The organism is Candidatus Protochlamydia phocaeensis (assembly GCF_001545115.1).
Lineage (GTDB): Bacteria > Chlamydiota > Chlamydiia > Chlamydiales > Parachlamydiaceae > Protochlamydia_A > Protochlamydia_A phocaeensis.
Genome location: NZ_FCNU01000028.1, coordinates 1 through 57,671 on the forward strand (window position 1 = coordinate 1; position 57,671 = coordinate 57,671).

The window sequence follows — 57,671 nt, forward strand, 5'->3', positions numbered from 1 at the left end:
GCATATCGGAGAACGCGCAACTTTCTTTGAATATCTTGTTTGGCTTTTAAGTTCATTTGGGATCCTTTGTTTGAAAAGATTTATATACCAAATCTGTCAACCAAAGTCCCAATTTTCATAAAATTTATTTTTGCTCATCTCTTTTATATGCCCAAAAAGCACTCTCTAGTAAAGGCTTAGGATAGTCCCATTGAATATAATTTTCCTCTAAAAATCCATCTGGAAAGTGGGCAATTATCCCCCCACAAATATCAGAGGCTTCTTCTTTTTCCTCTTCTGTAATTGCTCCATCAAAATAAAAAGAAATACAAGCTGTATGATCTTCTTCTCTCCATTTAGCCTTTACTGCCCTTAGCTTTGGCAACTCTAAATCCCGGCAAACTATTAAATTTGTTATATAGATGAGATGTTTTTGCCAATCGATCATTTTACTGTGGCCTTTGGATCTGTAGGATAAACATGGGCACTTCCATCTTTAGCATATGTTATGACTCCTTTAGATGTTGGAAAATATTGAGTAGGTTTTCCTTCTATTTGCAGAGCATACTCCCCAATAATTTTTCCAAAATCCACTCTTTCTTTATAACCTGCTTGGCCAAACTCTCCTATCAATCTTTGACCACTGCCTGCTTTTTCTTTTACTAAAGCTTCAAGATCTGGCTTTTCAATTAGAATAGTTCCTTTGCCAATTTCAAAATTATGTGCATCAGGAATATGCTTATTTTGCTTATCCCAATGAATTTTAATATTCTTAAAATAAGCCTCTCTTTCAGCAGCATGTGCTAAAGAAGAAGCAACAATTGCTTTTTTTTTCGTTTCTTTGCAATCAAGCAGCTAAAGCGTTTGCTAAACAAGGAAACAAACAGTTACTAGGCCATAATTCTAAGGTCTTATCTCAAACTACAGAAGTTGCTGCAACAGGACCTGATTTCATTGTTGGTTCCAATGGCGTAGCTATTCCCACAAGCCGTAAAGTCTTAGAAACTGGATTTCAAAGAGCTGGTTTTGAAACTTTTGCTACAGACTCACCAGGTATAGATATATTCTTTCAAATAAAATGAAAGTAAGAATAATGATTTCTTCTGGAAAAGCTCCTGTTCGTGCTTCGTTTACCAATGCCAATCAGGATCCTATAAATCCATTTACAGGAAAACCACCCCAGCCACCGAAAGGATTAGATCCTTCAGCTAGAAAAACTTTTGTTAGGCAATATTCTCATTTGGAGTTAAAACCATGATCGAAAAAATGTTAATACAAGTTCAGCAATATTTACCTCTAAAAATTTTAAATATTACTTGGGATGGGACAGTATTTCAAATATATAATGACAATTGGAATTTTACAACCTTAAGCTCCTGGCGGATTTCTACTAAAAATAAATTAATTTTGGGTTGCTTTGATGAAAGGGCAGAACAATCCATAGACTACCTAAAGGGAATGGAGATTGTAGGTATTGAAGCACAAACAAGTTACCTAAAAATAGATCCTGTTTTTATCTTATCAAATGAACAGAGGCTTGAGATTTTTTCAACAGATACGTATGAGCCCTGGACTTTTTGTGTTAACAATTTAGGATTTTATATCGCTACTCCAGGTGAGCCTCTTGCTTTTGAAAAAGATTAACTAATTCATAGCTTAAGATTGAATAGAAATGGCTTTGCCAAAGCGCGTCAAAATTTTAAGAAATGTGGCGCTTCTTCTTTAAAATTTATAAAAGAAGTTTGGGATTCTCTTGATGATGAAATCCCTTAAACAATTCTCCTAACTTTTGCAGGGCTAGTTTGAGAGTGGAGTTAACATCGTGATTAAAAATATGATTATGCTTATTCAACCTTATCTGCCTTTGAAAATTTTAGACGTCTCTTGGGATGGCACTCTTTTTCATATGTATGGTTCAACTTGGAGCGTTTCGACATTAAGTGCCTGGCGCATTTGTATATCAAATAAAATGGTTTTGGGTTGTTTTGATAAAAATTCCCTAGAATTGGTGAATTGTCTGAAAAATTTAGAAATAGTGACTCTCACTTTTCAAGATTCCTTAATGAAGATAGATCCGGTATTTATTTTATCTAATGGCCAAAGATTTGAGATTTTCTCGACAGATACATTTGAACCTTGGACTTTCTTTCATGATGATTTAGGAGCTTTTATACCTACTCCAACCGATCCAAAGGCTTTTAATATCTAATACTCAAAATAATCTTTAAAAGCCAAATTAGGCCTAACAATTTGGAGTATTTTTATGGGCAATGAGAAGGCAAATTTTTTCTGTAGAGTTTGCGGTTTAGATCAGCAAGAGTATCCTTGGGGAGAAGATAATAATTCTCCAACCTTTGGAATATGTGCTTGTTGTGGTACTGAATTTGGCTATCATGATTGTACATTAGAAGGTATAAGAGAGCATAGAAAACAATGGTTGCTCAATAATGGCAAATGGTCTGATGAAAGTCAAATGCCGTCTAATTGGTCCTTAGAGGAACAAATGAAGAATATCCCAAAAAAATATATATAAAATGGCCTGAATGGAGATTTTGGCAAGCATTTTTCAGGAATGGATCGATTCGCCGTGGCCCAAGAAGCGGGAGTATGGCCGTGATAATGGGCCTAAAGTAGGCCAAGATCAATCTTGAGAAAAATTAATAAGAGCATTCAACTGACAGCTTGGGTAGCTGTCAGCTGAGAGTCTGTGTTAAGCCAGAACTGATTTTTTTAGACAATTATGGCTTTAGGCCATCATAGAAAGTAATTTGCGTTTGGGGCCATTCGTCCGGATTGCTATATTTATTAAAAAGCTCGTCAATCGTCATTCGCTTGCGATAGACGTGGCTATCATTGATTTCATCAACCGTTCGGCCATCCGGATTGCGAATATACACCCACCAGTGTCCATATCCGCCTACACGAAGACCACGCCAATCTGAATTGTAAAGCGCTTCTCTAAGTTTAGTCTGTCCGACATCTAAGCGAACATCTGCAGGACCTCTATAAATATCTCGGCTAAGGATGGTATTAACAATACTGCAAAGAAGTTGGGCGTCTTGCATAGTTAACTCGCCTTCTTTTTCTCCTCTTAAAATAGCAAGAATTTCTGCCCCTCTTGGTAATTGAGCTTGTCTTTCTAAGGCAGAATACATGTCCTTAATATCTCGCTCTAATCGCTTTTCCGAGCATTCATTATTGAATTGGCCCGAGTAAACATCCTCGTACTCTTTAGTTATTTTTTCTAACTCTTGTTTTTTCCGTTCTATTTGATTCATTTTCGACTGAATTTTCTCATCAATTTGCTCTGCAGGTAATTTTTTCAACTTCGCAAAACGCATCGCTTCTATTTCTATGTTATTTATTTTAATTTCAAGCTTATAGATTTCTGATTTTAACCTATTAAATTCGCCATTTATTGCTTGCTCTTCCTCATTATTTGCTTTTTTGCTTTCATATTCGCTTAATTCCCTCTTTAATTTAGCACGTTCTTTTCTTAAAAGAGGCAAGGGATCGTCTATATCGTCTATATTGATTTTTGCTTTAGGCGTTAAGGAGCGTTTTTCATTTTCTAATAAGTCTAAATCCTTTTTCAGGTCTTCTAAGTCCTTTTTAACCAGGTCTTCTTTATTCTTAATTTGTTCTGCCGAGTCCCGTATCTCTTTTAATTTTAATGAAAATTCCTCTTTTTGCTTTTTTAAATCCTCTATTTTTTGGCGAACGGCTTCTTCGAATTGAGGAGGATTATCCAATTGCTTATATAATTCTTCATTGTCAGGATGAATAGAGGGAATAGAACAACCTGTATGAGCGCAAAGAACGGCCAAAGAATTATAGGTGCAATTTCGAGCAGAAGGATTAGGAAATCCTTTTCGGTTCAAAAAATAAGGAATATCGGAATCGCCCACATAAGTGATTAAAGATTTTTCAGCCTTAGGGGGAGTTTTTGGAAGCCCTTTCTGTACAGGTTCTTCTACAATCGTTTCTTGTACAATAGAATCCTCTTGCTTCACTGGTTCTTCTTGTACAGGCTTTTCTTCTATTTCCTTTTCTTCTTGTACAATCGCTCTTTCTTGAGTAACAGCAGCTTCTTGTCTAGCTGTTTCATTTTGATGATTTGATTCTCTTGTATTAGGGAGTTGCTGAGGCAGACTATTTAAAGGGGGCGATGTGGGGGAAGAAGGGAAAAAGGGAGAAACTAATTGCTCAACTCGCGATGTAGAAGGGGCATTTTGGTCAGTGGAATGAGAGACTGTTCGATTTATTCTTTCTGGAGGAGCCGCTTTTTCTGAAAAAAGGATTTTACAAGCTAAATTAACAATTGGGCTAATAGTTACATCATAAATTTTTTTACAACCTTGATAAACTATATCCCCTATGTTTCTCATTAAACTTAAAATTAGCATATTTTTAAACCATTTAATTTTAATAATTTTATTTTTATAATACAAAATTATTGTAAAGAATTAATAAATATTTCAATCAATTTCGATTGACGTAAATTTAACAGTTGGTAAGAAATAGCGCGAACCTGTCTCTAAACATTTTGGATCCCTTTCATCTTTTGAAGAATGCCTTTACTCGTTAAATCTTTATAAAATGTTCTTTCAAGCCATAGAGCCCAGCTGATAGCAAGAAGGGATAAGCGTATTATCAATAGTGAGTGAGTATGGTCACTAGCCGTTTTGCATGTCCCATTCTTAAGAATATTTTCCAATTTCTAAAATTTCCTCTAAAAAGAGACGAAAGCTTCCTAATCAAACTTGAATTTTTTTTATTTAAAAATTTTTAAACCTCTTATTTAAAATAACTTATATTTAATTATTAAAAAATATTGAGAATCTAACTCTCATTATTTAATTTCAGCTAATCTGCGGATGCTGTTTCGACTAAAGAATAAAAGAAAATTAAGTTTCAAAAAAATAATCTGGAATCTAGGTTATTATGGGTTTTAATACATCCTCTTAGAGTCTGTTAAAAAACTTCTAATGGTTTGAATTCGAGTTTTTTTTTCCTAGGAGAAAATATTCTCAAATGCAAGCGATTATAAGTTTTTTAATTTTAGGTAAGATTTGCAGGATAAGAGATGAGACTATTGGAAGAGAAAAATATCCACCGTTTATTTGAGATTAGCCTGATTATCAAGGGATTTTTTGCCTTGCTTGAGATAATTGGTGGTTTAGTCATTTTTTTCATCTCTCATCAATGGCTTATTTGTACCATTTATCAGCTGACTCAAACCGAATATGTTGGAAATGCAAGAAATTTCATGGCACATCATCTCTGGCATTGGGCGCAAAATTTTTCTATTAGTGCCAAGCACTTTGCAGCCTTTTATTTGCTAAGTCATGGAGTAGTAAAAATGTGGTTGATCATTGGACTGTGGAGAAAAAAGCGGGGCTATTATCCTATCGCTCTCTTCGTTTTTGGATGGTTCATTATCTATCAGCTTTACCGATTTACCTTTACACACTCCATTCTATTAATCTTTCTAACCATTTTAGATTTAGTCGTCATTGTACTTACTTGGCAAGAATACCGATATTTAAAAGTAACGGGAAAATAAAGCGTTTATTTGAAATATTTTCTGCCTATGCTTTTTCTTTAAGCAGCATGCGATCATTGAGATGCGCATGCTGCTTTGATTATCGCTTTCTATCGAGAGCGCAAATCGACAAAATCAGGAAGGGAGGGCAAAGAGGCCGGGAAGTTTGCCAATCCAGCTCGCAATGCGGCATCATATTGCAAGATTAGAGATTGTTTTCCAGCTTTAAAGATAGCCATGCGCTGGTCGTATTGCATTGCCTGTTTGCATAATTCGACTTGCTGGTCATATGTGACCAAGGCTTCTTGCTCCATGATGAACAGAATGTTTTCCGCTTCTGTAAGTCCCCCGGAAAATTCAGCAGAGTGAAGAATGTCGTTATAGGCCTTCTTTTGCTCAGCAATGGCATTGTCATACTCTTGAGAGGTCATCTGCTTGGCTTGATAAGCCTGCTCAATCACAGCCAGATTTTCGTCTAAAGACTTTTTCAATGCTCTTTTTTGCTGGACATAGTAATTCTGGTTATAAATGGATTGCGCATATGCTAGCTTGGCATCGCGGTCGACAGCGTAAGGAGCGACTAGAAGGGCGAGCTCGCGGTCTAGTTGGTCCATAATCTGCTTATATTGATTGCGCTGCTGAATGAAATCCAATTTGATTTGCTCTAAGTAATTTCTTTCCTCGATTAGAAACAGCTCAGCCAAAAGGGGGTTATTTAAATTATACAGGTCGGCAAGCAGAACGATCGCCGGCTTCGTCAGTAAGTGTGGATGGTGGGCCATTTCCTGGACAAATAGATAGCGTCTTTCATAAGGAGTCAGCGTAATGCCGGCGCGGTGGCGGCGATAGGCATGCTCGAATCCTCTTTGCAAGTCTTCATGCCTTTTGCTTTCCACATAGGTCGGGTCTTTAAGGTAATCACCGGCTAAATAGTAAATTCCCGTTGCGCTGCATAAGCTACCTGCGATGACTCCGATGGGCAGGATAGCGGGAAGAAGAGGCGCTAAGGGGATGGCGATCAAGAAGCTTCCTATCCCCAAGGCTGTCAAAAGTCCGCCGAAAAGCCTTCCATTCGAGCTTTGCTCGATCCAACTGGGCGGATTCATCCAAATTTTTCCATCCACCACATAGCTGTTTTCAACCGAAAAGAAATCAATATACTGGCTAAAGACAGGATGGCCGGGGAATTCTTCTGGCGGAGTCTTTTCCGATGGAGACTGAATGGCAATGCTTTGCTCAAGAGCGGTCAGTAAAGTCTGATTGGCTAATTGTCCGAGACGAATGGATGGATCGTCTATCTGCGAAGTAGAGGATTCAACACCAAATAATTGTTCGATTTGCTGAATGGTTTCTTTGACATCGAATTGAGCTGCCGTCAGCGTCAGGCTCGTTAAAGAAGGGAGATACCATTTAGAATGGAATTCTCTGACTTGGGAAGATGTTAGGCTGGCAATCTGATGCTTAAGCGTGCGTTGTTTACCTTCTTCTTCCATTTCTTCGGGAAGGGAAGAAAGCAGATGTTGGCGGGCAAGTTCGATGCCATCGTCTGTCAGCCGAGGGGAGAAAGCTAGCTGCTCGAGCAAGACAAGCATCTGCTGCAGGTGAAGCGGCTGGGAGGAGGAAGAGTAGAATTGGATGCCTTGCTCTCTTTCCCCAATTTGGATATGGGAATCGGCGTCAATATCCAACCCTAATTGATTCAGCAGCGTGCCAATTTCTTGTCGATCGAATTTCTCGGTTCCTTGAAAAAGGGCATGCAAGGTAAGGAGCGAAAGTGCTTGTTCGTCAGGTAAATCGGAAAATTGGAAGGCTAATTTGGCGAGCACATGCTCTTCCATTTGAGGAATAGGGATAAGTGCGTAGACCAGGCCATTGGGAAGCTGGGCGGAAAGGAATTGAAGCGCAGAGCTTGAAGGGGCAGGGAATTCGATTGCAGAATTGAGCGTGTTTGCAGAGGCGTGCATGAGCGGACAAAAAGCAGTCAGGGCCATTGAGAGGCAACTGACAAAACGTTGGGATAGGGAACAAGGTTTCATAGATATTCCTATAAATGGGTTAAGGGCGCTTAATAAAATTTAAGGCGGGATCTTAAATTTGTCTGATTAAGGGAAAATAAAGATTGGATTATACCTTAATGAAGTCAGAAATTGCCGCTAAAATTGGCCATTCTTTCAGTCAATCTCTTGCATAACTGATAGCGACAATAAAATTGTCTGGGGATATTTAAATTGAGTGACTTATCAATCTGAATGTTAAGCCTTCCCTTGCCCTTATTTAGGATAAGGGAAAGGCCTAAGCTAAATTCTAGAGGGGGATGGCTGAGCAAGATAGTCTGCACGCAGGGATACTATCACTTTTTTTAGGGCTCAGTTGAAAAAAAGAAGGAGCGGGAGGCGCCTCGAATGAATGGTAATAATTTTTGACAAGATTCCAAATATAATCGGCTCGCTTATTCCGTTTTGTTTTTTTATCCACTCCTTCACTGCCAGGAAAATGGTTCATATCAATTTCTGGGCCGAATGCCAAGTGGACAGGCGTGTGGTTGGCATAGCGTTTCTCGCCTATTTCTTTTTCTACATGTTTAGGAGGAGGCATAAGGTCATAGGTATGAAGAGCGAGGGGATAGAAGTGCGTAGGGTGCTCGGCCTGTTGGGTCATCAGCCAAAACATTTCTAGGCTTTGCGGATCGAAAGGGGCAACCTCTAGTTTGCCTTCGGCTGTCGGCCGGTCTCTTCCACCGCTTGGAGCGACATAGATGCATTGTCCCCCTTGGCTAAGCAGTTCGCTCATTTTCTTCATGGTCCGTTGATTGTGAAGCATTTTTTGCGCTTTCAATTCTGGCGGATGAGTCATATGCTTCTTTGAATAAATGCATAGGAGATTGCGGCCCATGCTCATGGGGATGGCCATGGGATCGGTGATGACGCGGTGTCCGGCAACGAAGATCATTTGTGAGGCAAAGGACGGGTCAATTTTTTCGAGCATTAAACTTAAGACCTGCGGATCAGGCTCTGTTTGATGATTAGCCAGTAAAATGACATTCTCTCCGCGGCTGATTTGCTCCCGCATTTTCTGAATGTGGTCCAGGCCCAAAAGCGTAGATGCCTTAAAGTTAATTAGAGGGCGGATTAAATCCAGACCGAATTGATAATAATCAATGGGATGGCGGATGGCTTGATGAAAAATTTCGAACGGATAGGGATGTTTAAATTGCTGAGCCACTAACTGCAATAACTGTTCAAAGATCTTATTTCCTTCCGCTCTTGAATAGCCGCCTTGATGAATAGCTTTCATATAGCTTTGATAAAATTCTTCAATGATCGGAATCAAGGGGGGAGGAAAAAGACCTTCGCTGAAATATTCAGAGAAGGGGAAATGTTCCTTGACCATATCTTAGACCTCGACTCGTTTATTATTAATGGTTGAGTAAAAATGGAATTCATTTAAATGAAGGCGGTCATCGGTCTCGAAATTCAAATGGGCATTAAGATCTTTTGCCAGTTTAATTAAATAGGACTTGTCAATGTTATTTAAATAGCGGTCTAGTTCTGGATGAACAAGGAGCTTGAGGGCAAATTGCTCATGGCAGGACACAATCTTTTTGAATGCCCGTTCGATTTCAATCGACACGCTCTCATGAGATTTGATTACTCCGCTGCCTGAGCAATAAGGGCAGCCTGTAAACAGCGTCTGCATAAGCGAGCCGCGATTGCGCTGGCGCGTCATTTCAACAAGACCGAATTCGCTCATGCCCAATATTGTGCATTTTGCCGAATCTTCCTTCATGCAGTCTTTCAAACGCTCCAGCACCCGCCGCTGATTTTTTCTTAAGCGCATATCAATAAAATCGCAAATGATCAATCCGCCAATATTGCGTAGGCGTAACTGGCGGGCAATTTCTTCGGCCGCTTCAAGATTGATGCGCACAAGGGATTCCTCGACATCAGCCTTACTAGTACTGCTTCGCCCTGAGTTAACGTCGATGGTATGCATGGCCTCTGTTCGATCAAAAAATAAATAACCTCCGCTTGGCAGCCAGATCTTGCGCCGCAAGGTCTTCTCTATTTCGCGCTCGACATTGAAGCGCTCGAACATAGGAACTTTATCTCGGTAATATTCAATGCGCAAAGGATGCTCGCTTGAATAGCGGCTGTATAGACGTTTACATGTTTGATAGGTGGCATAATCATCCACTAAAAGGCGGTCATAGCGTTTATCGATGGCAGTGATAACAGCCCGCTTGATCAAATCGGACTCGGCATACAAGAGCGTCGGCTCGCTTGCCTTCTGGAAATTTTCCATGATCGTTTGCCAATTATGCAAAAGGTCATGCGCTTCTGCAATTAACATCTCTTGCGTTGCGCTGGCACTGGCCGTCCGGCAGATAAGCCCCATGTCTTTCGGCATTTCAAAAGCGCGAATGAGCTTCTTCAAGCGCTCTCTTGCCACGCGATCTTCTATCTTACGCGAGACACCGCGATGAGAAGAGTTTGGTAATAGCACAAGGTAGCGTCCGGCTATCGAAATATTGGATGTTAAGCGCGCCCCCTTGGATCCAATGGGTTCTTTGACCACCTGAACCAGCACAGGTTGATCCGGCTTCATCAACTGCTCAATGTCCAGATTTTGCTGTTCTTTGTCATTAAGCGTCTTAATATCATAGTCTAAGTCAAAGTCCATATCGAAGAGTTGTTCGAACTTCTTCGTATTTTCAATGATGTCGGAGATGTGAATAAATCCATTTTCGCCTTCATTGATATCAATAAAGGCTGATTGAATGTTATGAAGGATATTTTTAACGCGCCCGCGATAAATATTGCCGGTCAGTTGCCTTTCTTTTTTGCGTTCAATAATTAAATCGCGCAATTCTCCATTTTTTAAAAGAGCATAGCGTGTTTCTTTAGATTCAATATTAAGTAAAATTTCGTGCATTTGCGTCACCTATAGCGTATGACGAAAGACACTCCTCTACCGAAAAGCGGCCAAGTATGGCTTCTTGTTGATTTGATTATCGCTCTTGGTCAACAACATAAGGTGAAGAAAAAGGGTTAATAAATTTAAATGACCGTTTCCTATGCTTTCCACTTGTTTGAAAGTTAATCCACGCTCATTTCCGTGCTCGAACGATAAAATGCTGTCGCTATTGAAGGGAATGGCAATAATGGGAAAAACCAGCTCCGCCCCTGTTAAATGAGAGTAAAATAACCCATTATGATGAGTCTCAATGGGCAATGCAGTCGCACTCTCAGATGACGATGTGACGGTTAAGGGGTTGACCAAACTTTTCATTCCATTCATTAAAACATGTTCATCTTAGTCGGACTAAAGAAGCTGAATAAATCACTTGCGCCCTTATGATGTTTAATTATTTCTGCGGTAAGAGGTAGAGTCCCAGTCTTTTAGTTTATCTCTTGAGTTGTTTTTATTCCATTTAATGATAAATGGGTTGCTTAGTACAGAAGTTTTAATTATCCATTTTTAACCTATTCCACTAACGGGATAGTCGCATAGGTTTTGAAGGATATAAGCATGCGTAGAGGTCCGGCAGGCCGGGCATCTGCGGATGGCTATATCTTAAAGGGACTTGTCAGGCTCTACTATATGACGCCGTCTCCAATTAAATCCTTCCGTATTTAAAAGTTTAAGCGATTGTAGCGTTCTTTTCTAGTAAAAAATAAGATTGTCGATTAAAGAATTAAATCACGGAAACATTGAGGCAACCGAGAGAATTTGTTGGCAAAAAAACAGCAAGTATCCTAAAATAAACTACTTTATAAAGTCATTTATCCTCAAAAAAGACCCCATTCATGGATGACGCTTTTAAGATATATGTTGATCAGCTGCGCGACGGGCAGGAAAAGAAAATAAAAGAAAGCTTGTCCCCGGACTTTTTAGATGTCCATGAAACCGATTTGGGTTTTAAAAAAAATGTTGAATTAGAGGGAGTGTCTTATTTAGCGGATCAAGAGCTAATTTTGCACTGGAATATTCAGGCAGAAGCCTTGATTCCTTGCTCTATTTGCAATGAAATGGTTCCCGTAGACATAAAAATCCGGGATTTTTATCACAGCGAACCTTTGGCAGACATCAAAGGAGCGGTTTTTAATTTTAAAGATCTGTTACGAGAAACCATTTTATTAGAAATTCCTGCTTTTGCAGAGTGCAATCAAGGAAATTGTCCTAAACGGCAAGAAGTAGCAAAATATTTAAAAGAGCCTACTCAAGATCAATCGGAAGACGAAGAGGGTTATCAACCTTTTGCCGATTTGGATTGGAAGCAATAAGTTAAAAATAGAATGAGAATATTGAGGAGACATTAACCATGGCTGTGCCACGTAACCGTATGTCAAATGCACGTAAAAATTCAAAGCGTGCTCATCATGCAAAAAAGCCTAAGAATTTATCCGTATGTAGCAATTGTGGAACACCACGTTTGTCGCATTATAGCTGCCAAGCTTGCGGAACTTATGCTGATCGTACTCCAGCAACTAAGGAAGCCCAATAAGCGCCTCATAGGAGTAAATCTGCTTGCGCATCGGAGTTGATTTAATGGGGAGCGAAAGCTCTCCAACTATTCTTTTTGAGTCCGTATGGCAAGCTGCCCAAAAGCTGCCAACTATCACGTTTGTTGTTTTGGCTACCAAAACGGTCATTGATGCCATTTGGTCCCAAGACCATCTTCCCTCTCAACTCTCGCGCTGCGGCGCGCGCATTGAATGTCATGCCGTCTCAGACATCATTGAGATGCACGACGAGCCTATAAAAGCGATTCGTGAGAAAAAAAATTCGTCTCTTGTTGTTGGCCTTCGCCTTTTGAAAAAACATCATCTAAACGCCTTTATCTCGGCTGGCAATACAGGTGCTTTGATTGCGGGAGCTGCCTTATCTTTGCCTTTGCTTCCCGGCATTAAGCGCCCGGCTCTTCTGGCAACTTTACCGACAGAGAAAGGGGATGTCGCTGTCTTAGATGTAGGAGGCAACGTCTCTTGCAAAGCCTCTCATTTAGTCCAATTCGCCCAAATGGGAGCGGCCTACCAGCGCTGCTATCAGGGAATTGAGCGGCCAAGAGTCGGACTGCTCAATATTGGAGTCGAATCAAAAAAGGGAACGTCCGAGGTTAGGCAGGCTTATCAGCTCCTGCAAGCTTTGGCGGAAAACCCTTCTCAACGCATGCAATTTATTGGAAATATTGAAGGGCGCGAAGTCTTCTTGGGTCAAGCCGATGTTTTAGTGACGGATGGTTTTACGGGAAATGTCCTGCTCAAGGCTTCGGAGGGCGTGTCGTTTTTTCTATTAGACCAGCTAAGGCATGTATTGAAAGATTTGCCTGCAGAAAAGCAAGCGTCCATTTTGCACGATCTCCGCCATCAATTTGATTATGAAGAATACAGTGGGGCAATTGTCTGCGGCGTCGATTGCGTGGCTGTCAAATGTCATGGAAAATCCTCTGTCAAGGGATTGTTCAATGGAATCATGGGGGCCATTTCCCTGGTTCAAAACGGATTCATTCGTCAAATCAAACATCAGCTTATCTTGTCCGGCCAGTGCGAATCCTAAAAGTCTTTTTGTTCTTAGAAATCTGAGTTTAGAATTTTTTTTGCCTTTTCGACTGCGTCAAAGGCCCGGAGATGAACAAATGGCAAGAGCTTCAGGTCAGTCCAAAGGGCAAAAACTCCAAACTTCGGTTAGAAGGGGTATTAGAACCGCCGTCTGCTAGGACAGGATTCTATGCGCGGAATTAAGCTTGCGGCAAAGCGTTTTGCAAAATTTTTTGAGCTTCTTGTAAATCAAGGTCGGACTGATTGAAGCGCACGGGAGGGGCAAATTGCACGCGGACGGTGCTGAAGGGTTTGGGAAGCCTTAAGCGGTCCCACGTTTTAAATTCCCAGAAATGCGTTGCCTCCCAATTCAAGGGGAAGACATAAGCTTGGGTCTCCAAAGCAGCCATGGCCAGGCCCGGTTTAAGAGTATAGCGGGGGCCTCGCGGCCCGTCTGGCGTGACGGCGACGATTTCTTTTTTTTCTTCAATGCGGTGGATAAGCTCGCGCAGCGCCTGATGGCGCGAGTGGTGAGGTACGCGAATCGTCCTGCCGGCTTTATAGGAATGGACAAAGGTGCTGATAAGTTCGCCGTCGCGGCTGTTGCTGATAAAAGCAGCGTAGATAAAGCGCGGCGTAAAGCGATGCAGGATAAAGGGGGCGATGGCCAAACGATTGTGCCATAACATGAGAACGCATTTGTCTTGCGATGCGATCTCGCAAAAGCGCTCAAGCCCTTGCACTTCCCAACGGCAGGTCCAAAGAAGAAGATTGAGAAGGCCTTTTCCAACAGTCGCTAAAAAGAGCGAAAGCGTTTTATATACGCTGTCTTTCCAGATGTGTTTCAGTCTTTTTAGCATATGAGCAGCTCCTCGATCGCCTTTGAAGCCGCTTCATTAGGCTGGCAGCTTCCCAGTTGGTTGTGCAAGGCCATGCATTCTTCCTTCAGCTTTTGGCGCAGATTTTCATCAAAATGCAGGGCTGCCAGCTTATTAAGTAACGCTTGCGTATCCAATTGCCTGCCGATCAATTCGGGGAAGACTTCCTTTTGCCGCAAGATATTGACGATGCAATAATGCGGGAGGTTGAGGCGTAGAACATATTTGGCGACAAAGTAGTTGAAAGAGGTCAGCGTATAGAGGATCAAGCTGGGTTTGCAGTGAAGGGCCAATTCCAGTGAGACTGTTCCTGATTTAGCCAGGGCTGTGCGGCTGTCGCGCATCAATTCATAATTGAATTGAGAAGGGGTGAGATAGATGTCCTGATTTAATTGCAGACTGCTTTGCGAGATTGCTTGTTCCAGGGCCGGCTTTAATTCTTCATGCGCACAAGATAGAGCGAATAGGAGCTGCGGATGGCGTCTTTTCAATAGCGCAGCTGTCTGCAGCTGCTGGGCTGTGTGCCGGATGATCTCGCCTTTGCGGCTTCCTGGAAAAATGGCAATTAAATCAGAAGAGGAGGGGATTCCTACCCGTTGCATCCAGTTGTCTTGATATGAATGACGGGCTAGATTTTCCACTAAAGGATTGCCGATGTATTGAACTTTTAGAGGAGTATGGGCAAAATAGGCAGCTTCAAAGGGATAAATGGTCAAAAGCAAGTCCAATGTCTGCACCATTGTTTTAATGCGATGTTTCCCATGCGCCCAGACTGTTGGACAGATGTATTGCACTATTTTGCCTTTAAATCCCTTCTTTCGCAGAGCGCGAGCTAAGCGCAGATTAAATCCGGGATAATCAATGAGCACAACGCAGGCGGGGTTGGTGCGAAGAATATCGTCCCGGACTTGATAGAAAAGCTTCCAAAGCTTGGGCAAAGCACGCAAGACATCGGAGAATCCCATCACTTGAAAGTTTTCCATTTTTAAAAAGATTTCCAAGTGTTGAGCGCGCATTAAAGGGCCGCCTACTCCTCTGAAATGCGTAAAACAGGAGCGTTTTCTAAGCGCTTGCATTAGGCGGCTGCCGTGAAGATCGCCGCTGGCTTCTCCTGCGAATAAATAGCACTTACTCATTGTTTTTCACAGGGATGGATTGTTTTTGGATGAGCATCAAATTGCGAATATAGGGAACGATTCCAATAAGGGGGCCAATCAAATTGACGCTGTCGCGAATGTGCAGGAAATAGGCAATTGAAAGCAGGGCTCCTGTTAGGCTCAACCACCAGAAAGAGACGAAAAGCTCGCTTTTATGAGCTTGTTCGGCTAGCCACCACTGTACCCAAAAACGGCTGGAAAAAAGCAGGTAGGCCAACGTTCCTAAGGCATGCCACATCCAGGAGACGGCAGTCAATGGCTGATCCTGCCAGGGAGCAGTCGGGATGCGAAACCAATGCCCCTCGCGCAATAAATAGAAATCTTGAACGATAAAAGCCGCGGAAATGAGCGCAATGGCCGCGATTAATAGTCCTAGCACGAAAGAAAAAGAGACTTGCTTGGATTTGGCTTGCATCAAATTGAGATTGCGCCAAGCAATGACAATATTGCATGCTTGAACGACGCAGATATGGTATTGGACTTGGATAAAGCTATGGAGGGCAAGTAGGACATTGCCCAATAAAGACAAATACCAAAAAGAGCGGGGGACAAGGCTCCTTTGCTGGCGCTCACTTTGCAGCCATTGCACAATAAAGCGGGCCCCAAAAGCAAAAGAAGATAGAAATCCAAGCGGATAAAGAATTGTTCGCCACTCTTCCACAAAACTTACCTGTTATTAAGGATGAACCAGGCATTTTACTCATTTCAAACAATTCTGCCAATATATACTCCAAATAACAGCGGCTTCCATGATCTAATTGGGCTGGGAAGCCCCTTTTTCTATTTGATAATGCAAATGGCGCTTTTTCATCCAACGGACAGCCAATAGATCGGCTACAGTATTTAGAGAGCGATTAAAGAAATTATAATTGCTTTTTCCGCTAGTTCTTTCGCGGTGGTTGACCGGAACTTCGCTGACCCGAAAGCCTTCGATTTTAAATAAGGCGGGTAAGAAACGGTGCATGCCATTGTACATTTTAATTTGCTTCAAGCAAGCGGAACGATAGATTTTTAAAGAACAGCCCGTATCTTGCACACCATCTTCGCAGAGACGGCTGCGCACTTTATTCGCCATTTTAGAGATCAAGCGCTTATGCCAAGGGTCTTTGCGTTTGAGGCGAATGCCGCAGACGAGATCGGAGTCAGCCATTTCTTGAATCAACTTGGGGATATCGGCCGGATCGTTTTGCCTGTCTCCATCTAACGTAATGACAAAATCTCCCCGGGCGGCCTTAAAACCGGCATCAAAAGCGCTTGATTGGCCATAATTTTTTTTAAAAAAAATGGGATTCAAATATGTTTTTTTTCCGGCCAGCTTCTGCAAGACTTGTTTGGTGAGGTCAGTCGATCCGTCATCAATGCAGATAAGTTCCCATGGCTGATTTAATTGGTTCATCACGGGCTCAAGTTCTTCTATCAACTCTGCAATATTGCTTTCTTCATTTTTTAAGGGAATAACGACGGAATAGCGGATAGTCATAAGATCGCCTTATTTAAGTACCTTATTTGAGTAATTGTGCTTTGATCCAATTGGTGCCGGCTTGAAAAATATAAGGAGGCGTGCCATGGCCTTTGAAACCAATGGAAGGGTATATATTTAGCTCTACCGAAGGGGAGCGGATTCCTTTGGCAAAAGCCGACTCTGTCAGCTCTCGAATAAAAGTATAGCAGGCATCGGTTCCCACGCGGACATCGCGATTGCCAATATAAAAACGCAAATGGGCATGAGTTAATCGATCCGCTATCTGGATTAAATCAATCTGTTCAATTTGTTGAAGGGGGAGGGGTTTGAATTCTTCTACCAGTGAGGCAGTTGTAAAGGGAGCAAAGCCTAGCACTGTTTTAATCCGGGCGTCTTGTGCGGCCAAATGGGTGGCGATTAATCCACCTCTAGAGATGCCTGCAACAGCTAAGCGGGCAGGATCAATCCAGCCCTGTTCGATTAAATATTGAAGGTTCTGTTGGCAGATATGAATAAAATCAGAAATAAAAAAGGGGTTTTCAGCTAGAGCGGAAGCCCAGTGGCGGATCGCCTCATTCGGGTCTAAATGGATTCCGTGATAAGGAAGATCCCAGGAAAACACGCGGATGTCATTTTCTATTAAAGGAGCTACGGGTTGGTTAAAGGGATCTTCATGCAAGGTTGTAAAAGCAGATAAAGCAAAATAAAGGAGCGCGGGCTTAGAGCCGTTTGAGAGGTCAGAGCCTTGATAATAAATGTCTGTTCCAAAGGGGGTAGAAATGATCGAAGGCGAAAGATTAACCATGCGCAGATTCTCTTTGAGCAGCGTGTGGATGCTTATGAATCGGACCATGATGATGTTTGCGCTCGCCGTGCTTTAAGAATTGACGATACTGATTCCTAATCGATATATACGTGTCAACGAGCTTCTCATTGACCAAAGCGCGCAGTTTGAAAAATTTAAGGGCTAGCGCAAAATCTTTATGCCGGAAAAGCTTTTCTCGATAATGCCGCTTTCCAGACAAGGGGGTAAGTCGATATTGAGACACTAAAAGGGATAGCATAGTAGAGGTGATGCGGCGAGGAAAATGCGAAAAAGATTGGATCAGCACTTCTTTGATGATAGAAGAGGCCACAAGGGTAATCTCTCCAATATGGGGGACTTGCTTTTTGCTGAGATACTGCCTATCCAGCTCGCGCTCCAGGATGGGGAATATCAAGCAGGCTGTCAAAACCGAGCGGTCTAGTACATTTTTGCCTTTATGCTGGTAAAGCTGGTCAGCGCAAGTTAAATAATGAAAAATTGTCTTGCCCTGAGGAGTCCGCAAAAACTGCGTTAAAACAGGGAAAAGGATATTGAGCAAGCTATATTCAGCTAAAAGCCGTATAAAAGGAGCCGATGCCCCTGATTCAAGCATTCTCAAAAGTTCTTCCAATATGCGGGCTGGCGAACTTTTTGTAATCTCTCCGCGGCAGGCATGAATGGCCGCTTCCGTTGCCGGATCTATTTTAAAAGCAAAGCGTGCGTGGAATTTAAGCAAGCGCAGCAAGCGCACGGGGTCTTGCTTAAAGCGGATCTGCGGTTCTCCAATGGCTCTTAAAACATTTTGCTGAACATCTTCCCATCCGTCCACATAATCAATAATGGAATGATTGGATGAATCATAGAATAAGCCATTGATGGTAAAATCCCGGCGCAAAACATCTTCTTCCGGATTTCCCCATTCGTTATCCTGAGTGATCAATCCGCTGGCATTTTCCCCGGTGCGGAAAGTGGAAACTTCGATAATTTTGTGACCAAAACGGATATGGGCTAGGCGGAAACGCCTTCCAATAAGAATGCATTGGCGTTGAAAAATTGCTTTGATCTGTTCCGGACGGGCTGATGTTGAAATATCGAAGTCCTTAGGAACTTTTTTGATTAGAAGATCCCTTACGCTGCCTCCTACTAGATAAGCGATAAATCCAGCTTGGCGAAGTCTTTCTAATACGTAAAGCGCATCGAGATCAATTAAGGTTGGATCAATTCCATGGTCCTTAGCAAAGTAAATCTTAGGTTGCACGAACAACTAGCTCCTGGGAGAATTAAAAACAGCACAGAAATGATGGAATCATGGCTTGATGATCGTTATCAGAAGATATGGCCGTTTTGGTGAGATGTGTTCTAAATTTATAAAAGTCAATATTTTAGTACTCTTACTCTAATAAGAAAAATATTAGAAAGCTTTAAAAATGTCAATGATTATTCTTATAGGGAAATTGAATGAATTTTAATACCCACTTTTAGAGGATGGATTAAAACCGCTAATGGTCTAAATTTGAGTGCTTTTTCTAGCAGGAAACTAAGATGGAAAGCCCTATTCACCCCATAATTGTCCCTTTACAATATCGTTTAGTTTTGTGATTTAATAATGAAGATTTTATTTTTTGTGATATAATATAATTAAGGGTATTTAAAATTTTAAATTTAATTAAAACTGCTGTTTGAGAGTTTTTATTTAAGCTTTTTCCGACTAATAGAATGTAAACTAAAAATAAAGCGGGAAAAAAGACGGAAATTGCTTGCTTCTGCCTTATCAAAACAGGTATTTTTGACATCTCCTTAATTTTTAGCTCCAGCTATTGAGAGTTCTTCTTTGTAAAGCAAAGACATGCGGCTAAGAAGATAGCCTCAAATTTATGTTAAATAGCTCGAGTGTCTTATCAAATTAAAAAACTTCAACGAGGCAAGCTTAATAGGCCTGCAGCAACAAGAAAATGAAAAATGATTTTAAAATCATTCTCAGGAATTTAGGATAAAGATGATAAATGGAAGACCTCTCAAAGTATTTGGAACAGATGGAGTAAGAGGGCGAGCTAATAAAGCTCCCATGGTTCCTGAAATTGCTCTGGCATTAGGCCGAGCGGCTGGTAAACTTCTGCGCGCCCGTGACGGCAAAGCGCGGGTCGTAATAGGAAAAGACACGCGCCTTTCTTGCTATGTTTTTGAGAACGCTCTCATAGCCGGTCTATGTTCCATGGGGGTCGATACCTTGATGGTCGGGCCTTTGCCTACGCCAGGAGTAGCCTTTATTACACGGGCTTATCGGGCAGATGCCGGAATTGTGATTTCCGCTTCGCATAATCCTTATTATGACAATGGCATCAAATTTTTCAATTCTGAAGGATTTAAGCTGCCGGATGCGTGGGAAGCGGAAATGGAGGCAATGATCGCTAAAAATGATTTTCAGGACAGCCTTCCGGATGATGATGATATCGGCAAGAATCATAAAATTATTGACGCGGATGGGCGCTATATTGAGTTTGTCAAAGCGACATTTCCCCGCGGCCTTTCATTAAAACATCTCAAGGTCGTATTGGATTGTGCGAATGGGGCCGGCTATAAGGTCGCTCCGCTAGTTTTCCGAGAATTAGACGCCGAAGTCTTTACTTATGGTGTGAATCCTAACGGTGTCAATATCAATCATGGCTGTGGATCGATGCATCCTGAAACGGTCCAAAAAGGGGTAATTGATCATCGGGCGGATGTTGGAATTGCCTTAGATGGCGATGCCGACCGTGTTGTGATGATAGATGAAAATGCGCAAATTGTGGATGGCGATACGATGCTGGCTATTTGCGCAAGGGATATGCTTAAGCGCAAGCTCCTCAAGAATAACCGTGTTGTGAGCACGGTCATGAGTAATTTGGGATTTATCAGGGCCATGGAAAATTTAGGCATAGAGGTCATTAAGTCCCAAGTAGGGGACCGCTATGTTATCCAAGAAATGTTAAAATACGATTCCAATCTAGGCGGAGAGCAAAGCGGGCATATTATCTTTTTAGACCATAATACGACAGGCGATGGGCTGGTTTGTGCATTGCAAGTGCTGCGCATTATGATAGAAACGGATTCTAAACTTTCGGATTTAGCTTCCTTTGTACAGCGCTATCCTCAAACGTGCATTAATGTAAAAGTCGCATCTAAGCCTCCCCTTGAAACATTAGACCGTTTAAAATCGACTACTGAGCAAGTCGAGCAGACGCTAGGCAATACAGGGCGCGTTCTTGTTCGCTATTCTGGAACGGAAAATATTTGCCGGGTCATGGTGGAAGGGATGAAATACAAGCAAGTCATTCAATTAGCTAATTTGCTTGCAAATGTCGTTCGCGAAGAAATAGGGGAGTAACAGGGGTAAAGGTGGCTTATGTGTGGAATTTTCGGTTATGTGGGGTCTAAAGATCCTGTTAAAACAGTCATAGAAGGGCTGAAAAAGCTTGAATATCGCGGATACGATTCAGCAGGAATTGCGGGAATAGAGGATGGCAAAATTGTCTATTGCAAAGAAGTCGGGAAGGTGTCCATTTTAGAGCAAGAGGTCAAAAAGCAGGATTTCCATCTTGATTTAGCGATTGCGCAGACTCGTTGGGCGACGCATGGAAAAGTGACAAGAGTGAATGCGCATCCGCATTTCGATAGTCAGCATTCTTTAGCGCTTGTCCACAATGGAATTATCGAAAATCATGAGGCGTTGAGAAAGCAATTAAAAGAAAAGGGAATCAATTTTGTTTCAGACACAGATACAGAAGTGATCGCTCATTTAATTGCTAGCTATTATGAAGGAGATATTCTGCAGGCAGTACAAAAAGCTAGCGGGCAATTAAAAGGGGCTTATGCCGTAGCCCTTATTCATCGAGATTTTCCAAATCAAATTGTTGCCATCGCCCATGAATGTCCTTTAGTTATCGGAATAGGCGCCAACGAAGCGTTTGTGTCTTCGGATCCCAATGCTTTCGCTTTCTATACTCGCCAAGCCATTTATTTATCTAATTCTGAAATCGCCATTATCAAAGCCGATAGCCAGCAGATTTATAATGCCGACCAGCAAATTACCAAAGAAAGCCATTTATTAGATACCGATCTTGACAGTATATCCAAAGGCAGATTTGAGCATTATACGTTAAAAGAAATCCACGAACAGCCTCAGGCGATCCGAAATGCTCTTTTATCGCGTTTTTTGCCGGAATATGGAACAGCGTTGTTCGAAGAGCTTAATTTTAATGCAATGGATCTTCTCACAGTAGAAAGGATTTTGATTTTGGCTTGCGGGACTTCTTGGCATGCCGGATATGTCGCCGCTTATATGCTTGAAGATAAAGCCCGCATTCCCGTTCAAGTAGAAATTTCTTCTGAATTCCGCTATAAAAATCCATTAGTTCCCCCAGGAACATTTGTGATTGCCATTAGTCAATCGGGGGAAACTGCCGACACGATCGCCGCGATGCGAGAGGTCAAAGCGAAGGGAGCTCGTGTCTTAGCTCTATGCAATGTTCAAAGCTCGACATTGGCGCGCGAAGCGGATAGCACGATTTTTCTAAAGGCAGGAGCAGAAATTGGCGTTTGCTCAACAAAAGCTTTTACTAGCCAAGTCGTCGTTCTGGCTCTTTTTACTCTTTTAATGGCTCGCATGCGTCATATGAGCAAAGCAGAAGGGCAAGAGTTTCTGAATGCATTGCTCAAACTCCCTGATCAAGTACAAGCGGTTTTGGATCAGTCGGAACGGATTGAGGCGCTCGCTAAAAAATATGCCCACTATGATAATTTCTTTTATCTAGGACGGCGTTATATGTATCCGACTAGTCTGGAAGGGGCCCTCAAATTAAAAGAAATTTCTTATATCAATGCCAATGGCTACCCAGCTGGGGAAATTAAACATGGCCCCATTGCCCTTATTAATGAAAATTGCCCGGCAGTTGCCCTATGCGCTAATCAAATGACGTATGAGAAATTACTGAGCAATTTAATGGAAATTAAAGCGCGCAATGGAAAAATTATTGCCATCTCGGAAGAAGACAATGGGAGTTTAGAAGAGATCGTCGATGATATCATCTACGTGCCGCGGACGATCGATGAATTAGCTGCCATTCCGACGACGGTAGTCAACCAGCTTCTGGCTTATTACATTGCAAAGGAGCGTGGAGCGGATATTGATCAGCCTCGCAACTTGGCAAAATCCGTTACAGTTGAATAAGGCCTTTTATTTAACAGCTGAATAGATCTATCTAGGCCTGCTAAATTTTAAAACGGTCTTTGCTATTTTGGATTGAAATAGGTTTTCTTTTTCAAAGTATACCCCTCTTTTTAAAAGAGGGTAGCTAACTTTAAGTTGTTAGGAATCAGCTTATCCGATAGGATGCTCAAAACATTTATTAAATAACCAAACAAACGTTGCACATACACATGGATCAACACAAAGGCAGTATTTTAGGCGGATCTTTATTAGTTGCTGGAACTTCGATCGGAGGAGGAATGCTTGCCCTTCCCGTTTTAACAAGTTTGGCAGGCTTTTTACCCTCTCTCGTTATTTATTTGGGATGCTGGCTCTTTATGGCTAGTACGGGTTTATTATTTTTAGAGATTTCTCAATGGTTAAAAGGGGAATCCAATATTGTTTCCATGGCGGAAAGAACGCTGGGAAAAGCAGGCAAGTATTCAGCTTGGATGGTTTATTTATTTCTTTTTTATTGCTTGACGATTGCCTATATGGTCGGTTGTGGAAATATTGTCGTTGAGCTTTCCCAATTCGCTATTCCTGATTGGCTAGGACCTTTATTATTTGTTTTGTTTTTTGCTCCTCTTATTCTTATCCCGACCGCATGGGCAAGCCGTTTAAATATTTGGTTGGTTGCCGGCCTCGCCCTATCTTATTTTGGTTTTGTCTTGCTGGGCATGCGCTACGTGCAAGTAGACTTTTTGAAGCAGTACAATTGGTCTTATTCTCTCATGGTCCTTCCCATCGCTTTTACCTCTTTTGCCTATCAAGGGATTATTCCCACGCTTGCCAGTTACATGCATCATGACGCTCCACGTATTCGCAAGTCTATTTTAATCGGCAGTTTTATTCCTTTTATTGCCTATGTGATTTGGGAATGGTTGATTTTAGGGATTGTCCCCACTCAAGGTCCTGGTGGTTTAGCTGAAGCTTTGAAAAATGGAGATAATGCTGTCTATCCTCTTAAAAATTTTCTGCATAATTCCTTTGTCTATTATCTGGGACAATCCTTCGCCTTTTTTGCCCTCGTCACGTCCTTTTTAGGGGTAACGCTTGGACTGAGGGATTTTTTGGCAGATGGTCTGGGAATTAAAAAGACTGGCCAAGGCAAAGCGCTTTTGGCTGCGTTAATTTTTATTTTTCCCCTTATTATTTCCATCAGTTATCCGCATATTTTCTTAGTTGCCCTCGATTATGCCGGCGGCTTTGGCTGCGCTTTCTTACTCGGTCTTTTGCCCATTATGATGGCATGGATTGGACGGTATCATTTTCATTGGGAAACTCAGCCTCAATTGCCAGGCGGAAAACCGGTCTTGATTGTATTGGGTCTTTTTGTTCTTTTTGAGCTATGCAATGAGAGCCGACATGTCTTAGAGCGGCTATTTTCTTAGAAGGGATAGTAAAACTCAAATTTTGAGCATTAGCAGCTTAAGAAATTCTCCTGAGATATAAAAAAACCCGAGACAGAACAGTTAATTGTCTGGCTCGGGTTAATAATGGGGCTTAATATCCCCCATCCCTCTCAAAAGAGAGCGGTAAGTCTAAAAGTTTTAATTATTTTAACTTAAAGACTTTTATCTAAAGTTGAAATAGACGCCGGTTCCAAGGCCGTTATCGCCATCATCGTAGTAGTATTGGCTATAAGGATAATAGTTATCATAATACGAATTGTCGTAATAATAGGAAGGGTAACCGTAGTCAGAGTAACTACTGTAATAGGGGTAACCAAAACCTACGCCGTAGTAATTGCCATAGTAGTTATTGTCCCATCCACGATGGCCCCAATCGCCGTGATGGCCCCAGTCTCCATGATGGCCCCAATCGCCGTGGCCGCCACCCCATCCACCGTGACCGCCCCAACCGCCATGTCCACCACCGAAGTGCGCTCCACCGCCATGTCCGCCACCGCCGTGTCCGCCACCGCCGTGTCCGCCATGGTCAGCATAAGCTGAATTAAAGCCAAATGGTAACAAGAAAAGCGCTAAGAAGAACGAACCGGCAATAAATGATTTTAATGCACGATACATACAACCTCCTTATAAAATAAGTAACCACTCGCTTTCCTAGGCAACAAGTCCATTTGCTAGCTGTCTAACGAAAGCCTACAGCAAACAAATGCAAGAGAAGTGCCAATTGCTCATGCTGAAGTTACTTACAAACTTCAACCGCACTTCCTGTGCTACCGAAAGGAGTGGTTACAAGCGCTTCACATGTTTATGAGGGGCGAATGGGGGTAGATCTAAAATTATCCGAACATCCTGCAAGCTCAAGCCTAAACTAAAGCTCACAATCGCATGACTTAGATCTACCCTCTTTCGCCTCCCAAACATGTGGTATACTGTTTAGAACTTGTTTAATCTCTTTCAACCTCCTCAATTCTTATTATAGGTAATTAAAGCAAGAAATGTCAAATTAAAAATTAAATAATTTGTTTTGTTTGTTTATTTTACGAGTGAAATTTGTAATAAAAATATTTTTTATTCGATTTATTAATTAATAAAAAGCTTAGGAGATTTTCTTAAAACTGCAGATGGCCTAGATGGAGGACTTTTCCCTAGGAATCACTTTGTTTCTTAGACAAAAAGAACTCAGATTCAAGCTATTAGAAAATTTTTTTTAACAATCTACTGGAGGGAAATGATTTCATATTGGTTTTAGATACTTTTTAAGCATAATTTCTAGATCTTTAATTTTAATTGGCTTGCAAATGTAGTCATCTATCCCGGCAGCTAAGTATCGTTCCTTATCGCCGGGTAAAGCATTTGCAGTAAGAGCAATGATAGGCGTATGTTTATCTTCTTCCTCTAATTTGCGAATTTCTTCAGTGGCTTTTAATCCATCTAGTTCTGGCATTTGAATGTCCATAAAAATAATATCATACGCGTTTTGCTGATAAGCGATGATGGCCTCTTTTCCATTTACAGCAACGTCTACAGTGCAATTCATAATTTCTAGAATCTCTTTAGTCATCTCTTGATTAATAATGTAATCATCAACAACTAAGATAAACGCATTAAATTTGCAGGTAATTTTTTCCATATCGGCTTAATTAGCTTTAATTTTTTGAATAAGGGCTTTGGCTAATTCTTCAGGAAAAAGAGGTTTACTCAAGCATAGGCAGGCCGAAGAGGTTTCATCTTTAGCGTTAACTAGGAGAATCATTTTGTGCATTTCTTGAGCAAACAAGGTGAAAATAGAAGAGTCTTTGGAATCTTGGCTATTGTAAATAATGGCCTGAGGAGAACTCTCAGCTTGGTTGAGAAGAGAAACGCCTTCTTGTAAAGATGGGCAAGCAATTATTTTCATTTTCCAGCTTGCCAGGTAGCTTTGGATAATGTCTTTTTCAATGGTATTTGAGCTAATGAATAGGACTGATTGATTTTCTAGCTGATAAAGCGGAAGAGGGGAAGGAGTTTGCGGATCGGGAAGAAGGGAAATAGTGACCCAAAAAACCGATCCCTTTCCTTTTTCGCTGGTTACTCCAATCTGGCCTTCCATTTTTTCGACGAGTTGTTTGCAAATGGCCAACCCTAGGCCAGTTCCTCCATACTTGCGAGTAATGGAAGAATCCGCTTGGGAAAATTTAATAAAAAGATGGTTTTGGCTTTCCCTGGGGATTCCGATCCCCGTATCTTCAACTTCTATTAAGAGCAAAAGGTGGGAATTCGATTCGCTTTTTAGGGAAATCCTTAGGAAAACGTGGCCTTCCGAAGTAAATTTGATGGCATTGCTGATTAAATTCATGAGAATTTGCCGTATCCGTGTCGGATCTCCGATAAAGTGGGTCGGAAGGCAAGGATCATAATAAATATAAAAGCCGATTTTCTTTTTTATAGCTTTTTCAAAAAAGCTTAAAAAAATGTCTTTCAAAAGCCGGGGAAGATCAAAGGTTATTTGTTCCAAATGCAGCTCTCCTGCTTCAATCTTAGAAAAATCTAAAATGTCATTAAGTAAAGTCAGAAGAATTTCAGCCGATTGGTAAGCCGTATTGGCATACTTAGTTTGACGAGAATTTAAATCCGTATTGAGGAGCAGCTCGGTCATTCCCATAATGGTATTGAGTGGAGTGCGGATTTCATGACTCATATTGGCAAGAAAAGCGCTTTTTGCCTGATTAGCGGACATTGCTTGATCGCGAGCTATCTGTAGCTCTCGATTTTGCATTTCTAGCAAGTTGAGATAGAGCATGAGCGTCTCATCTCTTTCCTTTATTTGTTGCTCCGTACGAATGCCTTCGATCATCATTGCATACGTCTGAATAAGGGGGAGTAGGCCTAGCAGCCTGTCTTCATGATAAGAAATGGGCTTAAAGCTGCATAAAATGATCGTTCCCAGCACTTGATCACGGCTAAGAATAGGAATGCCCAAGAAATAAGATAGGCGCAGAGGGTGAGAGGGAGCGCTTTCGTCAAATAAATGGTGCTTAGTTTGGATGATTTTGCAGTTAAAGGACTCAACAAGGCTAGGGATTTGCGGATCGGAGGAGGCCCATATAGTGAGTTGATTATCAGGATTTAAATGGCTGATTAACCCATGCTGAGTATCTGTTAAAATGCAAAAAGCGCTGAGCAATCTCTGACAAATGCGGGGCATGATCATTTCGCTTCTTTGTGTCATGAATTCTTCTTGGCAGCTTGTAATGACATCTAAGATGAGTTCTAATTGACGAAGAGTTTCTTCCAGGTGGTTAATTTTTTCCTCTTGCGAAGGGGAATGGTCTTTACTCATTTTTAATCCATTTAAAAAAATTAGTTAACTATACGACATAGGCCTATGACTGATCACAACATCTCCTCCTAAGAAAGCCACACGTCCCTATTCATAAAAAGAACTGGAAATGCCGTTTTAATCCGACATCACCCGTAATAGCATATGAATTGATTCCCAAGAAATTCAATACCTGAGAGTTAAAACAAGTAAATTAGCCAAGTTTATTTGTCTATACAGAAATGGGATGCGGCTGCCGCTATGGAAATGTTAGATCAATCATAGATGATTGATCTTTACCTCTTCTTTCTATATAATAATCAAAATTTTAATTTTTAGGAACTTAAAGGTCCTTTCAAAATTTATTAGGGGTTATAGGAGGCCTTTATAGGGTTTCTTAAAACATAGAGTTAGCCAAGATTCGAGAGCTTTTCTCCTCAAGAGCATTTCCTAGGGAAAAAGTAGTTCCATGCAAGCGATGACAAGTTTTAAGAAACTTTTTTTAGGTCAAAATTTCAAAGAGATAATTTTTTTTATAGAATACGTAGAAAAATTTCAATTTCTGTTATTAAAGTTGAATACTAAGAGACTGTAGCCGAATTGCTAGTCATTTATTTCACGAGTATTTGAATCTAAGCCCTTATGAATTCGACGATAGTCTCTGAATGGGATTCTCCCATTTTTTTACCGCTTTATCAGTATGTAGGAAAGCTTAATATGAAACACATTAACGATTAAAAAGATGAAGACAATCGCTTCTTTCCTTGCTCTCGCTCTTTTAATATTTTTGGCTGTGTGGTTTTTTTATCCTTTGACTGTTTCAAATCAGGATGACCCATCCTCCGTTTATGGCTATTTAGAGTTAGATAAAGATCAAAGCCTTGCATATGAAGAAGTTGACAATGCAGATCTAGCTGACACATTAGCGCTTATAAATGGCAAGAGTGATCGGATGGAAACCGATAATCAGCGTGCAGGGTTTAATGCTATCCTTAAAAGTTATGAAGAGAGAATTCGCAAAGATCCTCACAACATCCAACTTATATTGGCAATTGCCGATGTTTATTATTCTCTCAGCGAATATAAACAAGCGATCCATTACTATCGTCAAGCTCTCGACTTAGATCCTCAAAATGTAAATACGAAAATTGCACTGGCTAAATCCTATTTGAACGATCACGATTTTATTCATAGTCAACAGCTTTTTACGCAATTAAATGAAGCTGAACCCGATAACTCAGACGTGTTGGGCGGATTGGGAAGAATTGAAACATTGGAAAGAAATTGGAAACAAGCGGAAGCTTATTTTTCAAAGTCATTGAAAATCAATCCTAATAATTCTTCCACGCTTTACTACTTAGCTGAATTGAGGATTGACCAGAAGCGCTATGATGAGGCAACGGACATTTTAAAGAAATTGCAGACAAAGGATCCCAAGGCTCTCTGGATTCGGCAAGCTTTAGAGCAGGCGAAAAGCGGACCGATTTTGGATGAAGGCAAAAAGCTAGAAAAAAACCGAGAGTTTGATTCCGCTTTAGAACTTTATCGTAGGGAATTGGCAAGCGATCCGTATAATTTAAACCTATATTTAGCGTTGGGAAGGCTTTACTCTAGATTGGGAGATTATTCCAAGGCAATCAGTGCTTTAAAGCAGGGATTAAAAGTGTTGCCTAATCAGGACCCTCTTTTTATTGGCTTGGCATTTACTTATTTGAAAAAAGGCGATTTAGCTAGGGCTAGAATTCTCTTTCAATTTGTAGACCATAAAGAAGAAGGCCATCCGGAAGCAAAGACGGGCTTAGGAAGAATTCAAGAATTAGAGGGGCATATCCCAGAAGCTGAAAAGCTTTATGAAGAGGCGATGGAATTAAATCCATTGGATATCTTGCCCCTCTCTTATCTTGCACAGCTGCGTTTAGAACAAAAAAGATATGACGAAGCCATTCCTTTGCTGGAAAATATTCATCGCTTGGATCCAAGCGCGACTTGGGTTCTGGAGTTAATAGAAGAAGCGGAGATCGCTCCTATTTTAGATAGAATCCATCAATTGGAGAAAAACCAGGAGTACGATCAAGCGGCTCATTTATATCTTCAGCTCGTCGTTCAATATCCTCATAACATCTCGAATTATCTCCATTTTGGTCAATTTTATCTTCATCAACAGCTTTACGAAGAGGCCATCCGGATTTATCAATTAGGCTTGCAAGTCAATCCTGATTCGATTCCGCTTCAGGCCGCTTTGGGATACGCTTATTTGGCAAAGAAGGAAATAGATCGAAGCTTTGATATTTTTAAATCTATTCTAGAGCAAGATCCGGAAAATAAGGACGCACTTTTAGGAATAGGGCGAATCAATACTGTTCTTGGCAATATTCAAGCCAGCTCTAATATTTATCATCAAGTCTTAGAGGCCTATCCCAATGATATGGCTGCCTTGTCCTATTTAAGCGACTTAGATCTAAAAGAGAAGAATTATGAGGAAGCCGAAAAGCTTTATGAAGCCATTTTAAAAATCAATCCTCAGGCCAAATGGGCACAGCAGGGGTTGATAAGAGCTAAATTCGGCCCGCTCTTTGATGAAATAGAGGCATTAGAAAGCCAGGGGCGTCTCGATGAAGCATCTGCTAAATATCAAGAACTTTTAAGACTTGCCCCAAGAAGCGAAGAGGCCTATTTCGGACTTGGGCAGCTTTATATTTCTGAAAAACGCTATGAAGAGGCAATCAGGCTTTATGGGCGAGGATTGGACTATAATCCTTCTTCTAGTGAATTGCGCATAAGGTTGGGGCTTGCTTATCTTCAAATAGGAGACTTAGAAAGGGCTTATCGCCTTTTTGATTTGGTCCATCAAAAAGATCCCGAAAATGCCGAGGCGATTGCAGGGATGGGAAGAGTCTTTGCCTTGGATGGCAATATTTTCCAGGCCAGTCATCTGTATGAAGAGGCTTTAAAGATGGACCCCAATAATATTTTGGCGTTGTCCTATTATGGCGAACTGGCTATGGCGCAAAGAGAGTTTTGGAAAGCAGAACAGATTTATCGCAAGATTTTAAAAATCGATCCTCATGCACAATGGGCTGAGGATGCGCTTTTAGATGCTAAATATGCGCCCATTTTATTTGAGATTAAAAGAAGCGAAATAACAGAGAATTTCCAGCACGCAGAAGAACTTTATCTTCAACTTATTGCAGAGGCGCCCAATCAAGCTAACTATTATGTCAAGCTGGGGCAATTGTATGTCAAAATGAAACAGTTCGATAAAGCCATCGCTGCCTACTTAAAAGGGTTGGACATACAGCCTAATTCCGTAGACCTGCAAATGGCGCTTGGATTTGCCTACTTGGAAAAAGGGGAGCTGGAAAGAGGCAAACAGATTCTAGAGGCAACCTTAAGGGAAAATTCCCGCAATGCAGAGGCTCTAGCGGGAATAGGCCTATTTTATCAATTCAGCGGCAATCCAAGGCTTGCCGAGCATTTGTATGAAGAGGCTTTAAGAATCGATGCGCATAATATTTCCGCATTAATTTTTCTTGCGAAACTGAAGATGGATCAAAAGCAGTATGAGGGAGCAGAAAAGCTTTATCAGGCAATTCATACCCTTGATCCTTCCGCCAAGTGGGTCGATCTAGCCATCGAAGACGCCAAACATGGCCGCTTAATCGATCAAATCAATAAATTGGAAGAAGCCAAGGACTATAAAATCGCTGAAATTCTTTGGCATCAGCTTCTGTTAGAAGCACCCTTTGTCAGCGACTATTACTTAAGAGTTGGATTTTTTTATCAAAGGATTTTGCAATATGAAAAGGCGATAGATGTTTTCCGGCAAGGGCTGGATATCGATCCTCGATCAGCTGCCTTATATGCAGGTTTGGGCCTTGCCTACCTTTCCTTAAAAGAACTTGCCCCGGCAGGAGAGAACTTTAGGCGGGCTTTAATATTTGATCCCCAGAATCCCGATGCTTTAGCAGGGTTGGGGTATATTGATTTTCTAGAGGGAAACCTTGCCCATTCCGAAGTGCTAATTGAAAAGGCCCTATCGATTGATCCCAATAGAATCGCGGCTCTTTCAGCTCTAGGAGAGCTGTGGATGAAAGAAAAGAAATATCCACAGGCTGTAAAGGTCTATGAAAAATTAATGGAGTTAAGGCCTCATGAAAAGTGGGTAGCCCTTTCCCTCGATGATGCCAGAAATGGCTTTGTCTTAGACGACATCCAGAATCTTATTAAAGCGGATAAATATTCGGAAGCGGCCCAGCTCTATAGCGAGCTGCTGGAAAAATCGCCCAATAATCCGCGTTATTATTTCGGTTTAGGCCAAATGTATATGAGGCTTAAGGAATATGGAAAATCTATTGAAGTCAGTTTAGAAGGCCTGGAAAAAAATCCGGATGAGAATGAACTAAGGGTCGCCCTCGGCTATGCTTACTTTTTTGACGACAATCTTTCAGATGCACGGCAAGTATTGGAAGAAGCGGTAAAGGTAGATAGAAAGAATTCCGAGGCTTTGGCAGGGCTAGGACGCGTAAATGCTTTAGAAAATGATTATTGCTCTGCTGAATCGCTCTATCGGCTCGCGCTAAGCTTTGATCCCAAAAATTTATCCGCTCTCAGCTTCCTAGCTGATTTGCTCATGAAAGAGAAGCGCTATACGGAAGCTCAAGCGGTTTTTTCAAGGCTGGGCGAGCTCCTGCCCAATGCCGAATGGATTCAGCGGGCTTGGCAAGATGCGGTAGATGGGCCAGTGACCGATCTTGCTAACGTCTATGCGGAACGAGAATACTTTGAGCTTGCAGCCGGCTTATATTGTCAACTTGTTGAATCTTCGCCAAGCGATCCAGCCCGCTATCTTCCCTTAGGGCAAATGTATGTCAACTTGCAGCAGTATAACAAGGGGATTGCCATTTATGAGCAAGGCTTGGCCCAAGATCCCGAGGCTTGGTATTTATGGAGGGCGATTGCCTTTGCTCAAATCTTCAAGGAAAATTTTTGCTGCGCTCGCTCGATCTTCTTGTCTCTTCTTGAGTATGATCCCAATGATGCAGACTCCTGGGCAGGGCTGGGGCGCATTGAGGCGTTGAATGGATCCATCTGTTTAGCTAAAGAATACTATGAGACTGCTCTTGAGCTTTCGCCGAATAATCTGGTAGCCTTGTCTTTTCTAGCAGACCTCTATCAAGCCGAGCATTATGATTTTTCCTCTTTAGCTATCTATGAAGAGATGCTCGATATCAATGCAGAAGCAAATGCATGGAGCGGTTATTGCTCCCGTCCCAAATGGTTGATGCGAGGCTATCACAATGCGTTGAATTTAACGTGTCCCACTCTTTCCGTATCCGGGAACTATCATCAAGAAGATCAATGGGATCCTACCGTTCATAAATGGTCAGCGGAATATCAGGTATTTGGCGGCCGGGCGCTAGTCAATTATCCGATTTGCGATAAATGGGAAATGTGGGGAAGCGTTGAAGATCAATTTTTTGTCTTGCGGGATTTGCTCACGCGTACCTATTTGTATGATTTTGATGTCCAACGTGCATTCATCGGCACCAAATGGATTTATAACCCCTGCTTTTACATAGATGCGGTAGCAGGCTTGACCAATTACTCTCCTTATCGGCACAGCACTTTTAGAATGCGCCATGGATGGATCGCAGAGCCTACCTTGACCTTTACTTATCATAAGCCTAAAGAAAAAATAACCTTGAGCTTCTCAAGCCGATCGGATTTGATCGCCAGAAATTTCAATACACAGGTTGCCAAAGTGGTCGGGTATTATTTTATTGCCGGAACTTATGAGAGGAAAATTTATAAAAGAACATGGGTGGGCATTGAAGGCGATGCTTATTGGTATTGCGATTTTGTCCACAATAAATCTCAACGAGCCCTAGGATGGCTTCAATGGAGGCCACCTTGCTACAGCGATAACATTTTGTTCCGCTATCATGCCAAGTACCAAACTTTTTCTAAAAATATTCCGGATTATTACACTTATAAACCGCAAATAGTCAATCAATTGCAGGTAACTCTGGAGAAATCTTGGAGAGTGTGCTGGGCCGACACCCTTTATACTAGCCTAAGTTATGCTCACGGCTGGCAGAATACGCGTACGCGTTTTGCTCAAATTATTGTGATTGCCCCTACGACAGTAAATCCTCCTTTTAAGTGGGATAATCGGCAATACAATATGGTGTTTGGTAATTTAATTTATAAATGGAATCAGCTACAGATCATTTTAAATGGCGATTACTACAGGGATACCAAAAAGTATACAATTTGGTCGGTGAATGGCGAAGTGGTATGGCGCTTTTAATTTTTAATAGGATTTCCTAAAGGTAAAACATGTCTTTCACCCATGATATAGCCAATTTTTTTAATCTCTTATACTTAACGGGATTTTCTAATTTGCCTTGGGGATGGCAGGCTTTTATTATCTATGGAACGTTATTTTTAGTTTTTGCCGGCATTTCTATCATTCAGACGTGCATTGGCTGCATAGCGGTTCTTTTGCGGTTCCGCGAAGTCCCTGTGGAAAATATTTATCGCATCATTCGCTCCAATTCGCTTCCTCCCATCACTTTCGTTGTGCCTGCTTATAATGAAGAGAAAGACATTTTACATACCGCTAAAAATATGTTGAGCTTGTCTTACCGCTATAAACGGGTCATTATTGTCAATGACGGGTCGACTGATAGCACTTTAGAGCTGCTAAAAACTAATTTTTCTCTCATTCCCATTCCCGCATCCTATCCCGGAAAATTTCAGACAGCAGAGATTCGAAGCTATTATGCAAGCCCGCAGTATCCTGAGCTTCTCGTTATAGATAAAGTCAATGGAGGGAAGTCAGACGCCCTGAACACGGGACTGAATGCCTGCACATCTGAAATTGTCGTCTGTGCGGATGCCGATACGTTGGTGGATGATGATGCCTTGAACAGACTGATGCGGCCTTTCTTGCTTCATGGAGACGCCGTGGCGGCCCACGCCTCCATTGGTAATGTCAACGGATGCGTAATTTCCGAAAACCGAATCGTTCAGGTGAAGTTTCCAAAAAAAATGCTTTTGGGATTCCAGGTCATCGATTTCATGAAGGGATTTTTAGTCGAGCGCTTGGGCTTGAGTTGGACTAAGGGCGCTTTAGTCATTCCCGGCAACTTTGGAATGTTTAGATTGAGCGCTTTGATCGAAATTGGAGGCTATGACCGAACCTCTATCATTGAGGATACGGAAATTATTACGCGCATGCATATGTATTATTTAGAAAGAAAAAAAAATTACCGCATTACTTATTTGCCGGATATTGTGGCTTGGACGGAAGCTCCCGAAACGATCAAGACTTTGGGGAGACAGCGTATGCGCTGGTATAAGGGAACCACTCAAAATATTTGGCAATATCGAAACATGTGGTTCAATCCGAAATATCGATCCATTGGCTTATTCGTCTGCCCCATGACTGTTTTTGAAAAAATTGCCCCTCTAATTGAAATATCCGGATTTTTAATTTTAATTATAGCCATTTTTCAGGGCACGGTAGATCCTATTTTGGTTTTCTCGTTGGCATTGACAAGCTGGTTGTTTTTGGTTTTGCTTGTCCTAATCGCTCTAGTGATAGAATTCATTTCTTATGAGACCTACCGTTCCTGGCCGGACTTTTTTAGGATTATGAAGTGCGTTGTTTGCTATAACAGCTATCACTATTTGCTCATGTGGTGGAGAATCAAGGGGTTATATGCTCCTAAGCCCAAGCGGGCCGGCTGGACCCCTCACCGCGAAGGATATGATAAGATTCAAAATCAGTAGGCGCAAAAACTAGAGAAAGAGAAACCTATGCCGACCTCATCTATCCTCTATTCGAATGGATGGAATGATTAAGGTAAAGCTAAAACATGCTGGGCGATCTCGTAGGCTTTCGGCTGGTCGGGCTTTTGCGCATCTAAGATGACCATCCCTTCTTTGCCAAAATTTTTCAGCGTCTTGGCTGCTTGCAGGCGGACAGACCAAACAGGATCATTGAGCAAGGTGCCGATTTTTGGAGCGGCTTGAATGACATATAATTTCTCTAAGCCATTAATCGAACTTTCCCGAATTTTAAAGTCCGAGTCTTCTAAATGGACGATTAATAGTCGGATTGATTCGCTGCTGGGAATATTTCCTAAGGCTTCAATCGCTTTTAAGCGGCAATTTCTATGAAGAGAGTTCACATACCTGGAAACGATTGAAAAAAGGTTGCTCGAATAGCGGGTAGCTAAGATGTCTAAGCAAATGGCTGTAATGGCAGGATCCGGTTCAGAAGCCAATAACGCTTCAATCCAAGTGAACTTTTCCTGATCGGCCTGAATAAGCGCATCCCGATAGGGAAATTGTGAGAGTTCGGGCTCTCGGCTCATTTGCTTTATCACTTCTTCGAAAAGCTGCCTATAAGGCGTTTTCGTAATGCAAACGGCGATAGGGATTCGGACTAAATATCTTTTATCCTGCAATAATTTAGCCAAGATTTGTTCGCGGGCTTTTTGTGGGCAAAGAAGGTAGCAGCGGGCCGCAAGTTGGCGCTTATACCAGTATGAACTGGCCGCATAGCGTTCAGCCCTCTGCAGCAAATAAGTGCTAATGACATGCTCTTTGACTTCATGCCAGCGAGGATCGCTAAACCGCTGATCAAATTCTTCCATGACCTCGATTAAATTTCTAAATTGATTCAAATGAGAAGGAAGGGTGATGTCTCTGACAGGGTATTTATTAAAAATAGCCGCTTCAAAAAGCAGGGTGAGTTCGTTTTGGATTTGCTTTCTGCGATTGGCGCTCCATTGGTTGTAAAATTTGACCAAAATAATCGTGCAAATGCAAAGTAGAATGAGAATGAGTTCAATGAATAGAACTTTGTAAGCGATGTGATAAAGCAAATATCTGAGAAGAGCGTCCATTTTTATCTTGGGTATAGCTTGACTAAACTTAATATATCATTATTTTTGCTAAATTTGTTTATTTGTTGTAAATGTTAAATTTTAAACCATTAAGATTCTTGGCCGCATGTTCAGTCTTTTGCGATGCTGTTTGTTCCCTTTCCTTTTTCTCGCTTTGATTAGCCTATTCTTTACTGTGGGTCTATCCGCTTCCACGGCTATTATAGCCGCCTATTATGCCAATGACTCGCACTCTCGCCCACCCATTGGCAATAGGCCTCCTTTTACTGTAGATAGGATAGACCCTTCCCTTTTAACCGATTTATATGTGGCCTTTGCCGCTATTGGCTATGTGTCCGCATCGATTGAGCCAGACCATCCGCGTTTGACAGGCGATTTTACCCTGCAGCCAACGATGAAAGAAGATAAAGATCATCTTTATCCCCAATTGGTAGATTTAAAAAAACGGTCTAAAAAGCCTTTGCGTCTTTTTCTTTCCATTGGTGGATGGAATTTCAATAATCCCGAACATAGCGAAGGAAAAACGACCTATCGCCTTTTCAGCCAGATGGTATCAACGGCAGAAAACAGAAAACAATTTATCACGTCAGCCATTGACTTTGCCCATCGCTATGGATTCGATGGAATTGATATAGATTGGGAATATCCAGGAGATCCTGCTAGAGGAGGATCCGAACGTGATTTTAACAACTTTCCCGTCTTCCTTAAAGAGTGCTCAGCCGCTTTTTCACAGGCCAATCCGCCCTTATTGCTTTCTTTTACAGCTCCTGCTTTTATTCCTTTTCGCTTGCAAGCTCACTTTCAGGCTGATCCGAGCCGCTTCTATAAATGGCTTGCCGACTGCGCCCAGTTTGTCGACCGCATCAATATAATGGCTTATGATTACCATGGTCCTTTTGATGTGCCCAGAATAACGGGAGTCAATGCGCCTTTAAATCAAGATACAGATAGAGCCAGTCCCTTATACATTGCCAAAACCTTGCAGAATTATTTGGATAATGGGGTGCCTGCCCAAAAAATGGTTTTGGGATTGCCGCTTTTCGGCCATATTTATGCTGGAGTATCCGTTTTGCAGCCCGGAAATACGGGCCCTGGGAAACCTTTTGAAACAGGCGGAGCGCCGGGACCGGCGACAAGGGAAAAGGGAATGCTGGCTTATTATGAAATTGCTGATAAGATGGCTCAAAAACAGCTCAGCTTTGGCTCCGATCCCGTCACGAGTACTGTCTACGGCTATAACTTTCACTCTCAGGAATGGGCGAGCTTTGATAATCCTGACACGATTAAGCTCAAAGCCATGTTGGCTTTAACTTTTAAACTTAAAGGCGTCTTTTTTTGGTCTATCGATCTGGACGAATATCAATGGGAGCCTAAATTTCCCAATATCCGCAGCGCTAGGCAGGTCTTTAGCGAGTCGCGTGAGTAATGTAGAGGATATCTCTATTGTGCCTCCGCGCCTGATTTGATAGTGATTTTGAGTTTTTCCATGGCTTCGGTACATTTTACGGTTTATTCTACTGACCATATTTTGAAGCGGTTTATAAATTAGTTCAGCATTTTTCAACGAGAGTAAATGTCTTTTAGAGCCTTTTGCATAAAAATAGAAATATTGAATGGCTTTACGATGTATTCGCGAATTCCTTTTCTGATCCCTTCGCTGATGTCTTTATCGGCTGAGAAGACAGTTAAAATATAGAACGGTACATCAACGCGGAAGCGGGCGCGAATTTTCATGTATAGTTCCATGCCATCCATGTCGGGAAGCCTGCGTTCGGCGATAATCAAAGAAGGAAGGTGTTGCTCACTATAATTAAAGATGTCTTTTAAGGCCGTTTCTCCTTCCGTATATTCTTTAACGAGGACATCATGAGACTCGAATGCCTGCTTCAAAATGCGTAAAAGCTCTTTATCGGGGTCAACAATAATCACTTCTTTCTTGCTCTTCATTTCAGCCCGGGCGTGCCAATCGACCATCTTGATATGAGAAGATTCTATCGAACGTGCCTCTTCTAAGCTATTTTCCGCTTCTTGAAGAAGCTGCTGAGCGTTTTCAAAATCCCTGGAAATGGGAGTAATGCTGCAATCGAAGGCCAGCTGAGATTGGGTTTCCTTCTGCACGAAATGGGAAAGCAGCGTGTAGATCTTTTTTTCCACTTCATCTAAGCGAACGTTTGTGACCAGAATGGCAAATTTCGAAGCATTATAGGAAAAGCAGCTCATTGTGTAGTCCATTTCCCATTGCAATTGGTTGCCAATGGAGACTAAGACCTCCTTGGCAGTCATATGGCCTTTCCGTTTAATCCAATCGGCAAAGTTATGGATTTCAAATAAGATCAAATAAGACTCCTGCTTTTTGGGATAAGTAAGCCATTCATGCAGCTTTTCTATTAGCGCTTTGCGATGAAGCAGGCCGGTATAATCATGGGGATCGGGCAGATTATGCATAGAAATCTGCCCCTCGATTAGGTTGAGAATGCGGTTTTGCAAGACTTTCTTGTCTATGGGCTTATATAAAATATCGTTTGCCTTCGAGGAGTAGGCCTTCAACTGGGTATTTGTCGCTTCGCTGCTTGTCACAATGATAATGATCAAATTTCTAAAGGAAACATCTTGACGGATGGCCTGCAATAAACTTAATCCGTCGTAGCGCGGCAAATTGACATCCAAAAGCAGGATATTCGGCCTATACTGCTCAAGCATTTGAAATAAATTCTCAGGGTCATAAATGGCACGGACATTAATTCCTGTTTCGGACAGCACGGCAACGACAAAATTGCAGAAATCCACATCGTCATCGAGAATTAATACTTTGATGTCGCTTAAGGCCTTAATTTCCAAGGCATCTCGGATGGATTTAAGAAGAAGATAAGCGGAGACGGGTTTTAGAAAAATGTAATTCACCCCCTTTTGCATGGCTTCCATCCTAATATCGATATCATCCTTTTCGAGAAGGAGAGCGAATAGCGGAGGAGAGGGTTTAGGCTTATCGGATAAAGACTGGATAATGTCAAAGCCATTAATAGGGGAATACTGAAACTTTTGAGCGACAATGACCGCGTTGGGATTAAAACTTTCCAAGCCTAGCTTCTCAATGGCTTTTTGTGGATCGCTTTCAAAATAAAGCTCTATTGGAAATTGCTCTTTCACTCGCGTTAGAAGGTCTAAAAAGCCCTTGTCATCATCGACAATGAACAAAAGGGGACGCGGATTCTCCGTATAGGTAAGAATAGCTTCTGGATTCTTAATGGAATCGGTTTGAAAGCAGAATTTTATTTTTTGAAGGAATTCATTAAAAGATAGCAGCCAATTTTGATCTTTAAAATCATTCGATTCAATTCGATTTCTAATTTCCTCATCTTTTTTTTTGCACAAGATGCTGACGGAATCATATCCGAAAGAGCCTGCACTGCCGCTCATTTTGTGGATTTCGGAATGCAGTTCGTTAAGCTGCGGTAAGTTGGGATCTTTTTGAACCGCTTTAATTAAATTAGTTAGAATTTCAATTTTTTGGAAAATACTGGAATCATATTCTTTTTGAAGGGCAAGCAGCCTGTTTTCGTGGTTTCCTGCCGGAGAGGAAACATGGCGCCGCCGCAAATCTTGAAAGAAATGCTCGATCTGCTGGGGAAAAATAGGCTTTTGCAGAATAAAGTCAATATTCTCGCGCTCTTTAAATCCCATCAAATTGGGAGAAGAATAATCTTCCGCTACGATGCCGATAGTGAATAGATTTTTATTGTTTTCCCGAATGGCATTAATCAAATTGGTGATTACTTCTTGCGATACGCTCAAGTCAATTAAATACACATCATATATATTGGAGGCGATTTTTTTAAACGCGTCTTCAATAGACTGGCAACTGTCAAAGGAAAGATTAATAGAATCCGATGCATTTAATAAATAAGCTAAAAAGTTTGAATCAATGCTAATGCAAAGAAAACGAAGAGATACGATAGAATCACTCTTTTTCATGCCGGTCGTGTTTTGTTGTGAAATGTTTAAAGAATCTATTCGATATATAGCACGGTTAAGAAAAAAGTGTCATTAGATTTAAAATTTTAAATAAATGATCGGGCTTTTTCTTTGGACTGCATAAATGCTCTTTATGGCGAGGAGGCGTATAGAGATGCTTTAGAAGAGCTAGGGAGAGTAGTTGGATGATTCTAAAGAAGCTCTCCACGCATGTTCGATCATTTGTTCTAATGAATAGCGCGGATGCCAATTGAGCTCACTCATGGCTTTAGCGGGGTCTGCTAATAAAACAGCAGGATCGCCCGGGCGCCGGGCGCCTTCAACAGTATTGACTTTTTTTTCCAAGACTTTTTCCACTGTTTGAATCACTTCTCTTACACTGAAGCCCTTTCCGTTTCCCAAATTATAAAAATTGGAGGGCATTCCGGTCAAAATTTGCTCCAACGCTTTTATATGCGCCTCTCCTAAATCTTCGATATGAATGTAGTCCCGAATGCAGGTCCCGTCTGGAGTGGGATAATCCGTCCCAAAAATAGTCACTTGCCCTGCCGCTTTTTTCAAACTTTGCAAGATGAGCGGAATGAGATTGGAGGCTTTAGGTTGATAATTTTTAATTTCCCCCTCCGGATCCCCGCCAGCCGCATTAAAGTAGCGCAGGCAGCAGAATTTTAGGCCATAGGCGGTATCGAAATCTTGCAAAATTTTTTCCACCATCCATTTGCTTTCTCCATAAGGATTAATGGGATGGCAAGGCTGATCTTCTTTAATGAGGGGAACATTCGGTTGGCCAAAAATAGCGGCGGTAGAAGAGAAAATAAAGGATTTGATGCCGTGACGGAGCATGGCACCTAAAAGCGCCAATGTATTGGAAACATTATTGGTGTAGTATAGCCAAGGATCTTGAACAGACTCTCCCACATTGATGAAGGCGGCAAAATGCATGACTGCATCGATTGAATAGTCGGCAAAAAGCTTATCCAAAAACGCTGCATCGCCTATATCGCCTTGGACAAACGTTCCATAACAAACTGTTTTTGCATTGCCCCGTGAAAGATTGTCTAAGACGATTGTTTGGTATCCGGCCCGATGCAGCATTTTGTTGACATGGGATCCGATGAAACCAGCTCCTCCAGCAATAAGAATGGTAGGCTTATGCATATGTCCTTGGGATAATCTTGAATATAGCCATTCGACGACAGTCTCTAAATACTTAAAATGGCTAATAAATTAAGTTATACATGTGAGAATACACTCTAAGGAGATTCTGGTTTTTTGTCCATTCCTAGCACTATTGCTATGCATTGATGGGGCAGGGAAGCCTTGTTCAGCAAATCAAAATTGGAGGGCTTCATCCAACGAGGAAAATGAAGGAAATAATTTTAATACGCCTGTCATTCTGAAAATTTTTGTGACTTTAGCGTTTAATCCATAGAGATGCAGGCTGCCTTTATTTTCCAAGGCCTTATAAACTCCAATAAGGCCTCCTAGGCCTCCTGAATCGATCATTTCCATATCCGATAAATCCAATAAAAGCCGTTTATTGCCCGATTCAATCTCTTGAATAATCTGATTTTTTAAATCTTTTGAAACCCGAGAATCAAGAAAAGAAATTTGCGGTTTAATATATAAAACATCGCCTAAGAATTTTTTTTCCATTTTTCTTTCCTTTATAAGAAGAGCGCCGTCAATTGGCTAAGGATCCTATTCGCCTTCTTTTCCCTAGAAGAAAATCACTTCGAATAGCCCATCTCTCATTGACGGCATGCTCTAGGATACTTTCGGCTTTTAATAACCTGAGTTTGGAGTTTTTTTGCCCTTTGGAGTGGCGTCGAAGAGCCAAAAAGCTCCAAACTCAGGTTAATAACGAGCAAGCGGACTTATCTTGCTTTTTGTATATTAATGAAAATCATTTTTACTGCAAGAATAGGAGTGGATTTGACATTTGTATAAGAGAATCGACGGTGAAAATTGGCAAGGCGGTCAGATGGCCCATTCTTTCCTATTGCCCCCTAGGGAGAAAATAACCTCTAATATCGATGATGAGCTTTAATGCGTCCTCTTAGACAAAAGGCAGAATGGGTGGATTGCTATTCTTTCCCTTCTGTTTCAGGCTCATCGACCTCTTTTTTCAGGCGGCGGCTTGCCTGAAATTGTTCAATAACTGGATTTTCTATTTCTTGCATTAAATCAAAAATCTTACAGTAAGTAGGAGGCAGCATATAGATGCGAAGGTCCAAATCTTTAGACTCTTGAATGACATATTGCAAGACTTTTTGATCCCAAATATCTGCATTTTCAAAAGAACAAGTAATCCAGCGCTCAACCAATTCGAAAACTTTGGCGTTATTGGCAAAGTACAAGGTGCTGCTAATCAGTTCCTTATTTTTCCAGTAAAAGACTCCTAAATCGAAATTGACGTGATCGAACAAGGCTGGGTATTGTTGGACGCGAGCATCGGCATCCAAATATAAAATATCTTTAGGATAATGGCGAATCAACATTTGCTTGATAAAATAAGGCTTATATTGCGTATTCGCCTGCCAGCTCCCTTGTGTAGGAATGCCGACAAGATCCATGGGTAGATCAAAATGTTCTAAGCTTGCCTTGAGATGCTGAATTTCTTCTTCATATCCCGTGTTTTCCGTGTAGTATGCCGTGGCAATATAAGCCATTTGGAGTTACTCCAATAAATTTGAAACAAAAGATTGAGCATCAAAAGGTTGGAGATCGTCTAAGTCTTCTCCTGTCCCAATAAATTTGACGGGAATGCCAAGTTCGCGCTGAATGGCGATGATGATTCCTCCTTTTGCCGTTCCGTCTAGCTTGGTGAGAATAAGTCCGCTAATGGGCGTAAATTTATGGAAATGCTTGGCTTGGTCAATCGCATTTTGTCCTGTCGTGGCATCTAAAACGAGTAAAGTCTCATGAGGGCCACTGGTAGATGCTTTTTGGCAAGCGCGTTTAATCTTCTCCAATTCTTGCATTAAAGGCGTTTTGGTGTGCAGACGGCCTGCCGTATCAATCAAGACAATATCGCATTGGCGGGCTTTGGCAGCTTGGATGGCGTCAAAGGCAACTGCTGCAGGATCGCTTTTAGGAGCGCCCTTAACGATATCGACTTGAATGCGATGGGCCCATGTTTCCAGCTGTTCGATCGCTGCAGCGCGAAACGTGTCGGCTGCTGCAACAAGAACCTTCTTGTCATTTTGATGGAAAAGGTTGGCCAGTTTGGCCACGGATGTCGTTTTGCCGTTTCCGTTGACTCCTACAATCAAAATAATTTGAGGCCGCTGAGATTCATTGACTTCTATTAATTGAGAGGGATATTGGCTGAGCAGGGAAGTCAAATGCGATCGCAGGGCATCTATATAGTCGGCTGTTTTAAGGGAGGGATTGGCTTTGTGCATCTCCCGTACTTTATTCGTCAATTCCATGGCTGTTTGAACGCCAAAGTCTGCTTCATAAAGCAATTGCTCAAGATTATCTAGAGTGCTTTCATCAATCGGCCCTTTAAAAAGAGACTGAAGTTTTTCACCTAAAAGAGAGCGGGCACGTGAAAGGGCTGATTTGACTTTTGCATAGCTAGTTTTAAAAAATTGGAATACCATTGCGCTTGATTATCCTTGTCATCGTTAATTGATCAGCCGAAAGCTTTCATCTTCATTTGAGGATGTTCGCAACCATGATGGATTTGTGAATACCCTTGTTATATAAAAATTTTGAGGTTTGCTCTTAAAAAAAGCTTAGCACATAAAAAGAAAAAAGGTGAAGATCTTATTCAGTCATATAGAAGGTTTTGGAAAGAGGCTTAAGAGGGGATATTAAAACCGCTAAGAGGGGTTTGATACGCCTCCTTAAAGTTAATGATTCTATCAATTATCACAGGTTAGCCATGAATACGCATGAGTTTCAAGCCAAGCAAATTCTTCAACGATATGGCATCCCTATTCCCCCCTTTTACGTGGTTTCTTCTCTACCGGAAGTAGAGGAATTATTGCGAAAGCATGAGTGGCAATCCGCTGTTTTAAAAGTTCAAATTCATGCAGGTGGAAGAGGGAAGGCCGGAGGGGTAAAAGTCGCTTCCAGTCCAGAAGCGATCAGACAAGCTGCACGCGAGCTGCTCGGCAAGAAAATTATCAATCAGCAGACAGGCCCTGAAGGAATGGTTGCCCACCAACTATTGATTTCTCCTACAATCGCTATTGCCAAGGAGTTCTATCTCGGGGCTTTTATTAGCCGCGAACGGGCTCAAAGCGTTGTCATTGCTTCTCCTGTTGGCGGGGTTGATATAGAGCAAGTGGCCCAGCAGACTCCAGAAAAGGTCCTTATCATACCCATCCCATTGGAGGGGGAGTTGCGTTCCTATCAACTGTTGCGCTTAGTCAAATTTATGGGGTGGAAAGAAGGATTAGCCAAGCAAGGAATGGCTTTGATAAAGGGGCTTGTGCAAGCATTCAGCGCAACCGACGCCTCTTTGCTTGAAATCAATCCGCTTGTCGAGACCAAGCAGGGCGAATTAGTGGCTTTGGATGCAAAATTAGTTGTCGATGATAACGCCTTATTTCGCCAGCCTGAGATAAAAGCGTTCTTTGATCCCACCCAAGTTTCGGCCAATGAAGCACGTGCCCAGCAGCAAGAGCTGGCTTATGTGGCATTGGATGGGAATATCGGTTGCATGGTCAATGGGGCAGGCTTGGCAATGGCGACAATGGATATTATCCAATATTTTGGCGGCCGCCCGGCTAATTTTCTCGATGTCGGAGGAGGGGCTTCTAAAGAAAAGGTCGCCGAAGGATTTAAAATCCTGCTTTCGGATCCCAAAGTCAAAGCCATCTTAGTCAATATTTTCGGCGGAATCATGAATTGTGAGACGCTGGCCTCCGGAATTATTGAAGCCGCGCGGGAACAGCATCTGCATGTTCCTTTGATCGTCCGCATGGAAGGAACAAATGTAGAGAAAGGCAAACAACTGCTGCAGGAGTCCCATTTGAATATTAAAATTGCCAATAGTTTAACAGAAGCGGCCCAAGAAGCGGTTAATGTAGCGAAGTCATAATCAGGGATATACCATGTCTATTTTAGTAAACAAGCATACGAGAGTCATCACGCAGGGAATTACGGGAAAAGCGGGGCGTTTTCACACGGAACAATGCATGCTATATGCCCCTACTTATGTGGGAGGCGTGACGCCGGGAAAAGGCGGCGGCGAAATTTTAGGGCTGCCTGTTTTTGATACGGTTGCAGAGGCTAAAGAAGCGACGCATTGCAACGCGTCTTTGATTTTCGTTCCCGCTCCTTTTGCAGCTGAGGCAATCCTAGAAGCCGAAGAAGCCGGAATTGAGCTAATTGTCTGCATTACGGAAGGAATTCCTGTTCGCGATATGCTCAAAGTCAGCCAAGTCATGCGCTCAAGCCGGACAAGCCGCTTGATCGGGCCTAATTGTCCGGGTGTCATTACTCCCGGCGAATGCAAAATGGGAATTATGCCTGGCTATATTCATCGTAAAGGCGAGATTGGCATTGTCTCGCGTTCCGGGACATTGACCTATGAAGCTGTTTGGCAAACGACGCTATTGGGATTGGGACAGTCGACTTGCGTAGGAATAGGAGGCGATCCTTTGAATGGAACGAATTTTATTGATGTATTGGCTTTATTTGAAAAGGATCCGGAAACAAAAGGCATTTTATTAATCGGCGAGATTGGCGGCAGGGCGGAAGAGGAAGCTGCCGAATGGATTAGACAATATAGCACAAAGCCTGTGGCTGCTTTTATTGCCGGCCAGACGGCACCGCCGGGAAGACGAATGGGCCATGCAGGCGCAATTATTTCTGGTAATCAAGGAACAGCTTCTAGTAAAATTAAAGCCCTCAAATCAGCCGGCGTAGTCATGGCGGACACCCCAGCTGACATGGGAACAGCAATTCAAAAAGCCCTGCAGGTGTGTGGTTTATCATGATTTCAATTCCCGGGAAAATTCCCATCCGCATTTTTCCCTTTTTCTGGTTTCTTATTATAATGATCGGATGGCTCAATACCGTTTCTTTGATGGGAACGGCGATTTGGTCGATTGTCATTTTTATTTCTGTCCTTTTTCACGAGTATGGGCATGCCTTGACTGCCTTGGCTTTTGGCCAAAAAACTGAAATTAATCTTGTGGGATTAGGGGGATTGACCAAGCGCCATGGGGCATCGTTGGCTAAATGGAAGGAATTTTTGGTTGTGCTCAATGGCCCCATTGCCGGCTTTATTTTGTTTATTCTTTCTTACAAGCTTTTCGGGATTTTGCCAAAAGACAGGTTCCCTCTAGTTAAGTATGCTTTAGAAGTATCGATCAATGTCAATTTGTTTTGGACAATTGTCAATTTGCTTCCTGTCCTTCCGCTTGATGGAGGGCATTTAATGCGGATCCTATTGGAGGGGGCTTTTGGTTTTCGAGGGCTTAAATTGGCTTTTCTTGCCAGTATTATCTTAGCGACTTTTTTTGCTCTTTATTTCTTTTTCTTGCAGCAGCTTCTGATCGGAGCCTTATTCTTGATGATGGCTTTTGAGAGCTATCGCTCCTGGCTTGGCGTGAAGCCTATGACGGCACAGGATACCGACATTCATTTGCAGAAGCTATTAAAAGAAGCTGTAGCCGATTTGAATATGGGACATCGAGATCAAGCGCTATCCAAGTTTTTTCTATTGAGGGAGCAATCCCAAAAGGGCGTTTTATATTTAACGGCTACGCAATATATTGCCCGCATTTTAGCTGAACAAGGGCATTTTAAACAGGCTTATGAATGGCTTTTGCCTATTCAAAAGCACCTTTCCAGCGACTATTTATATCTTTTGCAGCAGCTGGCGTATCGGCTTCAAGACTGGGATCAGGCCGCTAAAATAGGACAGAAAGCCTATCAACAGGAGCCTTCCTCCGAAGTCGCCCTCATTAATGCTTTGTCTTATGCAATCATGGGACAAGCTACACCGGCTGTCGGATGGCTGCGCTGCGCCGTTCAATCCGGCCTGGCAAATGTGCAAGAAGTGATCCAGAAAAGGGAATTTGATGCCATTCGGCATACGCCTGAATTTGAGTCTTGGTTAAAGGCACAGAGGGCATAAGGCAAAAGCTATTTCCCGTTCAGGAATTTTCCCTCTATGCTTGGCGAATAAATTCCAGGCATAGAGGGAGACTGCTATCTATCTTACCTTTAAAGCTTTTGGTCTGAAAGTAAACGGAATGATTCAATGAATTGTTGGAGATCTTCTTCTGTAAAATGCGCTTCGGAAGCGAGGGAGAAGATAGAGTAAAGGGTATGGCCCTTCACAACCGCTAATCCTTTCAATAGGCGGGGCGTCTGGTGATCTAAATAAGAAAATCCAAATAACAAGGCCGGTTGATTTTTGAATGACGTCTTTTCAAATGAGAAGCTTTGATTCTGATAGAAAAAGTGAGGGGAATAGAAAAGGCGCGGAACTAAATAATGCTCGAAGTTTTTCTTAAAAGCTTCCCCTTGCAAGATGTCTTCATTGATCGTCGGCAAAGAGAGCGCGCTAAGAATAAAGACTGCCGATTTGGTTGAAGACGAAAAAACATGCAAATGCCCTATAGGAGGGGTATTTTGCAAAGGAAGGTCGAAAGTCATTTCTATTGGCTGATAAGGAAAAGAGGCCTCCATGCGATTAACAGGGTCTTGTATGCTAATCCATGGACCTAAATATTTTTCATCTGCTTTTGCCATAGGTACTCCTAACAAATAACTTGTCCATACCAACGATGCGAATAACTTCATTCCAAATGATTTCATGGTTAGCCCTACTTTAAATGGTAAACAATGTTTAAATCAATGCCAAGAATCTACTAACTCCGGTTGCTAAGCCATTGGCAATTTAGGAGTATACCCCCAGGTTGATTGCAAAGGCTTCAGCTGCAGCCTGCTTGTCAAGCATACATAGACTTCTCAGGCAGCATCTTAAAATTTTGCCTGGATGATTGCAAACTCAAATAAAATGTTTATCATTTATAATCAATAAGTTAAGTAAAAATTTAAAGTGAAAGTGTAAAATTAAAATTAATAATTTCTATTGCTCTACGAGCCATAAAAGGCTATAGTTAAGAGTTTAATGTGCATTTTTTGAATCTTTCTCAAGCCTAAATATTGCCAAATTATCGATAGCATGACTACTCCAAGATCTTTTGCATTTACTTCTAGGTATTTTCTTTCTTATCTATGCTTAATAGGCTTCGTCGGCTTTTTTTTAAGCAGTTGTGATACTAAATATGATTTGCCCGATCCTCCTTGCCAAATTCCGCAATGCATTCCGCCTACTTGTGTACGCCTGGCTTTAGTTTTAGGCGGCGGGGGAGCGCGAGGGATGGCCCATATTGGCGTTTTATATGAATTCGAGAAAGCGGGCATTCCTATCGATGCTATTATTGGATGTAGTGCAGGAAGCATTGTTGGCGCTCTATATGCAGATTGCCCGCATGCTTACCATCTAAGACATATTTTAGAGCCTCTTAAGAAATGGGATGTTTTAGATATCAATATTTGGAATGCGCGTTATGGACTAGTTCAAGGGTGGTCGTTGAGGCGTTTTTTAAACAGGCATTTGCATTGCCGCTATTTTGAGCAATTGAGAATACCGCTTTATATTGCCGCTACTGATCTGCTTGAAGGAAGGCTGGTCTGTATTAGTTCTGGCCAGATTATTCCTGCTGTCCACGCATCAGCCGCCGTTCCCTTAGTATTCGCTCCCGTGCCTCTTTATGACCGGCTGTTGGTCGATGGCGGAGTGGCCGATCCCGTTCCTGTCGCTATTGCCAAGCAAATCAATGCCCAAATTGTTGTTGCTGTCGACTTGAGTGAAATGCTGCCAAAAACGTGTCCGACCAATCTATTTGGGGTAGCGACGCGTTCGGCTGAGATTAAGTTCCTTTTGCAAAGCGAAAGCTGTGTTAAAGAAGCGGATGTCATCATCCGTCCTGAATTAGGGGATATTGGCCTTTTTGATGACCGGAATAATGAGCTTGCTTTCGAAGCCGGCTGTAAGGCTGCCCGTGAAGCTATTCCCCACATTATCGAGCTATTATCGCAGAACGGTTTTTGGTGTGAGCCGTGCTGCCCATGTCCAAGCGAAAATGAAGTTTAGAAGGGGATAAAAAGCAAGCGCTTGCCTTGAAATCATCTCTAAAACAAGAAAAGCGGTGGTGAATTTGGCTTTTCATTCCAGCGGGAAAATGAATAAACCGACAGAACGCACAGAAATCACAGGCGAATTTGCAAGAAATCAGTAGGCTTCCTTGTTTGGATATATAGAAAGAATGGGCGTGCTTCTGAGGAATTGGACGAGGGCCGGACGTCTATCGAATAAAGGGTAAGTTAAATCTCGCCTCTTCTGTGCAAGGCCCATGTAAATGAGGTGAAAAGAGAAGCGAAGGCGTAAAAGAAGGCATAAGCCTGATTGCTTATGCCTTGAGGAAATTTACTTTGCTTGCAAAGAGAGGAAGAGATAGCGATCGCCCTGCCTCAGTTGCAAGAGCACAGGACGCTCTTCTGGAGCGGACTTTAAAGCCTTGTTGAACTGCTCAATATTTTCAACCTTTTGGCGGTTCACGGCCATAATGAGGGCGCCTTTTTTCAAGCCGGCCCAAGCGGCCACGCTATTAGGATCCACTTTCGTGACAACGACCCCTTGATCCTGGTCGTAACCTAAGTTGCGAGCGATCTCGGGAGTCAGATTGCCCACTTCAATGCCCAGCAAATTTTTATCAGGAGCAGAAGTGGAGGAGCTCGCCATTTCTTCTTCTTTGTAATTGCCGACTTCGAGAGGAAGCTGCATGATTTTGTCTTTGCGTAGAATGGTTAAATCCACGCGCGTGCCGGGCTTCATCATATAAATGGCATTGCGTAAGGCGGCTGCATTTTCAACAGGACGGTCATTGATTTTCAAAATGATATCTTCCGTTTGAATGCCTGCCTTGTCAGCCGGAGATCCCTTCACGACATTAGCGACAAGTGCGCCCTCGACTTTATCTAATCCGAAAGCTTTAGCTAAGTTGTAATCAATCGATTGCAGGCTGACGCCTAAGAAGCCGCGCGAGACTTTTCCATCCGATAAGATTTCTTCCATCACGTGTTTAGCCATATTGCTGGGAATGGCAAAGCCAATTCCCATATAGCTAGAGGAAGAATTGGTTGCAATGGCCGTATTAATGCCGATCACTTCGCCATCTAAATTGACTAAAGGGCCGCCCGAGTTGCCGCGGTTAATCGCCGCATCCGTTTGAATAAAATCCTCATAGCGGGCAATGTCAAGATTATTGCGGCTTTTCGCACTTACCACGCCAACGGTAAGAGTGGCTTGCAAGCCAAAAGGATTTCCGATTGCAGCCACCCATTGGCCGACTTCTATGTCATCCGAATTGCCAAGTGTTAAATAAGGAAGGTTTTGAGCTTCGATCTTGATCAGAGCCAAATCGCTATTGGGGTCATCTCCTAATACTTTGGCTTTAAATTCTCTTCCATCCGTCAATTGCACATTAATCGCATCCATATCATGCACGACGTGGCTATTTGTCAAAATATAGCCGTCTGGACTGACAATCACTCCCGATGCTTGTCCGACTAAAGAGGGAGAGCGAGAATCTTTTTTAGGAAGGCCAAAAAAATTCCAGAGATCATTTCCTCCAAAAAAATCAAAGGGGTCCGAGAACTGGCTATCGTCGCCAAATAGCTGAGATTTTTTCTTTGATTCAACTTTAATAGATACAACAGCCGGAAGAGCTTTCTTAGCGACCCCTCTGAAATCGGCAACAGTCTCTTTATTGGGCATCTGGCGAATATCTTCTGTCCGATTGCCGTTTACAGAAGGTTCCTTCGTTCCAGAGGTAAAAGAAGAAGCGGCTAACGCAATTCCAGAAAAAAGAAGGGCAGATTTAAAAAAAAAGGAAGAACGATCTGTCATTGTTAAACTCCTGATTAGTAACTCGAAGTGTTATTTTTTTACTCCTCTTAGCTTCTGTTTGTCAAGCCTTTCTATAAGTAAACAAGCCCGTTGGAATAGATAGATAATATTTTATGGCTGACATGGATTTTGCTAAGAAGCCGTCCTAAAGCCGCTAAAGCAATGACAGATGAGGTTAAATCCCTTCTTTTCAAAACCACACTCTTAGGGAGGGGAATAGACTCTGAGGCATTCGATGATGGTTTTTTTTAATTGAATTATATTAATTAAGTAGATTAGAGGTGTAATTAATTTTTATTAAATCTTAATAGCTGTTTAATTTTGTATTTAATTAAATTGTTTACATTATTTATTAATTAATTTAAAATTATTTAAATCAGTTAAAAAGGAAATATCATGGTTTTTCAAACAACTTATTCAGTTACGCAGAGCTATTCAACGACGCAACCTTATCCGAGCGTTCAACAGGCTGCTCCAGTGCCTACCCAAGGGACTTTTGGTGCACCTGGCGTAACGGTTTCTCAGAATACTTATCCTGAGTATAGGCCTGTGACGCAGGGCATGCATGCCCAGACTTTAAAGTTGTTGGATAAAGCCCAAGATATTTCTTCGTCTATTCTTCATTCGTCTTCGACAAGACAGACGGCGACAGCTTCTGCGACCCAGCAAACCTATCATCCTGTTGCTGTACCGGTTGTTCATAACCATTACGATTTTTCCAACCATTCCCGTCAGTATAATATTTTATCGAGCCATACAGAGAATCATACGACCATCAATAACGGGTCGCGCGGTTCTAATGGAGAGGAAGGAAAAGATAATACGGGCGTACGTGTCCTGGCAGGGGTGCTAGGAACCGTGGCCATCTTGGCAGGTGCCTTTTTTCTTGGTAAAGCCAATGCTGAAAATGAGGATCTTCAAGAGGAAAGAGCAGATATTGAGACATTGGAGAGAAGATGGGAATCGAACAGAGCGGCGTATGAGGCTCAAAATCCCGTTTATTGCGATTTAATGGATCGAGTGACAACGCATATGAATTCCATTTTGCAGAGAAAGCAGGCAAATAAAACCCATAATATTGGCATTGTTATATTCTATATAGGTGCAGGAGCTGCGGCCCTGGCAGGCGCTTTTCTGAACTCTTGGATTTTAATGGGAGTAGGAGCCGCAATCGGTGTTGGAGCGACGGCGTTTGCTCTTTATAAATTGGGTTACTATTTCTTTAGCAAGCGGGATGAAAAAGATGCGAAAGCAATCGAAAACGATTTGGTCTCTCTTCGCCAGCAGCCTCTTCAACTCGTATAAAGGATCCTTGCTTGGATTAAGCCTTAATCTTAAGGCTTTTTCAAAGAGTCTAGCTCTAGTCTAGGCTCTTGTCTTCTTTTATTGAGATAGCCGATTTTTTGCATATTGTGGATGCGCAAGAAGCTCTAGGGCTCTGGCCATGATCAGCGTTCCCTTTTCAATGCGGTCTAATCCAAAATGCTCATTGGGAGCATGAATTTGATCTGTTGCAAGCCCTAGTCCCAATAAAATGACTTCTCCTCCGCAGGCCTGTCCCAATTCAGTTGCAATGGGAATGGAGGCGCCTTCAAAAATAAACTCGCATGGCACTCCAAAGACTTCTTCAAAGGCTCTGGCAAAGGCTTTGACAACGGGAGCGGTAGGACCGACGCGTACCGCCTTGCCATGCCCGGGATGGATGTTAACATTCACTTGGATGCCTTGCGGAGCAATTTCTCTTAAATAGTCGGCCACCAAATTAGCAATTGTCTGAGGATCTTGCTCGGGAACTAAGCGGCAGGAGATTTTGGCGAAAGCTTTAGCGGGAATAACTGTCTTAAATCCTTTGCCTGTATAGCCGCCTTGAATTCCGTTGATTTCTAAAGTCGGACGGATCCAAGCTCTTTCCAAGACAGAATAATCTTTTTCTCCTCCAACGGGATAGGCGCCGGTCATTTTTTGATAGTCGGCCAGTTCGAAGTGAAAAGATACCAAGGCGCGCTCTTCCGGCGACATTTCTTCCACTTGATCATAAAATCCTGGAATAGTGATTTTTCCCTTGGCATCGCGCAGGCTGTCCAGCATGTTGACTAAAGCATGGATGGGATTGATCACAATACCACCATGCGAGCCTGAATGAAGGTCCGTCTGCGAGCCCTGCACTTCGATATCCATTGTAAGAATGCCTCTAATGCCAAGGGTAATGGCGGGAACTTGTGGATCTCGTATTCCTAAATCGACAATCGCTAAATAATCCGCTTTAAGCTGTTTGGCCTTTTGAGCTAAAAGCTGAGAGAGTCCAGCGCTTCCTATTTCTTCTTCGCCTTCAATGCAAAGCTTGACGTTGATGGGAAGCGATCCTTGAAGCGCAAGCATAAGCTTTAAGGCTTGAAGGACATAAAAGCATTGTCCCTTATTATCTTGTGCGCCTCGGGCATACATTTCTTCATTGCGCTGCTTGGGGTTAAAGGGATCGGATAGCCATTCGTCCAATGGATCGACAGGTTGAACATCGTAATGGTTATAGATAAGCAAAGTGGGCTTGTCGGGACCCGCTTTTAAATAGGAGGCAAAAATGACGGGATGACCGGAGGTGGGCCAGATTTCTACATCAAACTGAAGGTTTTTTAAGTAAGCGGATAGCCAATTGACACATTCAAGGAGAGCGGGTTTATATTCGGGCTCAGAACTAATGCTGGGAAAGCGAAGAAAGGTTGAATACTCTTCGATCCATTGCGCATGCCGCTGCTGCATTAAATCTTTAATTGCGTCAATTGTTGATAAAGAATTCATAGAGGCTATCCCTTGCTGCGATGTTTTCTCATACTAGCTGAGCGCATCGAATGTCTTCAAGCAAAATAGAAGAGAGAAAAGCTTCCCAGTGCAAGAGCAAGGAAATAGGCCCATACCCAGCATTTGACCTTGCGATGGTGTGCTGCGATCAAGTGGGGAGAGGATAGGGCTGAATGGAGGAAATTGATGCGCTCTTGAATGCTAAAATGATGCCAGCTGGGATGATCATGCGTGTTACCGGTCACAACTCCTATATGGTCGAGAGCCTGGATCATGTAATGGGGAGAAAGCGTTGTATTAAAAATATAAAGATCTGCCTGCCTTTCGAATAAGCGGGAGAAAAAACCAAAGACAAGGCGGAAATAAGTCCCCAATAAAAGCGCGTAGCAGACAAATAAAGTGACGATTAAAAGGATTTGTCCGTTCTCCAAAGAAATAAGAAGCGAAGGGGCAGTCAAGTAAGGAGATAAAAAATTTTCCAGGGGAAGGAGCAACGCGGCACTGACAAGCATCATCCCCATCAAAATGAAGGGATAAATTAGCAAGTGTTTGTAGTGATTATGTCCAATTTCATGAATTAAAATGGCTTCAATCTCTTCTTGTTTAAAATGAGACAAAAGAAGAGGCGTAAACATGATGTAGCGAGAAAAGGAAAAAATGCCAATGATGCCCGCCGTAAAGCTATGCCGAAGGATGGACCAGGTGCACATGCCGGCATACTTAAAGCCAAGGGACTGGCAAACAGCTTCCAAACGGGTAGTCAGCGGTTGGGATTTAAGCGGTTTGCATTTCCAGCAACGGACGATGAGGAAAGGCATCAATGCCAAGCAAATCACCAAAAGGATCAGACTGATTCCTATTAAGAATAGCAGATGGGAAAGGGAATCCGACGGAAGCATCCATTGATGCCAAAAAGGCATGTGGTCCAATAAATCAAAAATAAAACTGAATAGGAGAAAGGGAATGCAGAAAGGAAGAAGAAACAGCAAGTGATTCCCTGTTTGACGTAGAGAGGCGTGGATCGAATAGCGCTGAACAACATGCGCGTTGCACAGATAGGCCCAACCCAAACCGAATAAGTAAAGAAAAAGAGAAAAAGCGGCAACCGGCGTTTGAAAATCAGAGAAAAGGCCTTTGACGAGCAGGCGTTGAGCGCCTAACACTAAATGATAAACTCCCAAGAAAATGACCAGTTCAACATTCGCTAGGCAGGAAAAGAAAGCTTGCAGGCGTAAAGAAGAGACTTTTGCAATCCACTTGGCTTGCACATATAGGAGGCCAAGCAGACAGAGATAGACAGCCATTCCCCACAAAAACGCTTGTTCGGGTGAGACTATCCATATGGACGGGCCCAAGTCCGAGGCAAAATTAATTAAGGCTAAGACTAATAAGATAAAAAAAAGATTGGTAAACAAGGAAATGATCCCATTTCACGAAGTTGAGTGCATTTTAAACATTTCAGCTTTTGAAAGAAAAGGAATAAGAGAAGGAAAAAGGAAAATAGGCGGCAATGGATTGCCGCCTATTTATTTTAATTGCGCTTTGGAGCGGCTTGCCGATTTTTTTGTTTCGATGTTTGTTTTGAAGATGTTTGTTTTGAAGATGTTACTTTCTCTTCTTTAGCATTTTCCTCATCTAATCCAGCAACTAATCCAGCTGAAGATTTTCTCATAAAAATGACTTGTTTGCCATAATTGGGAGGCACATCGAAGACCTGATGGCGATAAATCTCAGTATTATTGATTCCCCACTTTGACTCGACTAATCCTTGTTCTCCATAAATGCCCATATGTTGAATTTGAGTGGAATCATCAAAATAAAGAACAAGATCGCCTTCGTCGGGATGAGAAACAGCGCGGTAGCCTAAAGCCAAGATGTCTTTGAGCGTACATGCAGCATCTTCTTTAGCTAAAATAGAGGGGATCACAGAAGGCTCGCGCTTTTTCAGTAGGGCGTAAGCAAAACAGCTAATCTCGTGGGCCTTTATTGCTTGGATAGAATTTGGATTTTTTAAGAAGGCGAGATCTTCCGCATCAAATGAATATTCTCCTAGTGATGTGATATCTAAAGAATGATAGACAAAAGGCAGGGAATCGAGATACATCGTCTTTACCCATTCGTTGAGTTCTCTTGCTTTTATTCCATAGCGAAATATAAAACGGTTGGTATTGAGAGTTGCCCCTTCCCCGAAGAACATTAAAGCTCCTTGTCCTCGTCGGCTGCTTATATAGTCTTGAATCAATCCAGCGCATCGATCGATGGGCAGCTCTTGTGTTAACCCTTTAGCTTTAATGGCAGCCTCTTTAAACCCCTCAATGACGTTTGCTGTTTCTTTTGCAGGATTGACGCTAAACAGCAGGCCTCTTTTTTCTTCCGCAGCTAATTGGCTGGTTTGCTTTGCAATTGCCGCACATCCATCAATGATTTTCTTGGCCATTTCTCCAAATAATTGAATAGTCAGCATCGCTTGCGTACGCTTAGAGACTTGCCAGCCTGATACGCTTATTTTGTCTTCTTTGTTATTGACCTGTTTGAAGAAAGGCTCGGCTCCCAAAGCGTAGGAAGACCAATAAGGGGATCCATGAACAGTGCTCATTTAATAGACTCCTTTTGAATTAATAAATATTAATAAAATTTGAAACGTTAAGAGATGTAAATTATTTGATTTATGCGCTATTTTATAATTAATCAAATTAAAATGCATTATTAATGTTTTATTTGGGATAATCATAAATGAAAATTAAAAGATGGCAAAGCTATACGAAGCGAGTGCAAAAATTGAAATTTCGGTCTATATCCTTCTAGCCTTTTTGCATGCCTTGACGTATACTCCTTCCATTTAAAAGATCTTGTCCTGGAGAATAATGTCTTATGCTTCCTATTGCAGATCTGCACTGTGATCTTCTTTCTTACTTAGAAAGCCAGCCTGGCCGTACGCCTCATCAGCCTGTTGCCCGCTGTTCTGTACCCCAGTTAAGGGCGGGAGGGGTAAAATGGCAGACAATGGCTATTTTTACAGAAACGGAACCTTCCTCTGTTAAGAAAGGAATGCAGCAAGCGGATATCTATCGGCGTTTGCCTGTCGATTATCCAAAAGATTTTGTGCATTTGCCTTTTCCGCTCCAAGAACTCCAGTCCGAACAAATCGGGATTTTTCCGGCTTTTGAAAACGCCTCGGGATTTTGTAGCGAACAAGAACCGCTTGAGCAGGGGCTTGCTCGTTTGAGACGCGTGATCCGCGATATTGGCAAGCCCTTATATGTGAGTTTGACCTGGAATAGCGAAAATCGTTTTGGCGGAGGCGCCTTAACCCGTACAGGATTGCGAGAAGATGGCAAACGCTTATTGGAGGCTCTTCATGAGCATCGCATTGCTGTGGATTTGAGCCATGCCTCCGATGCGTTAGCGTATGACATTTTAGATTATATGGAAAATAAAGCCTTGCACATGCCCGTCCTAGCGAGCCATTCCAATGCACGTGCCATCGCTGCAGTTCCGCGCAATTTACCGGATGAAATTGCCCGCGAAATCTTTCGACGCCGAGGCGTAATAGGCCTTAATCTTTATCATCCTTTTATTGGGAATGGAGACGAGCATATTCTTTACCATTTAGCCCATTGGTTAGAAATAGGAGGGGAAAAGCACATTTGTGTGGGAGCCGATTTCTTCTATGAGGCCGATATGCCTTTTATCCAGCGTCAAGGAATAAAAAAGCTCTTTTTTGATTCCTATCAAGACG

47 protein-coding genes (1 of these 47 running past the window's edge) are annotated in these 57,671 nt (G+C 42.1%); 20 read left to right on the top strand and 27 right to left on the bottom strand.

The features are described from left to right. Positions 1-124: 124 nt before the first annotated feature. Both BN3769_RS09610 and BN3769_RS15275 read right to left on the bottom strand, forming a co-directional pair. Positions 125-427, bottom strand: a complete 303-nt coding sequence (locus tag BN3769_RS09610; protein ID WP_068469984.1) for a MafI2 family immunity protein — start codon at positions 425-427, stop codon at positions 125-127. Beyond that, on the bottom strand, positions 424-834 hold the full coding sequence (locus BN3769_RS15275) for a polymorphic toxin type 50 domain-containing protein (protein ID WP_079989511.1): 411 nt from the start codon (positions 832-834) through the stop codon (positions 424-426). The genes BN3769_RS09610 and BN3769_RS15275 overlap by 4 nt, the downstream gene beginning before the upstream one ends. On the opposite strand from BN3769_RS15275, the gene BN3769_RS09620 reads away from it, so the two are divergent. The 4 genes from BN3769_RS09620 (at position 780) to BN3769_RS09635 (ending at position 2,512) form a co-directional block, all read left to right on the top strand. Then, entirely contained in the window at positions 780-1,061 is a 282-nt protein-coding gene (locus tag BN3769_RS09620) for a hypothetical protein (RefSeq protein WP_068469988.1), read from the top strand. The genes BN3769_RS15275 and BN3769_RS09620 overlap by 55 nt on opposite strands. 172 nt (positions 1,062-1,233) lie before the next feature. Then, positions 1,234-1,623, top strand: coding sequence for a hypothetical protein (locus BN3769_RS09625; RefSeq protein ID WP_068469990.1), 390 nt, complete (start codon positions 1,234-1,236; stop codon positions 1,621-1,623). A 178-nt stretch (positions 1,624-1,801) separates the two neighbouring features. Next, positions 1,802-2,188 carry a hypothetical protein gene (locus tag BN3769_RS09630; RefSeq protein WP_154017880.1) on the top strand — a complete coding sequence of 129 codons (387 nt, stop codon included), beginning with the start codon at positions 1,802-1,804 and terminating at the stop codon, positions 2,186-2,188. Between the two features lie 54 nt (positions 2,189-2,242). Further along, entirely contained in the window at positions 2,243-2,512 is a 270-nt protein-coding gene (locus BN3769_RS09635) for a hypothetical protein (protein WP_068469993.1), read from the top strand. A gap of 205 nt (positions 2,513-2,717) precedes the next feature. On the opposite strand, the gene BN3769_RS09640 is transcribed toward BN3769_RS09635, so the two are convergent. Beyond that, a complete protein-coding gene (locus BN3769_RS09640) occupies positions 2,718-4,385 on the bottom strand; it encodes a coiled-coil domain-containing protein (protein ID WP_068469995.1) in 1,668 nt (555 codons plus the stop codon). A gap of 680 nt (positions 4,386-5,065) precedes the next feature. Between BN3769_RS09640 and BN3769_RS09645 the strand changes: the two genes are divergently transcribed. Further along, positions 5,066-5,545, top strand: a complete 480-nt coding sequence (locus BN3769_RS09645) for a DUF2127 domain-containing protein (protein ID WP_068469997.1) — start codon at positions 5,066-5,068, stop codon at positions 5,543-5,545. A gap of 89 nt (positions 5,546-5,634) precedes the next feature. Here BN3769_RS09645 and BN3769_RS09650 read toward each other — a convergent pair whose 3' ends face one another. The 4 genes from BN3769_RS09650 to BN3769_RS09665 all read right to left on the bottom strand — a co-directional run bounded on the left by BN3769_RS09650 (position 5,635) and on the right by BN3769_RS09665 (position 10,822). Continuing rightward, complete coding sequence (locus BN3769_RS09650) at positions 5,635-7,560, bottom strand: peptidase M16 family protein (RefSeq protein ID WP_068469999.1); 1,926 nt, start codon at positions 7,558-7,560, stop codon at positions 5,635-5,637. Between the two features lie 268 nt (positions 7,561-7,828). Next, complete coding sequence (locus BN3769_RS09655; RefSeq protein ID WP_079989512.1) at positions 7,829-8,914, bottom strand: 1-acyl-sn-glycerol-3-phosphate acyltransferase; 1,086 nt, start codon at positions 8,912-8,914, stop codon at positions 7,829-7,831. Positions 8,915-8,917: 3 nt separating this feature from the next. Next, positions 8,918-10,456, bottom strand: a complete 1,539-nt coding sequence (locus BN3769_RS09660; protein WP_068470001.1) for an Rne/Rng family ribonuclease — start codon at positions 10,454-10,456, stop codon at positions 8,918-8,920. Positions 10,457-10,492: 36 nt separating this feature from the next. After that, positions 10,493-10,822: a hypothetical protein gene (locus BN3769_RS09665; RefSeq protein WP_068470003.1), complete on the bottom strand. Its 330-nt coding sequence runs from the start codon at positions 10,820-10,822 to the stop codon at positions 10,493-10,495. Between the two features lie 509 nt (positions 10,823-11,331). Between BN3769_RS09665 and BN3769_RS09670 the strand changes: the two genes are divergently transcribed. From BN3769_RS09670 to plsX, 3 genes are read left to right on the top strand one after another with little or no spacing between them, the layout of a single operon-like run. Beyond that, a complete protein-coding gene (locus tag BN3769_RS09670; RefSeq protein ID WP_068470005.1) occupies positions 11,332-11,808 on the top strand; it encodes a YceD family protein in 477 nt (158 codons plus the stop codon). A 38-nt stretch (positions 11,809-11,846) separates the two neighbouring features. Beyond that, positions 11,847-12,029: a 50S ribosomal protein L32 gene (gene rpmF, locus BN3769_RS14505; RefSeq protein WP_079989513.1), complete on the top strand. Its 183-nt coding sequence runs from the start codon at positions 11,847-11,849 to the stop codon at positions 12,027-12,029. Between the two features lie 23 nt (positions 12,030-12,052). Then, complete coding sequence (gene plsX, locus BN3769_RS09675) at positions 12,053-13,081, top strand: phosphate acyltransferase PlsX (protein WP_154017881.1); 1,029 nt, start codon at positions 12,053-12,055, stop codon at positions 13,079-13,081. A 181-nt stretch (positions 13,082-13,262) separates the two neighbouring features. Here the strand turns inward: plsX and BN3769_RS09680 are convergent, their stop codons facing one another. The 6 genes from BN3769_RS09680 to pcnB form a co-directional block, all read right to left on the bottom strand. Next, entirely contained in the window at positions 13,263-13,922 is a 660-nt protein-coding gene (locus BN3769_RS09680; protein ID WP_068470010.1) for a lysophospholipid acyltransferase family protein, read from the bottom strand. Further along, positions 13,916-15,076, bottom strand: a complete 1,161-nt coding sequence (gene lpxB, locus BN3769_RS09685) for a lipid-A-disaccharide synthase (RefSeq protein ID WP_068470012.1) — start codon at positions 15,074-15,076, stop codon at positions 13,916-13,918. Before lpxB ends, BN3769_RS09680 begins: the two co-directional genes overlap by 7 nt. Continuing rightward, positions 15,069-15,758, bottom strand: a complete 690-nt coding sequence (locus tag BN3769_RS09690; protein ID WP_068470014.1) for a lipid-A-disaccharide synthase N-terminal domain-containing protein — start codon at positions 15,756-15,758, stop codon at positions 15,069-15,071. The genes lpxB and BN3769_RS09690 overlap by 8 nt, the downstream gene beginning before the upstream one ends. A gap of 93 nt (positions 15,759-15,851) precedes the next feature. Beyond that, complete coding sequence (locus tag BN3769_RS09695; protein WP_068470016.1) at positions 15,852-16,577, bottom strand: glycosyltransferase family 2 protein; 726 nt, start codon at positions 16,575-16,577, stop codon at positions 15,852-15,854. Between the two features lie 22 nt (positions 16,578-16,599). Then, positions 16,600-17,364 carry an alpha/beta hydrolase family protein gene (locus tag BN3769_RS09700; protein WP_068470018.1) on the bottom strand — a complete coding sequence of 255 codons (765 nt, stop codon included), beginning with the start codon at positions 17,362-17,364 and terminating at the stop codon, positions 16,600-16,602. Beyond that, entirely contained in the window at positions 17,357-18,622 is a 1,266-nt protein-coding gene (gene pcnB, locus BN3769_RS09705) for a polynucleotide adenylyltransferase PcnB (RefSeq protein ID WP_068470020.1), read from the bottom strand. Before pcnB ends, BN3769_RS09700 begins: the two co-directional genes overlap by 8 nt. A 738-nt stretch (positions 18,623-19,360) precedes the next feature. Between pcnB and glmM the strand changes: the two genes are divergently transcribed. The 3 genes from glmM to BN3769_RS09725 all read left to right on the top strand — a co-directional run bounded on the left by glmM (position 19,361) and on the right by BN3769_RS09725 (position 23,982). After that, entirely contained in the window at positions 19,361-20,728 is a 1,368-nt protein-coding gene (gene glmM / locus BN3769_RS09715) for a phosphoglucosamine mutase (RefSeq protein ID WP_068470024.1), read from the top strand. Between the two features lie 18 nt (positions 20,729-20,746). Beyond that, entirely contained in the window at positions 20,747-22,570 is a 1,824-nt protein-coding gene (glmS, locus tag BN3769_RS09720) for a glutamine--fructose-6-phosphate transaminase (isomerizing) (protein ID WP_068470025.1), read from the top strand. A gap of 209 nt (positions 22,571-22,779) precedes the next feature. Continuing rightward, the gene (locus BN3769_RS09725; RefSeq protein ID WP_068470028.1) at positions 22,780-23,982 is read left to right on the top strand and encodes an amino acid permease; all 1,203 of its coding nucleotides are present in this window, start codon (positions 22,780-22,782) and stop codon (positions 23,980-23,982) included. Positions 23,983-24,165: 183 nt separating this feature from the next. On the opposite strand, the gene BN3769_RS09730 is transcribed toward BN3769_RS09725, so the two are convergent. The 3 genes from BN3769_RS09730 to BN3769_RS09740 form a co-directional block, all read right to left on the bottom strand. Beyond that, positions 24,166-24,618: a hypothetical protein gene (locus tag BN3769_RS09730; protein ID WP_068470030.1), complete on the bottom strand. Its 453-nt coding sequence runs from the start codon at positions 24,616-24,618 to the stop codon at positions 24,166-24,168. 616 nt (positions 24,619-25,234) lie between these two features. Then, on the bottom strand, positions 25,235-25,630 hold the full coding sequence (locus tag BN3769_RS09735; RefSeq protein WP_068470032.1) for a response regulator: 396 nt from the start codon (positions 25,628-25,630) through the stop codon (positions 25,235-25,237). A 6-nt stretch (positions 25,631-25,636) separates the two neighbouring features. Continuing rightward, the gene (locus BN3769_RS09740) at positions 25,637-27,319 is read right to left on the bottom strand and encodes a GAF domain-containing hybrid sensor histidine kinase/response regulator (protein WP_068470035.1); all 1,683 of its coding nucleotides are present in this window, start codon (positions 27,317-27,319) and stop codon (positions 25,637-25,639) included. A gap of 721 nt (positions 27,320-28,040) precedes the next feature. On the opposite strand from BN3769_RS09740, the gene BN3769_RS09745 reads away from it, so the two are divergent. Both BN3769_RS09745 and BN3769_RS09750 read left to right on the top strand, forming a co-directional pair. Then, entirely contained in the window at positions 28,041-33,608 is a 5,568-nt protein-coding gene (locus tag BN3769_RS09745) for a tetratricopeptide repeat protein (protein ID WP_068470037.1), read from the top strand. A gap of 29 nt (positions 33,609-33,637) precedes the next feature. Then, the gene (locus BN3769_RS09750; RefSeq protein ID WP_068470039.1) at positions 33,638-35,095 is read left to right on the top strand and encodes a glycosyltransferase family 2 protein; all 1,458 of its coding nucleotides are present in this window, start codon (positions 33,638-33,640) and stop codon (positions 35,093-35,095) included. Positions 35,096-35,163: 68 nt separating this feature from the next. On the opposite strand, the gene BN3769_RS09755 is transcribed toward BN3769_RS09750, so the two are convergent. Next, complete coding sequence (locus BN3769_RS09755; RefSeq protein ID WP_068470041.1) at positions 35,164-36,216, bottom strand: HEAT repeat domain-containing protein; 1,053 nt, start codon at positions 36,214-36,216, stop codon at positions 35,164-35,166. Between the two features lie 106 nt (positions 36,217-36,322). Here BN3769_RS09755 and BN3769_RS09760 point away from each other — a divergent pair, with 106 nt between their 5' ends. Next, positions 36,323-37,642, top strand: coding sequence for a glycosyl hydrolase family 18 protein (locus BN3769_RS09760; protein ID WP_068470043.1), 1,320 nt, complete (start codon positions 36,323-36,325; stop codon positions 37,640-37,642). Between the two features lie 134 nt (positions 37,643-37,776). Here BN3769_RS09760 and BN3769_RS09765 read toward each other — a convergent pair whose 3' ends face one another. The 5 genes from BN3769_RS09765 to ftsY all read right to left on the bottom strand — a co-directional run bounded on the left by BN3769_RS09765 (position 37,777) and on the right by ftsY (position 43,796). After that, positions 37,777-40,188 carry a response regulator gene (locus BN3769_RS09765; RefSeq protein ID WP_068470046.1) on the bottom strand — a complete coding sequence of 804 codons (2,412 nt, stop codon included), beginning with the start codon at positions 40,186-40,188 and terminating at the stop codon, positions 37,777-37,779. Between the two features lie 168 nt (positions 40,189-40,356). Then, positions 40,357-41,346 carry a UDP-glucose 4-epimerase GalE gene (galE, locus tag BN3769_RS09770; protein ID WP_068470048.1) on the bottom strand — a complete coding sequence of 330 codons (990 nt, stop codon included), beginning with the start codon at positions 41,344-41,346 and terminating at the stop codon, positions 40,357-40,359. 174 nt (positions 41,347-41,520) lie between these two features. Then, a complete protein-coding gene (locus BN3769_RS09775; protein ID WP_068470050.1) occupies positions 41,521-41,844 on the bottom strand; it encodes an STAS domain-containing protein in 324 nt (107 codons plus the stop codon). 431 nt (positions 41,845-42,275) lie between these two features. After that, the gene (locus BN3769_RS09780) at positions 42,276-42,860 is read right to left on the bottom strand and encodes a hypothetical protein (RefSeq protein ID WP_068470052.1); all 585 of its coding nucleotides are present in this window, start codon (positions 42,858-42,860) and stop codon (positions 42,276-42,278) included. A gap of 6 nt (positions 42,861-42,866) precedes the next feature. Next, the gene (ftsY, locus tag BN3769_RS09785) at positions 42,867-43,796 is read right to left on the bottom strand and encodes a signal recognition particle-docking protein FtsY (RefSeq protein WP_068470054.1); all 930 of its coding nucleotides are present in this window, start codon (positions 43,794-43,796) and stop codon (positions 42,867-42,869) included. A gap of 284 nt (positions 43,797-44,080) precedes the next feature. Between ftsY and sucC the strand changes: the two genes are divergently transcribed. Genes sucC through BN3769_RS09800 form a run of 3 tightly spaced genes read left to right on the top strand, consistent with a single transcriptional unit; the run spans position 44,081 to position 47,290 of the window. After that, positions 44,081-45,244: an ADP-forming succinate--CoA ligase subunit beta gene (gene sucC, locus BN3769_RS09790; protein WP_068470056.1), complete on the top strand. Its 1,164-nt coding sequence runs from the start codon at positions 44,081-44,083 to the stop codon at positions 45,242-45,244. Positions 45,245-45,257: 13 nt separating this feature from the next. Continuing rightward, positions 45,258-46,145 carry a succinate--CoA ligase subunit alpha gene (gene sucD, locus BN3769_RS09795; protein WP_068470058.1) on the top strand — a complete coding sequence of 296 codons (888 nt, stop codon included), beginning with the start codon at positions 45,258-45,260 and terminating at the stop codon, positions 46,143-46,145. Continuing rightward, positions 46,142-47,290 (top strand): site-2 protease family protein, encoded by a 1,149-nt coding sequence (locus BN3769_RS09800; protein ID WP_068470059.1) that lies wholly within the window; start codon positions 46,142-46,144, stop codon positions 47,288-47,290. Before sucD ends, BN3769_RS09800 begins: the two co-directional genes overlap by 4 nt. Before the next feature lie 89 nt (positions 47,291-47,379). Here the strand turns inward: BN3769_RS09800 and BN3769_RS09805 are convergent, their stop codons facing one another. Next, positions 47,380-47,910 (bottom strand): hypothetical protein, encoded by a 531-nt coding sequence (locus BN3769_RS09805; RefSeq protein ID WP_068470061.1) that lies wholly within the window; start codon positions 47,908-47,910, stop codon positions 47,380-47,382. Between the two features lie 436 nt (positions 47,911-48,346). Here BN3769_RS09805 and BN3769_RS09810 point away from each other — a divergent pair, with 436 nt between their 5' ends. Continuing rightward, a complete protein-coding gene (locus BN3769_RS09810) occupies positions 48,347-49,321 on the top strand; it encodes a patatin-like phospholipase family protein (protein ID WP_079989514.1) in 975 nt (324 codons plus the stop codon). A 333-nt stretch (positions 49,322-49,654) separates the two neighbouring features. Here BN3769_RS09810 and BN3769_RS09815 read toward each other — a convergent pair whose 3' ends face one another. Further along, on the bottom strand, positions 49,655-51,136 hold the full coding sequence (locus BN3769_RS09815) for a DegQ family serine endoprotease (RefSeq protein ID WP_068470063.1): 1,482 nt from the start codon (positions 51,134-51,136) through the stop codon (positions 49,655-49,657). Positions 51,137-51,532: 396 nt separating this feature from the next. Between BN3769_RS09815 and BN3769_RS09820 the strand changes: the two genes are divergently transcribed. After that, positions 51,533-52,441, top strand: a complete 909-nt coding sequence (locus BN3769_RS09820) for a hypothetical protein (RefSeq protein WP_068470064.1) — start codon at positions 51,533-51,535, stop codon at positions 52,439-52,441. A 78-nt stretch (positions 52,442-52,519) separates the two neighbouring features. On the opposite strand, the gene BN3769_RS09825 is transcribed toward BN3769_RS09820, so the two are convergent. The 3 genes from BN3769_RS09825 to BN3769_RS09835 all read right to left on the bottom strand — a co-directional run bounded on the left by BN3769_RS09825 (position 52,520) and on the right by BN3769_RS09835 (position 56,528). After that, positions 52,520-53,932 (bottom strand): dipeptidase, encoded by a 1,413-nt coding sequence (locus tag BN3769_RS09825; protein ID WP_079989515.1) that lies wholly within the window; start codon positions 53,930-53,932, stop codon positions 52,520-52,522. 56 nt (positions 53,933-53,988) lie between these two features. Continuing rightward, positions 53,989-55,347 (bottom strand): M48 family metallopeptidase, encoded by a 1,359-nt coding sequence (locus tag BN3769_RS09830; protein ID WP_068470066.1) that lies wholly within the window; start codon positions 55,345-55,347, stop codon positions 53,989-53,991. Between the two features lie 116 nt (positions 55,348-55,463). Then, positions 55,464-56,528, bottom strand: a complete 1,065-nt coding sequence (locus BN3769_RS09835; protein WP_068470068.1) for a hypothetical protein — start codon at positions 56,526-56,528, stop codon at positions 55,464-55,466. A 275-nt stretch (positions 56,529-56,803) separates the two neighbouring features. On the opposite strand from BN3769_RS09835, the gene BN3769_RS09840 reads away from it, so the two are divergent. Beyond that, positions 56,804-57,671 carry the 5' portion of a dipeptidase gene (locus BN3769_RS09840; protein ID WP_068470070.1) on the top strand. 116 nt of this gene lie beyond the right edge of the window, so the window shows 868 of its 984 coding nt (coding positions 1-868); the start codon lies at positions 56,804-56,806; its stop codon lies beyond the right edge, outside the window.

What these genes read in the sequence shown, in the direction of transcription:
- BN3769_RS09665 (WP_068470003.1), bottom strand. Translation starts at nt 10,822, where the DNA reads ATGAATGGAATGAAAAGTTTGGTCAACCCCTTAACCGTCACATCGTCA.
- BN3769_RS09625 (WP_068469990.1), top strand. Translation starts at nt 1,234, where the DNA reads ATGATCGAAAAAATGTTAATACAAGTTCAGCAATATTTACCTCTAAAA.
- ftsY (WP_068470054.1), bottom strand. Translation starts at nt 43,796, where the DNA reads ATGGTATTCCAATTTTTTAAAACTAGCTATGCAAAAGTCAAATCAGCC.
- BN3769_RS09775 (WP_068470050.1), bottom strand. Translation starts at nt 41,844, where the DNA reads ATGGAAAAAAAATTCTTAGGCGATGTTTTATATATTAAACCGCAAATT.
- glmM (WP_068470024.1), top strand. Translation starts at nt 19,361, where the DNA reads ATGATAAATGGAAGACCTCTCAAAGTATTTGGAACAGATGGAGTAAGA.
- glmS (WP_068470025.1), top strand. Translation starts at nt 20,747, where the DNA reads ATGTGTGGAATTTTCGGTTATGTGGGGTCTAAAGATCCTGTTAAAACA.
- BN3769_RS09700 (WP_068470018.1), bottom strand. Translation starts at nt 17,364, where the DNA reads ATGGTTAATCTTTCGCCTTCGATCATTTCTACCCCCTTTGGAACAGAC.
- sucD (WP_068470058.1), top strand. Translation starts at nt 45,258, where the DNA reads ATGTCTATTTTAGTAAACAAGCATACGAGAGTCATCACGCAGGGAATT.
- BN3769_RS09680 (WP_068470010.1), bottom strand. Translation starts at nt 13,922, where the DNA reads ATGCTAAAAAGACTGAAACACATCTGGAAAGACAGCGTATATAAAACG.
- BN3769_RS09755 (WP_068470041.1), bottom strand. Translation starts at nt 36,216, where the DNA reads ATGGACGCTCTTCTCAGATATTTGCTTTATCACATCGCTTACAAAGTT.
- BN3769_RS09740 (WP_068470035.1), bottom strand. Translation starts at nt 27,319, where the DNA reads ATGAGTAAAGACCATTCCCCTTCGCAAGAGGAAAAAATTAACCACCTG.
- BN3769_RS09735 (WP_068470032.1), bottom strand. Translation starts at nt 25,630, where the DNA reads ATGGAAAAAATTACCTGCAAATTTAATGCGTTTATCTTAGTTGTTGAT.
- BN3769_RS09810 (WP_079989514.1), top strand. Translation starts at nt 48,347, where the DNA reads ATGACTACTCCAAGATCTTTTGCATTTACTTCTAGGTATTTTCTTTCT.
- rpmF (WP_079989513.1), top strand. Translation starts at nt 11,847, where the DNA reads ATGGCTGTGCCACGTAACCGTATGTCAAATGCACGTAAAAATTCAAAG.
- BN3769_RS09820 (WP_068470064.1), top strand. Translation starts at nt 51,533, where the DNA reads ATGGTTTTTCAAACAACTTATTCAGTTACGCAGAGCTATTCAACGACG.
- BN3769_RS09745 (WP_068470037.1), top strand. Translation starts at nt 28,041, where the DNA reads ATGAAGACAATCGCTTCTTTCCTTGCTCTCGCTCTTTTAATATTTTTG.
- BN3769_RS09645 (WP_068469997.1), top strand. Translation starts at nt 5,066, where the DNA reads ATGAGACTATTGGAAGAGAAAAATATCCACCGTTTATTTGAGATTAGC.
- BN3769_RS09640 (WP_068469995.1), bottom strand. Translation starts at nt 4,385, where the DNA reads ATGCTAATTTTAAGTTTAATGAGAAACATAGGGGATATAGTTTATCAA.
- BN3769_RS09835 (WP_068470068.1), bottom strand. Translation starts at nt 56,528, where the DNA reads ATGAGCACTGTTCATGGATCCCCTTATTGGTCTTCCTACGCTTTGGGA.
- BN3769_RS09610 (WP_068469984.1), bottom strand. Translation starts at nt 427, where the DNA reads ATGATCGATTGGCAAAAACATCTCATCTATATAACAAATTTAATAGTT.
- BN3769_RS09635 (WP_068469993.1), top strand. Translation starts at nt 2,243, where the DNA reads ATGGGCAATGAGAAGGCAAATTTTTTCTGTAGAGTTTGCGGTTTAGAT.
- lpxB (WP_068470012.1), bottom strand. Translation starts at nt 15,076, where the DNA reads ATGAGTAAGTGCTATTTATTCGCAGGAGAAGCCAGCGGCGATCTTCAC.
- BN3769_RS09725 (WP_068470028.1), top strand. Translation starts at nt 22,780, where the DNA reads ATGGATCAACACAAAGGCAGTATTTTAGGCGGATCTTTATTAGTTGCT.
- BN3769_RS09765 (WP_068470046.1), bottom strand. Translation starts at nt 40,188, where the DNA reads ATGAAAAAGAGTGATTCTATCGTATCTCTTCGTTTTCTTTGCATTAGC.
- BN3769_RS09730 (WP_068470030.1), bottom strand. Translation starts at nt 24,618, where the DNA reads ATGTATCGTGCATTAAAATCATTTATTGCCGGTTCGTTCTTCTTAGCG.
- BN3769_RS09760 (WP_068470043.1), top strand. Translation starts at nt 36,323, where the DNA reads ATGTTCAGTCTTTTGCGATGCTGTTTGTTCCCTTTCCTTTTTCTCGCT.
- BN3769_RS09650 (WP_068469999.1), bottom strand. Translation starts at nt 7,560, where the DNA reads ATGAAACCTTGTTCCCTATCCCAACGTTTTGTCAGTTGCCTCTCAATG.
- sucC (WP_068470056.1), top strand. Translation starts at nt 44,081, where the DNA reads ATGAATACGCATGAGTTTCAAGCCAAGCAAATTCTTCAACGATATGGC.
- galE (WP_068470048.1), bottom strand. Translation starts at nt 41,346, where the DNA reads ATGCATAAGCCTACCATTCTTATTGCTGGAGGAGCTGGTTTCATCGGA.
- BN3769_RS09815 (WP_068470063.1), bottom strand. Translation starts at nt 51,136, where the DNA reads ATGACAGATCGTTCTTCCTTTTTTTTTAAATCTGCCCTTCTTTTTTCT.
- BN3769_RS09660 (WP_068470001.1), bottom strand. Translation starts at nt 10,456, where the DNA reads ATGCACGAAATTTTACTTAATATTGAATCTAAAGAAACACGCTATGCT.
- BN3769_RS09780 (WP_068470052.1), bottom strand. Translation starts at nt 42,860, where the DNA reads ATGGCTTATATTGCCACGGCATACTACACGGAAAACACGGGATATGAA.
- BN3769_RS09655 (WP_079989512.1), bottom strand. Translation starts at nt 8,914, where the DNA reads ATGGTCAAGGAACATTTCCCCTTCTCTGAATATTTCAGCGAAGGTCTT.
- BN3769_RS09800 (WP_068470059.1), top strand. Translation starts at nt 46,142, where the DNA reads ATGATTTCAATTCCCGGGAAAATTCCCATCCGCATTTTTCCCTTTTTC.
- BN3769_RS09805 (WP_068470061.1), bottom strand. Translation starts at nt 47,910, where the DNA reads ATGGCAAAAGCAGATGAAAAATATTTAGGTCCATGGATTAGCATACAA.
- BN3769_RS09825 (WP_079989515.1), bottom strand. Translation starts at nt 53,932, where the DNA reads ATGAATTCTTTATCAACAATTGACGCAATTAAAGATTTAATGCAGCAG.
- BN3769_RS09670 (WP_068470005.1), top strand. Translation starts at nt 11,332, where the DNA reads ATGGATGACGCTTTTAAGATATATGTTGATCAGCTGCGCGACGGGCAG.
- BN3769_RS09750 (WP_068470039.1), top strand. Translation starts at nt 33,638, where the DNA reads ATGTCTTTCACCCATGATATAGCCAATTTTTTTAATCTCTTATACTTA.
- BN3769_RS09695 (WP_068470016.1), bottom strand. Translation starts at nt 16,577, where the DNA reads ATGACTATCCGCTATTCCGTCGTTATTCCCTTAAAAAATGAAGAAAGC.